The sequence below is a fragment of the Micromonospora humida genome (assembly GCF_016901255.1).
GTDB lineage: Bacteria > Actinomycetota > Actinomycetes > Mycobacteriales > Micromonosporaceae > Micromonospora > Micromonospora wenchangensis.
Genome location: NZ_JAFEUC010000023.1, coordinates 1 through 57202 on the forward strand (window position 1 = coordinate 1; position 57202 = coordinate 57202).

The 57202-nt window shown below is 73.7% G+C and carries 51 protein-coding genes and 2 tRNA genes (1 of these 53 cut by a window edge); 29 read left to right on the top strand and 24 right to left on the bottom strand.

Annotation, left to right across the window (positions count from 1 at the left end; genetic code table 11):
* The first annotated feature begins 179 nt into the window (after positions 1 to 179).
* Positions 180 to 593, top strand: a complete 414-nt coding sequence (locus JQX11_RS31140; protein WP_204928496.1) for a protein-tyrosine phosphatase family protein — start codon at positions 180 to 182, stop codon at positions 591 to 593.
* Positions 594 to 646: 53 nt separating this feature from the next.
* Here JQX11_RS31140 and JQX11_RS31145 read toward each other — a convergent pair whose 3' ends face one another.
* Complete coding sequence (locus JQX11_RS31145) at positions 647 to 2923, bottom strand: ATP-binding cassette domain-containing protein (protein ID WP_204928497.1); 2277 nt, start codon at positions 2921 to 2923, stop codon at positions 647 to 649.
* Positions 2924 to 3064: 141 nt separating this feature from the next.
* On the opposite strand from JQX11_RS31145, the gene JQX11_RS31150 reads away from it, so the two are divergent.
* Positions 3065 to 3775, top strand: coding sequence for a MerR family transcriptional regulator (locus JQX11_RS31150; RefSeq protein ID WP_204928498.1), 711 nt, complete (start codon positions 3065 to 3067; stop codon positions 3773 to 3775).
* Positions 3776 to 3869: 94 nt separating this feature from the next.
* Here JQX11_RS31150 and JQX11_RS31155 read toward each other — a convergent pair whose 3' ends face one another.
* Complete coding sequence (locus JQX11_RS31155) at positions 3870 to 5069, bottom strand: hypothetical protein (RefSeq protein ID WP_204928499.1); 1200 nt, start codon at positions 5067 to 5069, stop codon at positions 3870 to 3872.
* A gap of 368 nt (positions 5070 to 5437) precedes the next feature.
* Between JQX11_RS31155 and JQX11_RS31160 the strand changes: the two genes are divergently transcribed.
* Both JQX11_RS31160 and JQX11_RS31165 read left to right on the top strand, forming a co-directional pair.
* Positions 5438 to 6691, top strand: coding sequence for a D-alanyl-D-alanine carboxypeptidase family protein (locus JQX11_RS31160; RefSeq protein WP_204928500.1), 1254 nt, complete (start codon positions 5438 to 5440; stop codon positions 6689 to 6691).
* A gap of 149 nt (positions 6692 to 6840) precedes the next feature.
* Complete coding sequence (locus JQX11_RS31165) at positions 6841 to 7620, top strand: peptidylprolyl isomerase (RefSeq protein WP_307826461.1); 780 nt, start codon at positions 6841 to 6843, stop codon at positions 7618 to 7620.
* Positions 7621 to 7698: 78 nt separating this feature from the next.
* Here the strand turns inward: JQX11_RS31165 and JQX11_RS31170 are convergent, their stop codons facing one another.
* On the bottom strand, positions 7699 to 7929 hold the full coding sequence (locus JQX11_RS31170; protein WP_204928501.1) for a hypothetical protein: 231 nt from the start codon (positions 7927 to 7929) through the stop codon (positions 7699 to 7701).
* A 158-nt stretch (positions 7930 to 8087) separates the two neighbouring features.
* On the opposite strand from JQX11_RS31170, the gene JQX11_RS31175 reads away from it, so the two are divergent.
* The 3 genes from JQX11_RS31175 (at position 8088) to JQX11_RS31185 (ending at position 10808) form a co-directional block, all read left to right on the top strand.
* Positions 8088 to 9320, top strand: a complete 1233-nt coding sequence (locus tag JQX11_RS31175; RefSeq protein WP_204928502.1) for a D-alanyl-D-alanine carboxypeptidase family protein — start codon at positions 8088 to 8090, stop codon at positions 9318 to 9320.
* Entirely contained in the window at positions 9317 to 10159 is an 843-nt protein-coding gene (locus JQX11_RS31180) for a M15 family metallopeptidase (RefSeq protein ID WP_307826462.1), read from the top strand. The genes JQX11_RS31175 and JQX11_RS31180 overlap by 4 nt, the downstream gene beginning before the upstream one ends.
* A gap of 142 nt (positions 10160 to 10301) precedes the next feature.
* The gene (locus JQX11_RS31185; RefSeq protein WP_204928503.1) at positions 10302 to 10808 is read left to right on the top strand and encodes a DinB family protein; all 507 of its coding nucleotides are present in this window, start codon (positions 10302 to 10304) and stop codon (positions 10806 to 10808) included.
* 19 nt (positions 10809 to 10827) lie between these two features.
* Here JQX11_RS31185 and JQX11_RS31190 read toward each other — a convergent pair whose 3' ends face one another.
* Positions 10828 to 11604: an alpha/beta hydrolase gene (locus JQX11_RS31190; protein WP_204928504.1), complete on the bottom strand. Its 777-nt coding sequence runs from the start codon at positions 11602 to 11604 to the stop codon at positions 10828 to 10830.
* A gap of 67 nt (positions 11605 to 11671) precedes the next feature.
* Between JQX11_RS31190 and JQX11_RS31195 the strand changes: the two genes are divergently transcribed.
* From JQX11_RS31195 to JQX11_RS31220, 6 genes are all read left to right on the top strand, one after another.
* Positions 11672 to 12244: a hypothetical protein gene (locus JQX11_RS31195; RefSeq protein WP_204928505.1), complete on the top strand. Its 573-nt coding sequence runs from the start codon at positions 11672 to 11674 to the stop codon at positions 12242 to 12244.
* 291 nt (positions 12245 to 12535) lie between these two features.
* A tRNA-Trp gene (locus JQX11_RS31200) sits at positions 12536 to 12608 on the top strand.
* Between the two features lie 24 nt (positions 12609 to 12632).
* The gene (locus tag JQX11_RS31205) at positions 12633 to 13832 is read left to right on the top strand and encodes an RtcB family protein (protein ID WP_204928506.1); all 1200 of its coding nucleotides are present in this window, start codon (positions 12633 to 12635) and stop codon (positions 13830 to 13832) included.
* Between the two features lie 31 nt (positions 13833 to 13863).
* Positions 13864 to 13936, top strand: a tRNA-Arg gene (locus tag JQX11_RS31210).
* Between the two features lie 59 nt (positions 13937 to 13995).
* A complete protein-coding gene (locus JQX11_RS31215; protein WP_204928507.1) occupies positions 13996 to 15174 on the top strand; it encodes a MalY/PatB family protein in 1179 nt (392 codons plus the stop codon).
* Between the two features lie 171 nt (positions 15175 to 15345).
* Complete coding sequence (locus tag JQX11_RS31220; protein WP_204928508.1) at positions 15346 to 16011, top strand: trypsin-like serine protease; 666 nt, start codon at positions 15346 to 15348, stop codon at positions 16009 to 16011.
* A gap of 170 nt (positions 16012 to 16181) precedes the next feature.
* Here JQX11_RS31220 and JQX11_RS31225 read toward each other — a convergent pair whose 3' ends face one another.
* The 7 genes from JQX11_RS31225 to JQX11_RS31250 form a co-directional block, all read right to left on the bottom strand.
* Entirely contained in the window at positions 16182 to 16862 is a 681-nt protein-coding gene (locus JQX11_RS31225) for a response regulator (RefSeq protein ID WP_204928509.1), read from the bottom strand.
* 108 nt (positions 16863 to 16970) lie between these two features.
* Positions 16971 to 17534, bottom strand: a complete 564-nt coding sequence (locus JQX11_RS31230) for an AMIN-like domain-containing (lipo)protein (protein ID WP_204928510.1) — start codon at positions 17532 to 17534, stop codon at positions 16971 to 16973.
* A gap of 226 nt (positions 17535 to 17760) precedes the next feature.
* Positions 17761 to 18282 (bottom strand): hypothetical protein, encoded by a 522-nt coding sequence (locus JQX11_RS31235; RefSeq protein WP_204928511.1) that lies wholly within the window; start codon positions 18280 to 18282, stop codon positions 17761 to 17763.
* A gap of 180 nt (positions 18283 to 18462) precedes the next feature.
* Positions 18463 to 19680, bottom strand: coding sequence for a helix-turn-helix domain-containing protein (locus tag JQX11_RS31240; protein ID WP_204928512.1), 1218 nt, complete (start codon positions 19678 to 19680; stop codon positions 18463 to 18465).
* Positions 19677 to 19799: a hypothetical protein gene (locus JQX11_RS33240; protein ID WP_269757008.1), complete on the bottom strand. Its 123-nt coding sequence runs from the start codon at positions 19797 to 19799 to the stop codon at positions 19677 to 19679. Before JQX11_RS33240 ends, JQX11_RS31240 begins: the two co-directional genes overlap by 4 nt.
* Positions 19800 to 20006: 207 nt before the next feature.
* On the bottom strand, positions 20007 to 20282 hold the full coding sequence (locus tag JQX11_RS31245) for a hypothetical protein (protein ID WP_204928513.1): 276 nt from the start codon (positions 20280 to 20282) through the stop codon (positions 20007 to 20009).
* 520 nt (positions 20283 to 20802) lie between these two features.
* Positions 20803 to 21972 carry a helix-turn-helix domain-containing protein gene (locus JQX11_RS31250; RefSeq protein WP_204928514.1) on the bottom strand — a complete coding sequence of 390 codons (1170 nt, stop codon included), beginning with the start codon at positions 21970 to 21972 and terminating at the stop codon, positions 20803 to 20805.
* 480 nt (positions 21973 to 22452) lie between these two features.
* Between JQX11_RS31250 and JQX11_RS31255 the strand changes: the two genes are divergently transcribed.
* On the top strand, positions 22453 to 23034 hold the full coding sequence (locus JQX11_RS31255; RefSeq protein WP_204928515.1) for an HD domain-containing protein: 582 nt from the start codon (positions 22453 to 22455) through the stop codon (positions 23032 to 23034).
* 106 nt (positions 23035 to 23140) lie between these two features.
* Positions 23141 to 24640, top strand: coding sequence for a carboxylesterase/lipase family protein (locus tag JQX11_RS31260; RefSeq protein WP_204928516.1), 1500 nt, complete (start codon positions 23141 to 23143; stop codon positions 24638 to 24640).
* Here the strand turns inward: JQX11_RS31260 and JQX11_RS31265 are convergent.
* From JQX11_RS31265 to JQX11_RS31280, 4 genes are all read right to left on the bottom strand, one after another.
* Positions 24587 to 25654, bottom strand: a complete 1068-nt coding sequence (locus JQX11_RS31265; protein ID WP_204928517.1) for a helix-turn-helix transcriptional regulator — start codon at positions 25652 to 25654, stop codon at positions 24587 to 24589. The two genes, JQX11_RS31260 and JQX11_RS31265, sit on opposite strands and share 54 nt — an antisense overlap.
* A gap of 116 nt (positions 25655 to 25770) precedes the next feature.
* Complete coding sequence (locus JQX11_RS31270) at positions 25771 to 28050, bottom strand: FtsX-like permease family protein (protein WP_204928518.1); 2280 nt, start codon at positions 28048 to 28050, stop codon at positions 25771 to 25773.
* Positions 28047 to 28727, bottom strand: a complete 681-nt coding sequence (locus JQX11_RS31275; protein WP_204928519.1) for an ABC transporter ATP-binding protein — start codon at positions 28725 to 28727, stop codon at positions 28047 to 28049. Before JQX11_RS31275 ends, JQX11_RS31270 begins: the two co-directional genes overlap by 4 nt.
* Positions 28724 to 29248 carry a PadR family transcriptional regulator gene (locus JQX11_RS31280; RefSeq protein WP_204928520.1) on the bottom strand — a complete coding sequence of 175 codons (525 nt, stop codon included), beginning with the start codon at positions 29246 to 29248 and terminating at the stop codon, positions 28724 to 28726. The genes JQX11_RS31275 and JQX11_RS31280 overlap by 4 nt, the downstream gene beginning before the upstream one ends.
* Positions 29249 to 29526: 278 nt before the next feature.
* Between JQX11_RS31280 and JQX11_RS31285 the strand changes: the two genes are divergently transcribed.
* Positions 29527 to 31266, top strand: coding sequence for a M28 family peptidase (locus JQX11_RS31285; protein ID WP_204928521.1), 1740 nt, complete (start codon positions 29527 to 29529; stop codon positions 31264 to 31266).
* A gap of 85 nt (positions 31267 to 31351) precedes the next feature.
* Positions 31352 to 31765 (top strand): type II toxin-antitoxin system Phd/YefM family antitoxin, encoded by a 414-nt coding sequence (locus JQX11_RS31290; protein ID WP_204928522.1) that lies wholly within the window; start codon positions 31352 to 31354, stop codon positions 31763 to 31765.
* Positions 31766 to 32130: 365 nt separating this feature from the next.
* On the opposite strand, the gene JQX11_RS31295 is transcribed toward JQX11_RS31290, so the two are convergent.
* Together JQX11_RS31295 and JQX11_RS31300 are read right to left on the bottom strand one after the other, a co-directional pair.
* Entirely contained in the window at positions 32131 to 33393 is a 1263-nt protein-coding gene (locus JQX11_RS31295) for an MFS transporter (RefSeq protein WP_307826463.1), read from the bottom strand.
* A complete protein-coding gene (locus JQX11_RS31300; RefSeq protein WP_204928523.1) occupies positions 33390 to 33962 on the bottom strand; it encodes a winged helix-turn-helix domain-containing protein in 573 nt (190 codons plus the stop codon). Before JQX11_RS31300 ends, JQX11_RS31295 begins: the two co-directional genes overlap by 4 nt.
* Positions 33963 to 34215: 253 nt before the next feature.
* Here JQX11_RS31300 and JQX11_RS31305 point away from each other — a divergent pair, with 253 nt between their 5' ends.
* A complete protein-coding gene (locus JQX11_RS31305) occupies positions 34216 to 35070 on the top strand; it encodes a DMT family protein (protein ID WP_204928524.1) in 855 nt (284 codons plus the stop codon).
* A gap of 27 nt (positions 35071 to 35097) precedes the next feature.
* Here JQX11_RS31305 and smpB read toward each other — a convergent pair whose 3' ends face one another.
* On the bottom strand, positions 35098 to 35601 hold the full coding sequence (smpB, locus tag JQX11_RS31310; protein WP_204928525.1) for an SsrA-binding protein SmpB: 504 nt from the start codon (positions 35599 to 35601) through the stop codon (positions 35098 to 35100).
* 83 nt (positions 35602 to 35684) lie between these two features.
* Here smpB and JQX11_RS31315 point away from each other — a divergent pair, with 83 nt between their 5' ends.
* From JQX11_RS31315 to nhaA, 4 genes are all read left to right on the top strand, one after another.
* Complete coding sequence (locus JQX11_RS31315; protein ID WP_204928526.1) at positions 35685 to 36224, top strand: DinB family protein; 540 nt, start codon at positions 35685 to 35687, stop codon at positions 36222 to 36224.
* A gap of 39 nt (positions 36225 to 36263) precedes the next feature.
* Complete coding sequence (locus JQX11_RS31320) at positions 36264 to 36932, top strand: class I SAM-dependent DNA methyltransferase (protein ID WP_307826466.1); 669 nt, start codon at positions 36264 to 36266, stop codon at positions 36930 to 36932.
* 65 nt (positions 36933 to 36997) lie between these two features.
* On the top strand, positions 36998 to 38899 hold the full coding sequence (htpG, locus tag JQX11_RS31325; RefSeq protein WP_204928527.1) for a molecular chaperone HtpG: 1902 nt from the start codon (positions 36998 to 37000) through the stop codon (positions 38897 to 38899).
* A gap of 326 nt (positions 38900 to 39225) precedes the next feature.
* The gene (nhaA, locus tag JQX11_RS31330; protein WP_204928528.1) at positions 39226 to 40578 is read left to right on the top strand and encodes a Na+/H+ antiporter NhaA; all 1353 of its coding nucleotides are present in this window, start codon (positions 39226 to 39228) and stop codon (positions 40576 to 40578) included.
* A gap of 15 nt (positions 40579 to 40593) precedes the next feature.
* Here nhaA and JQX11_RS31335 read toward each other — a convergent pair whose 3' ends face one another.
* The 5 genes from JQX11_RS31335 to JQX11_RS31355 form a co-directional block, all read right to left on the bottom strand.
* A complete protein-coding gene (locus JQX11_RS31335; RefSeq protein ID WP_372444659.1) occupies positions 40594 to 41661 on the bottom strand; it encodes an ABC transporter ATP-binding protein in 1068 nt (355 codons plus the stop codon).
* On the bottom strand, positions 41658 to 42488 hold the full coding sequence (locus JQX11_RS31340; protein WP_204928547.1) for an ABC transporter permease: 831 nt from the start codon (positions 42486 to 42488) through the stop codon (positions 41658 to 41660). The genes JQX11_RS31335 and JQX11_RS31340 overlap by 4 nt, the downstream gene beginning before the upstream one ends.
* Positions 42464 to 43198 carry a molybdate ABC transporter substrate-binding protein gene (gene modA, locus JQX11_RS31345; RefSeq protein ID WP_204928548.1) on the bottom strand — a complete coding sequence of 245 codons (735 nt, stop codon included), beginning with the start codon at positions 43196 to 43198 and terminating at the stop codon, positions 42464 to 42466. The genes JQX11_RS31340 and modA overlap by 25 nt, the downstream gene beginning before the upstream one ends.
* A gap of 92 nt (positions 43199 to 43290) precedes the next feature.
* Entirely contained in the window at positions 43291 to 43716 is a 426-nt protein-coding gene (locus tag JQX11_RS31350; protein ID WP_204928530.1) for a TOBE domain-containing protein, read from the bottom strand.
* 257 nt (positions 43717 to 43973) lie between these two features.
* Positions 43974 to 46037 carry a M4 family metallopeptidase gene (locus JQX11_RS31355; protein ID WP_204928531.1) on the bottom strand — a complete coding sequence of 688 codons (2064 nt, stop codon included), beginning with the start codon at positions 46035 to 46037 and terminating at the stop codon, positions 43974 to 43976.
* Positions 46038 to 46507: 470 nt separating this feature from the next.
* Between JQX11_RS31355 and JQX11_RS31360 the strand changes: the two genes are divergently transcribed.
* The 7 genes from JQX11_RS31360 (at position 46508) to fxsT (ending at position 56578) form a co-directional block, all read left to right on the top strand.
* Complete coding sequence (locus JQX11_RS31360) at positions 46508 to 47410, top strand: DUF4231 domain-containing protein (RefSeq protein WP_307826468.1); 903 nt, start codon at positions 46508 to 46510, stop codon at positions 47408 to 47410.
* A 139-nt stretch (positions 47411 to 47549) separates the two neighbouring features.
* Positions 47550 to 47681 carry a hypothetical protein gene (locus tag JQX11_RS33245; protein ID WP_269757004.1) on the top strand — a complete coding sequence of 44 codons (132 nt, stop codon included), beginning with the start codon at positions 47550 to 47552 and terminating at the stop codon, positions 47679 to 47681.
* The gene (locus tag JQX11_RS31365; protein ID WP_204928533.1) at positions 47653 to 49977 is read left to right on the top strand and encodes an FxsB family cyclophane-forming radical SAM/SPASM peptide maturase; all 2325 of its coding nucleotides are present in this window, start codon (positions 47653 to 47655) and stop codon (positions 49975 to 49977) included. The genes JQX11_RS33245 and JQX11_RS31365 overlap by 29 nt, the downstream gene beginning before the upstream one ends.
* Complete coding sequence (locus tag JQX11_RS31370) at positions 49968 to 50762, top strand: AAC(3) family N-acetyltransferase (RefSeq protein ID WP_204928534.1); 795 nt, start codon at positions 49968 to 49970, stop codon at positions 50760 to 50762. Before JQX11_RS31365 ends, JQX11_RS31370 begins: the two co-directional genes overlap by 10 nt.
* Before the next feature lie 74 nt (positions 50763 to 50836).
* Complete coding sequence (locus JQX11_RS31375) at positions 50837 to 51523, top strand: TIR-like protein FxsC (RefSeq protein ID WP_204928535.1); 687 nt, start codon at positions 50837 to 50839, stop codon at positions 51521 to 51523.
* A complete protein-coding gene (locus JQX11_RS31380; protein WP_204928536.1) occupies positions 51510 to 52682 on the top strand; it encodes a TIR-like protein FxsC in 1173 nt (390 codons plus the stop codon). Before JQX11_RS31375 ends, JQX11_RS31380 begins: the two co-directional genes overlap by 14 nt.
* Positions 52679 to 56578, top strand: a complete 3900-nt coding sequence (gene fxsT / locus JQX11_RS31385; protein ID WP_204928537.1) for an FxSxx-COOH system tetratricopeptide repeat protein — start codon at positions 52679 to 52681, stop codon at positions 56576 to 56578. The genes JQX11_RS31380 and fxsT overlap by 4 nt, the downstream gene beginning before the upstream one ends.
* Here fxsT and JQX11_RS31390 read toward each other — a convergent pair.
* Positions 56572 to 57202: the 3' portion of an alpha/beta fold hydrolase gene (locus tag JQX11_RS31390; RefSeq protein WP_204928538.1), read on the bottom strand. Its footprint extends 320 nt past the window's final position; 631 of the gene's 951 nt are visible here — the last part of the coding sequence; its start codon lies beyond the right edge, outside the window; the stop codon is at positions 56572 to 56574. The two genes, fxsT and JQX11_RS31390, sit on opposite strands and share 7 nt — an antisense overlap.

Here is a 57202-nt window from a genome sequence, read left to right on the forward strand (position 1 = left end):
CATCCGCCGCAACGCCATCCACAAGGGCAAATAACACCCCACCCCCACACCACCACGAACACCCACACCACACCGCCAGACCACCCTGCCCACACAACGGTCAAAACACGAGACGCGCCGCCCCCGACCCGTCAGGGTCGGGGGCGGCGCGCTGTGCGCCCAGCGGGCAGAATCACGGGGTGGACTGGTCCAGCACTGCCGGAGTGGTCACCCTGCCCAGCGGCGCGACCGTACGCGGGCGGCGGGTGGCCGATGCGGTGTCCCCGGCCGACTTCGCCCTGATCCTGGCCCCGGGCCCGACGCCCGCCTGGGCGCACCGGCGCATCCGGTGGCCCGACTTCTGGTTGCCGACCGACCGGGTCGACGCCCTGGACGCCTTCCGTGAGGCGCTGCGCCGCGCCCACGCCGGCGACCGGGTGGAGGTGGCCTGCCGGGGCGGGATCGGCCGGACCGGCACCACCCTCGCCGCCCTGGCGATCCTCGACGGGGTGCCGGCCGGCGACGCCGTCCGGTGGGTCCGTGACCGCTACCATCCGAAGGCCGTCGAGACCCCCTGGCAGCGCGCCTGGCTGCGGCGGCTCCCCGACCACTGACCCTGCCGCCCGCCCCCGCCGGTGACCCGCCGCCGACGGGGGAGCGGCCCCGCTCAGCGGGGGGCGACGTACTCGCGCAGGTGTCGGGCGGTGAGGGTGTCACCGTGGGCGACCAGGTCGGCGGGGGTGCCGGTGAAGACGATCCGGCCGCCGTCGTGGCCGGCACCGGGACCCAGGTCGACGATCCAGTCCGCGTGCGCCATCACCGCCTGGTGGTGCTCGATGACGATCACGGTGTTGCCGGCGTCGACCAGCCGGTCCAGCAGGGCGAGCAGTTGGTCCACGTCGGCCAGGTGCAGGCCGGTGGTCGGCTCGTCCAGGACGTAGGTGGCCGCCTTCTCGGCCATGTGCACGGCCAGCTTGAGCCGTTGGCGTTCCCCGCCGGACAGGGTGGTCAGCGGCTGCCCCAGGGTCAGGTAGCCGAGGCCCACCTCGGTCAGCCGGTCCAGCACCACCCGGGCCGGGCCGGACGGGAAGAACTCCCGGGCCTCGGTCACCGACATGCCGAGCACCTCGCTGATGTTGCGGCCGCGCAGCGTGTAGGCCAGCACCTCGGGGGTGTACCGCCGTCCCTCGCACGCCTCGCAGACGCTGGCGACGGCCGCCATCGTCGCCAGGTCGGTGTAGACCAGCCCGATTCCCTTACAGGTCGGGCAGGCGCCCTCGGAGTTGGCGCTGAACAGTGCGGCCTTCACCCCGTTGGCGCGGGCGAACGCGGTGCGGATCGGGTCGAGCAGGCCCGTCCAGGTCGCCGGGTTGCTGCGCCGGGAACCCCGGATGGGGGACTGGTCGACCACCACGACGCCGTCGCGGCGGGGCAGCGATCCGTGGATCAGTGAGCTCTTGCCCGAGCCGGCCACCCCGGTGACGACGGTGAGCACCCCCAGCGGCAGGTCGACGTCGACGTCGCGCAGGTTGTGCAGGTCGGCTCCCCGGATCGCCAGGTGGCCGGTGGGTCGGCGGAACGCCGTCCGCAGGGTGACCCGGTGGTCGAGGTGCCGGCCGGTCAGGGTGTCGGAGCGGCGCAGCCCGGCGACGTCGCCGGTGTAGCAGATCCGCCCGCCGGCCGCGCCCGCGCCCGGACCCAGGTCGACGACGTGGTCGGCGATCGCGATCGTCTCCGGCTTGTGCTCGACGACCAGCACCGTGTTGCCCTTGTCGCGCAGCCGCAGCAGCAGGCCGTTCATCCGGGCGATGTCGTGCGGGTGCAGCCCCACCGTCGGCTCGTCGAAAACGTACGTGACGTCGGAGAGGCTGGACCCGAGGTGGCGGACCATCTTCACCCGCTGCGCCTCGCCACCGGACAGGGTGCCGGACTCGCGGTCCAGGCTGAGGTAGCCCAGGCCGATCTCCACCATCGAGTCCAGGGTGTCGCGCAGGTCGGCCACCAGCGGGGCCACCGACGGTGCGTCGATCCCGCCGACGAACTCGGCCAGGTCGCTGATCTGCATGGCCGCGCACTCGGCGATGTTGCGGCCGGCGATCCGCGAGGACAGTGCCGCCGCGTTGAGCCGGGCCCCGCCGCAGGCGGCGCAGGTGGCGAAGGCGACCGTTCGGTCCACGAAGGCGCGGATGTGCGCCTGCATGGACTCCCGGTCCTTGGCCAGGTAGAGCCGGCGGACCTTTACCACCAGCCCCTCGTACGTCCAGCTGTTGGCGCCGACCTTGATCTTCGTGGCCGGCTTGTGCAGGAAGTCCTCCCACTGCTGCGGGGTGAAGTCCTGGAGCTTCACGTCCGGGTCGAACAGGCCGGACCCGACGATGGTCTGCCAGTACCAGGAGTCCACGGCGAAGTTCGGCACCAGGATCGCCCCGTCGTTGAGCGAGCGTTCCACGTCCACCATCGCCGACACGTCGAGGTCGGAGACCCGGCCCAGCCCTTCGCAGGTCGGGCACATGCCCTCGGCGAGGTTGAAGCTGAACGCCCCGGCCCCGCCGACATGCGGCTCACCGAGCCGGCTGAACAGGATCCGCAGCAGCGCGTACGCGTCGGTCGCGGTGCCGACGGTGGAGCGGGAGTTCGCCCCCATCCGTTCCTGGTCGACCACGATCGCCGGGGTCAGGTTCCGCAGCGAGTCGACGTCGGGGCGGGACAGGTTCGGCATGAACGACTGGAGGAAGGCACTGTAGGTCTCGTTGATCAGGCGGCGGGACTCGGCGGCGACGGTGCCGAACACCAGGGAGGACTTCCCCGAGCCGGAGACCCCGGTGAAGACGGTGAGCCGTCGCTTGGGTATGTCGACGGAGACGCCGGTGAGGTTGTTCTCCCGGGCGCCCCGTACCTCGATCACGTCGTGGCGGTCGGCGGCGGACTGCGCTGGTTGCTCCATACCTTCGATTTTCTCATTCCCGCTCACGTAGAGACTTTCTCCGCAGTTCACGCGTCCACGGCCCGGCTATATGGCGAGAAGTCTCAAACCACGTGACAACCACTAGGGTGGGCGGGAACGCGAGCGGTGGGGAGAGGCCCGGTGACAGGGGAGCGACGGTGGCGGCTGGTCGACGTCGCGGCCAGCGCCGGCATCTCCACCCAGCAGGTACGCAACTATCTGGCCGACGGGGTGCTGCCGCCGACCGACCGCACCCCGAGCGGCTACCGGATCTTCACCGACCGCCACGTCCGGGCCCTGGCGGTGGCCCGTCGGATGGCCGAGGGGCACGGCTGGGCGCGTACCCGGGAGGTGCTGGCGGCCGTGCACCGGGGTGAGCTGCCGGCGGCGCTCGCCGCGCTCGACGCCGGGCACGCCGAGCTGGACCGCGAGCGGGCCGAGATCGCCCGGGTGCTGGGCGCGTTCGAGACGGTGCTGGGCAGCCGGCCGGCGGCCGTGCCCCGCCGGGACGCCCGGATCGGCGAGGTGGCGGCCCAGGTGGGTGTGCGGACCTCGCAGCTGCGCCTGTGGGAACAGCGTGGCCTGCTCCGTCCGCACCGGCAGCCGGGCACCGGCTACCGGGTGTACGACGTGGCCGAGGGACGGGCGGCGCAGGTGGTGGCGCTGCTGCGCCGGGGCGGCTACCCGTTCGACATCATCACGGCGGTCCTCGACGAGCTGCGCAGCACCGGCCGGCCGGACCGGGTCCGGGCCGAACTCGCCCGGCGGGAGCAGGAGCTGAACCGGCGCAGCCTGCGCCGGCTGCGGGCCTCCGCCGCCCTGCACGACTACCTGGACGGGACCGGCACCTGAACCGCACGGCGGGGTAGCACCAACGCGCTGCGGAGGCCGTGCACAGCCGGACGGCCCGGCGGATGATCCGCCGGGCCGTCGGTGCGCAAAGAGGTCAGTTCAGCCCGCAGGCGGCGAAGTTGTCGAGGTTGGGGCGCTGTGCGCCGACGCGGTTGAAGGCGATCTCGATGCGGTCGAGGGCGGCCTTGCGCTTGTCCTCCAGGGGGCCGAGGATGGCGTTGTTGATGAAGTTGGCGCCGCCCTGGGGGTTGGCGGCCTGCTGGGCGAGGCGGGCGTTGGCCTCGCTGATCTGCTTGTCGAGGTTGGCCAGTTCGGCCTGGACGTTCGCGGCGGCCTGGGCCGGTACGGCGGGGATCTGCGGCGTCGGGCAGTTCACCGTCCGGGCGGCACCGGCGTTACCGTTGCCCGCGTTGCCGTTCCCGGCGTTCCCGTTCCCGGCGTTCCCGTTGCCGCCGTTGCCGTTGCCGGCACCCGCGTTGCCGTTGCCGGCGTTGCCCGCACCCGCGCCGTTGAGCCCGCAGGCGGCGAAGTTGTCGAGGTTGGGGCGCTGTGCGCCGACGCGGTTGAAGGCGATCTCGATGCGGTCGAGGGCGGCCTTGCGCTTGTCCTCCAGGGGGCCGAGGATGGCGTTGTTGATGAAGTTGGCGCCGCCCTGGGGGTTGGCGGCCTGCTGGGCGAGGCGGGCGTTGGCCTCGCTGATCTGCTTGTCGAGGTTGGCCAGTTCGGCCTGGACGTTCGCGGCGGCCTGGGCCGGTACGGCGGGGATCTGCGGCGTCGGGCAGTTCACCGTCTGGGCGGCGGCAGTGGTGTTGTTCCCGCCGGTGGCGGCGTTGCCCGCCTTGACGGAGCTGTTCAGCGCGCTGGCCACACCCGGGGCGTTCAGGCCGCAGGTGGCCAGGGCGTCCAGGTTGGGTCGCTGGGCGCCGGCCCGGTTGAAGTTGATCTCGATGCGGTCCAGCACCGCGACCCGCTTGCTCTTCAGCGGGCCGAGGATGGCGTTGTTGATGAAGTTCGCACCGCCCTGCGGGTTGGCCGCCTGCTTCGCCAGCCGCTCGTTCTGCCGGGCGATCTCCTCGTCCAGGTTGGCCAGTTCCCGCTCCACCCCGGCGGCAGCCGACGCGGGGACCGCCGGCAGCTTGTCCCGTACCGTCGGGCAGTTGACGGTCTGCGCGGCGGTGCTGCCGGTGTTCTCACCGGCGGAGGCGAGTTGCAGACCGCCGCCCAGCAGCAGCACCGCCAGGGCGCCCACTCCGCCGAGCTTGAGGACGGCATTCTTCCGCATTGGCCTGGCCATGTACCTCTCCTCTGATCTCCGGCGGGTCGCGACGGCGTAGCGTGCGGTGCCCGACGGTGGCTGGGGTCAAGGCGGACCGGATGTCCGACGCCCGGCATTGGCGTCCGCCCCGATCCGTCCTTGCGGCGATGGATACGGGGACCGGCAGAAGATCGTTCAAGAATTCTCGTGAGCTTCCGGTCGCTCTCGGTGAATGATGAAGAAATCCCAGGTCAGTGAGGGTGGGAGCGGTTCCATCGGCGCGCGATGGAGGCGATTTCGGCTACCAGTGGTCACTGGTCGATGATCCAGGGTGACGAAAGGGATTCCCGTCGGGTCGGTCGCGCCCCCTGGGGAACCTGGTTGCCGCCTCGGTAGGGTGCCTCACCATGAGAGCCCGGGTCCTGGCCGCCGGCGTCGCGGCCGTACTCCTCACCGGTGTGCCGGCCATCCCCGCCACCGCGGGCGGTGCGGCCCGCGCCGGGTCGGCCGCCGCCGTCGTCGTGCCGTGCCCGAAGCTGCCGACGCCGAAGGTGACCCGACCGCCCCGGCCCACGCCGCCCGCGGCCGTGCCCGAGCAGCAACGGGTGGGGGGCGAGGCGCTGGCCACCCCCGGGCTGACCGTGCCGCCCGGTGCGCCCGCGCCGCCGCCGGTCACCGCGACCTCGTGGCTCGTCGCCGACCTGGACACCGGGGCGGTGCTCGGCGGCTGCGGCCCGCACGAGTACGGCACCCCGGCCAGCGTGCAGAAGCTGCTGCTGGCCGCCACCATGCTGCCGAAGCTGAACCCGAAGCAGGTCGTCACGGTCACCCGACCCGACCTGGACATCGAGCCGGGCAGTTCCGCCGTCGGCCTGCTCGACCGTGGCCGCTACCCGGTCGAGACCGTCTGGCTCGGCCTGCTGCTCCAGTCCGGCAACGACGCGGCGAACCTGCTGGCCCGCCTCGGTGCGGGCAGCGCCGCCGCCGGGGTCCGCGAGATGAACGCCGAGGCACGCCGGCTCGGGGCGTTGCAGACCCGTGCGGTGACCCCGTCCGGGCTGGACGGTCCGGGCCAGTTCACCAGCGCGTACGACCTGGCGCTGATCGCCCGGGTCTGCTTCGCCGACCCCACCTTCCGCCGGTACGCCCTGACCGAGCGCACCCAGATCCCGGCCCAGCCGGCGTTGCGCAAACCCGGCTTCCAGATCCAGAACGAGAACCAGCTCATCTACCGGTACCCGGGGGCGCTGGGCGGGAAGACCGGCTTCACCGACCTCGCCCGGCACACCTACGTCGGGGCCGCCGAGCGCGGTGGACGACGACTGGTGGTGACCCTGCTCGGGGCGGAGGCCCGCCCGGTACGCGGCTGGGAACAGGGGGCGCGGCTGCTCGACTGGGGCTTCGGCCTGCCCCGGGACGCCTCGGTGGGGCGACTGGTCGAGCCCGGTGAGCTGACCACCGCCAGCCCGTCGGCCCCACCGGCCGCCCCGGTGGCCGCCGCGCCGGCCGCCTCCCGCCCGACGGCGGGCGCACCGCACTGGCTCGGCGGGGCGGTGGTCGGCGGGGCGGCCGGGCTGGTCGGCCTGCTGGCCGTCCTGCTCGCGGTCGGCCGTCGGCGGCGGACCCGCCGCCGGGTCCGACGGCGGGTCGCCTGGGACTGACGGCGACCCGTTGCGCCGGGGAGCACCGGCGCGCGTCGACGGTCACGACCCGCCCGGATCGGCGTCGACAACCGGTGCGAGCCTCCATAGACTCCGGTCGTTCCGGTACCCGCCGTCTCTCCGGTACCACGAGTCCAGGAGGACCATCAGTGTCGAGTGAACCCCGACCGTCCGCCGCCGGGTCGCGCCCCCACGGCCGGCTGGCCCGCCTCGCCGGGGCGGCCCTGGCCTCGGCCGCGCTGGTCGTCGCCGGTGGCACCGCCGCCGTCGCCGCGCCCGCCGACGGGCCGACCGCCGCCCGGACCACGAAGGGGCCGTGCGCGTACACGTCCACGCCCGACGAGCCGCCGGCCCGGCCGGTGCCGCTGCCGCCCGACCCGCGTCGGACGCCCGACGACGGCACGGTCCGGGTCACCCTGCGCACCAGCCAGGGGCCGATCGGGCTGACCCTGGACCGCGAACAGGCCCCGTGCACCGTGCAGAGCTTCCTGCACCTGGCGAAGCACCGGTTCTACGACTGGACGCCCTGCCACCGGCTGACCGCGTACCCGACGCTGCAGGTGCTCCAGTGCGGCGACCCGTCCGGCACCGGTGAGGGCGGGCCGGGCTACCGCTACCGCGACGAACTGCCCACCGACCTGCCGCCCGCGCCGACCGACCCCACCGGGGTGCGCCGACTCTACGCCCGGGGCACGCTCGCCATGGCCAACGCCGGGCCGGACACCAACGGCAGCCAGTTCTTCCTGGTCCAGTCGGACTCGGCGCTGCGCCCCAACTACACCGTCTTCGGCAGCATCGACGCGGCCGGGCTGAACACCCTGGACAAGATCGCCGCCGGTGGCATCGCGCCCACCCCCGAAGACCCCGCGCCGGTGGACGGCGCCCCGGCCCTGCCGGTGCAGATCCACCGCGCGATCCGGGGCCACTGAACGACGCCGGCCGGCCCGTCGCGGGGCCGGCCGGGGGATGACGCCGGGTGGGGGCGGTCAGCCGCCCCCACCCGACGATCAGCTCTGCTCGCCTGCCGCCCGGGTCCGGTCGGCGTCCGCGTCGGTCGTGCCGACCGGCACGCCGTCGCCGTCGCGGGCGGCGTCGGACAGGTCCACCTCCGCGCCGGCACGGGCGGCGTCGGCGCGGGCGTCGTCGGCACCCACCACGGGACGGGTGTCGACATCGTCGACGTCGACCAGGTCACCACCGGCCGCGAGGCCGATCGGGGCGTAACGGGGGTCGGTCATGGTCTCCTCCTTCACCGGGGCCTACCCTCCGCTACCCCCATCCACCCCCGTCGACACCTCCCGCCGCCCGGCGGCATGCTAGTGGCCGGTCCGCACCCACCGGGTGGGTTTCGCCGGATCGCCGGACCGGCGGGGCGGGCGTCACTACCTTCGTCAGCGTGAGAGTTCGGGGACGTACCGCCGCCGCCATCGCCGCCCTGCTGCTGTCGCCGGTCGTCGCACCCGCCGGTGCGGCGGACGCCGCCGGGGCGGTCACCACCGGCCCGTGCGCGCCGGTGCCGGCCGTGTCCCGGCCACCCCGACCGGTCCCGCCCCACACCGACCCCGCCGCCCGCGTGGTCGGCGGCCCCGCCCTGGCCACCACGGGGCAGGTCCGACCGGCCGGGACACCCCGGCCACCCGCCGTGCCGGCCGTCTCCTGGCTGGTAGCCGACCTGGACAGCGGCGACGTGCTCGGCGGCTGCGGCCCGCACGAGTACGGCACCCCCGCGAGTGTGCAGAAGCTGCTGCTCGCCGCGACCGTGCTGCCGAAGCTCGACCCCCGCCAGACGGTCACCCTCACCCCCGGCGACCTCGACATCGAGCCGGGCAGCTCCGCCGTGGGCTTCGCCGAGGGCGGCCGGTACCGGATCGAGACCCTCTGGTTGGGCCTGCTGCTCAAGTCCGGCAACGAGGCGGCCAACGCGCTGGCCCGACTCGGCGGCGGCCCCGACGGGCTGCCCGGTGGGCTGCGGGCGATGAACGAGCACGCCCGGCAGCTCGGCGCGTTGCAGACCCACGCGGTGACCGCGTCCGGGCTGGACGGGCCGGGCCAGTTCACCAGCGCGTACGACCTGGCGCTGATCGCCCGTGCCTGCTTCTCCGACGCCACCTTCCGCCGCTACGACACCACCCGGGAGACGATGATCCCCGCCCAGCCGGCGCTCGGCGAGAAGGCGTTCCCGATCCAGAACGACAACCAGCTACTCGACCGCTACCCGGGGGCGCTGGGCGGCAAGACCGGCTACACGGACCTGGCCCGGCACACCTACGTCGGTGCCGCCGAGCGGGGCGGCCGGCGGCTGGTGGTCACCCTGCTCGGCGCGGAGGTGCTCGACAGACGGGGCTGGGAACAGGGCGCGGCCCTGCTCGACTGGGGGTTCGGGGTGCCCCGGGGCGCGGCGGTCGGCCGGCTGGTCAACCCGGGCGAGCTGACCGCCGGCCCGTCCGCGTCGGCCACCGCCACCCCGCCCGCACTGGCCGCCGCCGGGGGACCGGGCAGGCTCGACCCGGACGGTCACCCCTGGTCGCGTCCGCTGCTCGCGGTCTCCCTGGCCGCCGTCGTGGCCGGGCTCGCCGGGCTGCTGCTCGCCCTGCGGCACCGACCCCACCACGGACGCCGACAACGGTGAGAGCCGGCGCGGACCACCCCCGACGGGTGCTGCTCCGGTTGCTGGTCGCGGCGGCGGTACTGGCGACGGCGGGCTGTGGCCGGCCGCCGCAGCCCGCGCCGGTGCCGAGCGCCGCCATGCCCACCCCGAGCGGGCCGCGCGCCCCCGCCGACGTGGTGCTGCTGTCCGAGGTCGACCCGAGCATCGTCGTGGACATCCGCTACGCCGGCCCGCACAACTTCGTCGGCCGTCCGGTGGACGGCTACGACGAGCCGCTGTGCCTGCTCACCCGTACCGCCGCCGAGGCGCTGCGCCGGGTGCAGGACGCCGCCCGCGCCCAACGGCTGAGCCTGCGGGTGTACGACTGCTACCGGCCGCAGCGCGCCGCCGACGAGTTCGTCCGCTGGGCGAAGGACCCCGCAGCGCAGCAGACGAAGGCGGAGTTCTATCCCCGGGTGGCCAAGTCGAGGCTGTTCGCCGACGGCTACCTCGGCGCGCCCACCGCGCACAGCCGGGGCAGCACCCTCGACCTGACCCTGGAGCCCCGCCTGGCCCCGCCCCGTGCCTCGTACGCCCCGGGCCAGCCGCTGGTGGCCTGCACCGACCCGGCCGACCGGCGGTTCGCCGACGGCACCCTCGACATGGGCACCGGATTCGACTGCTTCGACCCGCTCGCGCACACCGCCGACCCCCGGGTGACCGGTACCGCCCGAACCAACCGGGGCCTGCTGGAACGCCTGATGACCGAGGAGGGTTTCGTCAACTACGACCGGGAGTGGTGGCACTACCGGTACGCCGACGAGCCCTACCCCGACACCTACTTCGACTTCCCGGTGGCCCGCGCGTCCCTGCCCCGCTGAGCGGTCCGGTCGCCGGCTCCGGGGTCGGGCCGCCGACCGCCGGTCGGGGTAACTGCGGTGGGTCGGCGGCGGTAGGCCGCTAGGCTGCCCGACGGCTCCCGGCCGCCCGCCCGGGGCGGTCCCGTCCCGTGAAGGACCCGACATGACCACCGAACGGATCGGCCCGCCGCTGCTCGCCGGGGAGCGGGAGACGCTGCGTGCCTTCCTCGACTTCCACCGGGCCACCCTCGCCATGAAGTGCGAGGGCCTGACCGACGAGGAACTGCGCCAGCGGGCCGTGCCGTCGTCGCAGCTGACCCTGCTCGGCCTGCTGCGGCACCTCGCCGAGGTGGAGCGCGCCTGGTTCCGGCGGGTGATCGACGCGCAGGACGTGCCGCTGCTCTGGTCGGACACCGGCGACTACCAGCAGGCGTACGACCCGAGCGGGTCCACCGGGGCGGAGGCGTTCGCGGCGTGGCAGCGGGAGGTGGAGCACTCCCGGCGGATCGAGCGGGCGGCGGCCTCGCTCGACGTCACCGGTCACCAGGCGCGTTGGGGCGAGGACGTGTCGTTGCGCCTGGTGATGCTGCACATGATGCACGAGTACGCCCGCCACAACGGCCACGCCGACCTGCTGCGGGAGGCCGTCGACGGCAGCGTGGGCGTCTGACCCGCCGACCCGGCCCGGCTCAGCCGGCGGCCGGTCGGGTGCGCAGCGGCAGCCAGGCCAGCACGTCGCGGATCGTGGCGTCCCAGTACGGCCAGTCGTGGTCGCCGGGGGAGAAGTCCACGGTCACCGGCACGCCCCGGCCCCGGGCCGCCGCGACGAAACGTTCGTTGTCGTCGTAGAGGAAGTCCTCGGTGCCGCAGGCGACGTAGAGCGGGGGAGTGTCGGCCCCGGCGCGACCGACCAGCGCCACGGTGTCGTCGTCGGGACCGGCGGTCGGGGCGTCGCCCCAGACGGTGTGCCAGACGTCCGGGTCGAGCGGACGGTCGGGGGCGTGGCGGCGGTGGGCGACGTTGAGCGCCCCCGACAGGCTGGCCGCGGCGGCGAACCGCTCCGGCTGCCGCAGCGCCCACTTCACCGCCCCGTAGCCGCCCATCGACAACCCGGCGACGAAGGTGTCCTCCCGGCGCTCGGAAAGCCGGAAGAACGACCGGCAGACCTGCGGCAGTTCGTCGGTGAGGAACGTCCAGTACCGGTTGCCGTGCGTCTCGTCGGTATAGAAGCTGCGCCCGACCTGGGGCATCACCACGGCCAGACCCAGCGACGCCACGTAACGCTCGATCGCGGTCTGGCGGGTCCAGGCGGTGTCGTCGTCGCTGAGGCCGTGCAGCAGGTAGAGCACCGGCGGGCCCGCGTCGGCGGGCGTCGGCCGTGCCGGGTCGGGTTGCGGCAGGATCACCGTCATCGACGTGCTCATGCCCAGGGCCTCGGAGTCGAACTCGCACCGCATCAATGCCATGGCCGACCGTACCGCGTGCCGGCCCCGCCGGACACGACGTCGCCGCCAGCGGCCCTAGGCTGTCGCCATGCCCGCCGAGGACGCCGTGATCGACCTGGACGCGCACCGGAACGAACCCGTCGGGCCGACCACCGGCCGCGTCCGGCGTACCGCCCGGCCCGGGATAGTCCTCGGCCTGGTGGCCGCCTTCGCGGCCGGCGTCGTGCTGGGCGGCTGGGGCGTCGACCGGTCGCGGGAGGCCCGTGCCCGGCAGGAGCGGGACGCGACGGTCGCGCTGGTGGCCGTCGCCACCGGAACGAGCGGAGGCGGCGTGAACTCCGGGGGCCGAGCCCGGATCGAAGGGTCGCTGGCCGTGGTCAACGCCGGGCCGTCCCCGATCACGGTACGGTCGGTGCGGGCGGAGAGCCCCACCACGGTCATCCGCGATCTCGGCCGGACCCGGCTGATCCGGGCCGGCGGCACCGGCTGGATCGACGTGGTGGTGCTGTTCCAGTGCGGGGAGCCGGCCACACCGGAGCCGCTGTCGGTGCGGTTCTCCGTGCAGACCGCCGACGGGCAGGTCAGGGAGGCCCGCTACCCGGTCGCCATCGTGGGCAGCGTCTGGCTCGACATGCTCCCCATGATCTGCGGGCCTCGATAGCCGGAACGTCAGCGGCGCGAACGTGGATATCCGTTTGCGGCGGTGCGGGCGTGCACCTAGGTTCAACGGCAACGTCACACCGACCCACCGGGGAGCACACCGTGTCGCCGTACCTCAGCACCGAGACCACGCGGTCCCAGCCGCGCGGCGGCGTGCTGTTGCCAGCCGGCGAACGAACCCGGGGTTGTCGGTGGCGATCGGGGTGGCGGCGCGGATAGCGCCGGCGCGACCTGCGCAGCCGCCCACCCCACCAGGGGACCGGGCGGCTTTTTCGATCCCCGACACCCGCCGAGGGGTGTAGCTCAATGGGTAGAGCACCGGATTCCAAACCCGACGGTCGCAGGTTCGAATCCTGTCACCCCTGCTCCCACGAACGAGGAGAACGACCATGGCATTCACCCCGCTGCCGGGCACGAAGGCGCCGGTACGGGTCTGGACCGACCCGTACGGCATCGAGCCGCAGGCCGCGCAGCAGTTGCGCAACATCGGCGCGCTGCCCTGGGTGCAGGGCGTCGCCGTGATGCCGGACGTGCACTACGGCAAGGGCGCCACCGTCGGCTCGGTGATCGCGATGCGGCAGGCCGTCTCGCCGGCCGCCGTCGGGGTGGACATCGGCTGCGGGATGAGCGCGGTCCGCACCTCGCTCACCGCCGCCGACCTGCCCGACGACCTCGCGTCGCTGCGGTCGGCGATCGAGGCGGTGGTGCCGGTCGGTTTCGCCAAGCGGGACGACCCGGTCGACCCGCGTCGGGTGCGGGGCCTGGAGCAGCGCGGCTGGGACGACTTCTGGGCCCGGTTCGCCACCCTGGACCGCCGGGTGGCGCAGCTGGAGAGCCGGGCCCGGCACCAGCTCGGCACCCTCGGTGGGGGCAACCACTTCATCGAGGTCTGCGTCGAGCAGGACGGCCCGGACGCCGGGCAGGTCTGGTTGATGCTGCACTCCGGTTCCCGCAATATCGGCAAGGAGCTGGCCGAGCGGCACATCGGGGTGGCCCGTGCCCTGCCGCACAACGCCGACCTGCCCGACCGGGACCTGGCGGTGTTCCTCGCCGGCACCCCGGAGATGGACGCCTACCGGCGGGACCTGTGGTGGGCGCAGGAGTACGCGCGGCGCAACCGGGCGGTCATGCTGGCCCTGCTCTGCGGCGTGGTGCGGGACGCCTTCCCGCAGGTCAGCTACGGGGAGCCGATCTCCTGCCACCACAACTACGTGGCGGAGGAACACTACGACGGGGTGGACGTGCTGGTGACCCGCAAGGGGGCGATCCGGGCCGGCCGGGGGGACCTGGGCATCATCCCGGGGTCGATGGGCACCGGGTCGTACATCGTGCGGGGGCGGGGGAACCCGGACGCGTACTGCTCGGCGTCGCACGGGGCCGGGCGGCGGATGTCGCGGGCGCAGGCGAAGCGGACGTTCACCGTTGACGACCTGGCGGGGCAGACCGCCGGGGTGGAGTGCCGCAAGGACGCCGGGGTGGTCGACGAGATCCCCGGCGCGTACAAGGACATCACCGAGGTGATGGCGCAGCAGGACGACCTGGTCGAGGTGGTGGCCCACCTCAAGCAGGTGGTGTGTGTGAAGGGTTAGACCGGCCGACGCCCCCGGGCGTCGGCCGTGAGCCCCGGTGGCGCAGCGGACAGCGCGCCGGTCTACGAAACCGGAGAGCCCAGGTTCGAATCCTGGTCGGGGCACTCTCCGCCCCGCTGCCGTGCGACCGCGCGGTGGCAGGGGGCGGAATAGTCTTCACGTCATGAGTGGTACGCACCAGGGCTCCCGGGACCAGGCGAATCCCCTGCGCCAGCTTCGGCTGGACCAGCTGCGGCGACGGACGAGCGTCAAGTGGCGGGAGTACCCGGACGACGTGCTGCCGCTCTGGGTGGCGGAGATGGACGTGCCGCTCGCCGAGCCGGTCGCGCGGGCCATCACCGACGCCGTCGCGCTCGGGGACACCGGCTATTCTGCCGGCACGGCGTACCCGGAGGCGCTGGCGGAGTTCGCCAGGCGTCGGTGGGGCTGGGACGGGCTGGCCGTGGAGCGGACCGCGCTGGTGCCCGACGTGATGCACGGCGTGGTCGAGGCGTTGCGGCTGCTCACCGGGCCCGGTGACGCGGTGGTCGTCAACTGCCCGGTCTACCCGCCATTCTACGGGTTCGTCGGGTACGCCGGCCGCCGGATCGTGGAGGCACCGCTCGGCGACGACCTGCGGATCGACCTCGGCACCCTGGAAGAGGCGTTCCGGGTGGCCCGCTCCGGCGGGCGACCGGCGGCGTACCTGCTCTGCAACCCCCACAACCCGACAGGCGTCCTGCACACCGCCGACGAGTTGACCGCCGTCGCCGCGCTGGCCGGGCGGTACGGGGTGCGGGTGGTCGCCGACGAGATCCACGCCCCGCTGGTCGGCGTGGGAGCGCGCTTCGTGCCGTACCTCTCGGTGCCCGGAGCGGAGCACGGCCTGTCGCTGATGTCCGCCTCCAAGGGGTGGAACCTGGCCGGTCTGCGGGGTGGGCTGCTCGTCGCCGGCCCGGCCGCCGCCGGGGACGTCGCCCGGGTTCCCTTCGAGGTCAGCGTCGGCACCAGCCACCTCGGGGTGATCGCGCACACCGCCGCGTTCCGGGACGGGGGCGACTGGCTCGACGCGCTGCTGGCCGGCCTGGACGACAACCGTCGGCTCCTCGCCGCGCTGCTCGCCGAGCACCTGCCGGCCGTCCGGTACCGACCCGGCCAGGCCACCTACCTCGCCTGGCTCGACTGTCGAGGGCTGGGCCTCGGCGACGATCCCGCCGCCGTCTTCCTGGAGCGGGGCCGGGTGGCGCTCAACTCCGGTCTGGCCTTCGGCACCGGCGGCGTCGGCCACGTCCGGCTGAACCTGGCCACCTCCCCGGAGCTGCTCACCGAGGCGGTACGCCGGATGGCCACCGCCGTCACCTGAGCGCCGCGGCTGCGGGGACGCGTCGAAGACCCGCTGCCCCATCCCATACGGAGCCGTCTGGCGTCAATCCTCCACTCTGGAGTTCTGGCATACGGCCTGCGCCTGCGTACACCATCGTTACTGCGGCGGGTCGCCGTTGCGGTGACCCTGTCCCTGACTCCCATTGCCGCTGTGGCCGGCACCGCGCAGCCGGCCGGCGCCGTCATCGGCGGAAACTCCGCCGGGTACCTGCGCGGTCAGGTGCAGATCTTCGTCAACGACTCCTATCAGTGCGCCGGCACGCTCATCGCCAGCAACTGGGTCCTCACGGCCCGACACTGTTTCGACAACACCGGCGGCAACGTCAACAACAGCCTGGTCGCCGCAGGCGAGCGCACGCTCGCCAAGGGCCACCTGATGGCGATCGCCGGAATCTACAAGGAGCCCTTCCAGGACGCGATGCTCCTCAACCTCTGGCAGGACGTCCCGAACTGGTCCCGGATCGTCGTGGGCTACTCGCTGGCATATCCCCCCATCAACTCCACCCCGTCGATCAGCGGTTGGGGGGCCACCACCCGCGGGAGTACCACTCCCGCCTCCTTCCTGCGGATCTGCGGCATGCGGGTGACGGACTACAACATTCACCATTATCTCGTGGGGGCCGGCAACAGCGCCATGCGAATGGTCAGCTATGGAAGCGGCGTGCCGGGGCAGGGTGATTCCGGGGCCGGGATCTACTGGCTCGACAAAATCTACGGTGTCCACATCGCGAACAACGAGACGGACCTGGCCTACGGCCTGACGACCCACTATCTCGCCGATTGGATCGAGGCCGTAAGCGGCGTCGGGCCCAGTTGAGCGTCGGGGTGGCCGGTCCGGCCCCCGGACCGGCCACCTGGGGTCGTGACCTGGCTCGGTGCCGGGGCGTTGCCGCGCCGGGGCCGGTCACCGGTCGTGCCCCGGCACCGGCACGGGGTGGGTGGCTTCGCCGCAGCGGGGACACCACCGGTCGGTCACGAGGGGCGAGGTCACGCCGCGTCGAGTTTGTAGCCGACCCCGCGTACGGTGCGCACCAGCCGGGAGGCGGCCGGGTCGTGGTCGACCTTGGCCCGTAGCCGCTGCACGGCCACGTCGACCAGGCGGGAGTCGCCGAGGTGGGAGTGCCGCCACACCCGGTCCAGCAGCGCCTCCCGGGTGAACACCTGACCGGGCCGGCGGGCCAGCTCGGTCAGCAGCCGGAACTCGGTGGCGGTGAGGGGCAGTTCCCGTCCGTCGCGGCGGGCCACGAAGCGGGCCGGGTCGACCTCCAGCGGCCCGACCGTCAGCACGGGTTCGGTGGGCACGGCGTACCCCCGCCGCAGCGCCGCCCGGACCCGGGCCACCAGTTCCGCCAGGTCGAACGGTTTACGCAGGCAGTCGTCGGCCCCACACTCCAGGCCGACCACCACGTCGATGGGGTCGGTGCTGTCGGTGAGCAGCAGGATCGGCAGCTGGCTGCTGCGCCGGACCGCCCGACAGACCTCCAACCCGTCGAGGCCGGGCAGCAGCACGTCCAGGACGATCAGGTCGACCTGCTGGGCCCGCCAGGTGGCCAGCGCGGTCCGGCCGTCGGCGGCGGTGCTGACCCGGAACCCGGCCCGGCGCAGACCGAGGGCGGTGACCTCCCGAATGGAGACATCGTCCTCGACCAGCAGCACCCGGCCGTCCATGGTGTTCCCAGGGTAGTCCCGGGGCGGTCGGTCGCGACCCGGCGCAACGGCCGGTGCCGGGAGCCGATCGACGTCGGCCCCCGGCCCGACCGGTGGTCACCGTCGCGGTCACTCCTGCCACTGGTGCGCCACGTCGAGCACGATCCGGCTGTGCGTGCCGGGGCCGGCGAGCAGCAGCACCCGGAACGGCAACTGCGCCCGGACGCCGACGGCGAAGGTGCTGTAGCCCTCGAAGGTGCCGCCGTAGACGACGTCGCGCAGGGTGCGGTAGCCGAGCACCGCCGCCACGTGGTCACCGGCCCGGTACGGGTAGCCCACGGCCGGCTCCCGCAACTGCACCCGCAGCACCGCCCCGCCCGCCGTGTACGGCGACATCGCCAACCCCTGCCCCTCGGTGAACACCTCGCCGTAGCCGACCGAGTAGCCGTCGGCGTTCCCGTCGAACTCGAAGACCAGCCGGTCGTAGCAGTCCTGCTGGCCGGTGCGGGTGGTCAGCAGCGGGGCGGGGTTCAGGTCGCCCCCGGTCTTCCCGGCGCTGCCCCAGGTGATCCCGCAGTAGGGTGCGGCGGTGACGCCGGCGCGGAGCCGGCCGGCGGCGGTCGCCGTACCGACGGTGGTGAGCAGCACGGCCAGCACGGCCGTGGCCGCCATCAGGGTCCTGGTGGAACGCATGGTGACCTCCCGGTCGACGGTGTCCGGCCACGGTGGCCGGTCGAGTCGACGGTGCGCCACCTGTGCCACAGCGCCCGCACCGTGACGTAACAGCGGGGCAACAACCGCGACCCTCGTCGCCTCCTGCGCTCAGGCGCGGGTCAGGCCGATGGCGGCGGCCCGGCTCAAGCAGGTGGTCTGGGTGGGGAGGCTGCCCACGATCGTGACAGGCTCCCTGTCGCGACTGCTAGCCGAGGTCGTGTACCTCCAGCCCTCGCATGATCAGCATCTGCATCGAGCCGAACCCGTAGAGATCCGCGTCGGATGACAGGTTCGCGACCTCGCGGAGCACCGGTTCGACGTCGATGGCGCACTCGCGGGCTCGGTTGCACAGCCACCAGATCGTCATCAGCTCGTCGCGCGGATCGGCACCCTGATCCACAGCGGAGACATGGACAAGTCGTCGGCGGAACTCTCCGACCGAATTCCACACCACCGGTAGGTGGGCAGCCCAGCGGAAGGACGGGTAAGCCCGAAAGATGTCTCGGACCTCCTCACGGGCCGGCGCTCCGCCGGTCTCGTACGCATCCAACAGCGCATCGAGCGCGGCGGACGCCTCGGCCGCCACCCCGGCTTCCTCCACCGGCGACTGCGCCTTCCGGATCTCGGCCATCGCGTTCGGATCGCTGAGGTCGACCGGGCGCTTGGCGACGTACCGCAACAGATCGTCGATCACCGCGACATCCGCACGGACCGCGGCAAGACTCATGCCGTCATTGTGCTTGTCCCCCAGGAGATCGACCACGCCAGGAGGACCACTGGGGCTCAGGGCCGGCGATGGGCGTAGTAGCCGCTTACCGGTCCGAACTCGTTGGCGGTTTGCCGGCTGATGGTCAGGTGCGCTTCCTGGACATCACTTCACGGCCGGTCCGGCCACGAGGTGTACAGGTCAGGGGCGGGTCAGCCCGATGGTGTCGGCGAGGCGGGCGACGTCGGCCGGGGTGGGGCCCGCGCGGAGCACGGCGGTCAGGGCGGCACGGGCGGCGGGGCGGGTGCGGGTCTCACCGGGGGCGGTGCGGTCGGCGGTGAGCAGGGCCCGCCCGGCGGCGTCGGGGTCGCCCAGGTCGAGGTGGCTGCGGGCGATGTCGATGAGGTGGGCGGCGCGGTGCTCGGCGGGGAGTTGCCGCCAGCCTTCCCGCCCGGTGGCCCGGCGGTGCAGGTCGACGGCCCGGTGGTGGTCGCCGAGGTGGGTGGCGGCCAGGGCGCGGGCAAGCTCGACGCTGGTCGGCCCGAACGTGATGCCGTCCGGGTCGGTCGGTTCGTCGGCGGTGGCGAGCGGGGCGGCGCGTTCGGTCAGGTCGTGGGCGGTGGCGGCGTCGCCGTAGCTGGCGGCGGCGAGGGCGGCCTCGATCAGCAGCGCCCCGGTCAGGACCAGCGCCGGCGGGTCACCCTGCGCCGCCGCCGGGTCGAGCTGGCGTACGGCGGTGAGGGCGGCGGTCCTGGCCAGCCGGCCCCGCCGCAGCGCCCGGAGCACCTGCGCGAGGGTCACCGCCGCCCGGCCGATCCGGACCGGGTCGCCACGGGTGGCGGTCATCATGGCCCGGTCGGCGGCCAGCCAGGCCAGGTGGGCGTCGCCGAGCTTGACCAGCGTCTGGGCGGTGAGCCGGTGCACCCGCACCAGCAGGTCGAGGACGGGCGGGTCCACCGGGCCGGTGTGGCCGGCGTGACGGCTGTCGGCGAGCAGATCAGGCAGCATCCGCAGCACCTGGGGGTGCTGCCCGTTGCGGTACGCCGCCCAGGCGTATCCGGCCTGGTCGTCGAGTTGCCGCAGCAGGGGACCGCCCGGGACGGACGCTGGGGGGTCGTGCCGGGCCAGCGCCGCCCTGACCCGTTCCATGCCGGCACCGACGTCGGTGACCGGTGCCGGCGGGTTCCGCCCGGCGAGCAACAGTTGCGGCGCGACACCGAGCGCGCCGGCCACGGTGTCGATGACGGAGAGCCGATCGAGGGTACGCACCCCCCGTTCCACCTTGTCGACCCAGCTCTTCGACTTGCCGATCCGGTCGGCGAAGACCTGCTGGCTCATGCCCCGCCGGGCGCGTAGCTCGGCCATCCGGCGGCCGATCGCCGGCTCGTTTCCGGGGCGCTGCCGGCCGGGGCCGGTCACCGGTCGTGCCCCGGTACCGGCATGGTGTGGGTGGCCTCGCCGCAGCGGGGACACCACCGTGACTTGACCCGGAACGCGAGCAGCCCGAGCAGGAAGCCCGGCACCAACCCCCCGAACACGACCGACAGCACACCGGAGATCACGAGTGCCCCCGCTCTCCGGCCCCGGCAGCGGGACTGTCTGCCGGGGTGTGGTGATGGGACCAGGGGTTCACGACAGACTCGTGCTGCATGGGGTCGCTCCTCCATGGGGTCGATTCCGTGGTGAACTGTCGGCAGGCCGGACGGATCGCATGTCGTCCGGGGCCGTCCCGCCCGGTGGGGCTACTACCGGTCGGCTTCGGCTGGCACGGTTGCTGCACGTCTCTGCTGTACTTCTCGCGGCTGCCTGATCCAGCCGACGAAGCGGCGGTGCAGGGGGCCGGCAGATGCCCAGGGCATGTCCTCGGCCGCCTGGACGAAGGAGGCCCCGAGGTAGAGGGCCAGCGACACCGGCGCGTCGGCGTACTCGGCGCGCAGTTCCTGCTGGCGGGTCGGGCACGGCCAGGGTCGGTCGCATCCGCCGCAGTTCCAGATCGGCAGCACCGGGCCGTGGCTGGTCACCGCCCACCGCCCCCGGGCCAGTGGCCGCGCGGGATCGGAAGCCGGTGCCGGGCATGGCAGGGCAGGTCGGCTCCACACCGGCAGATGTGCCGCCATCGTCGCCAACACCACATCGGCCGGTGCCGGCGCGCGAGGGTCAGAGCGGTGGCCGATAGATACTCGTCGTACGACACGTGCCGCTTCGACGACAAGGCACTCCCGCCCGAGGCCGGGTGCTGCGGTACGCCTCGCGTCAGGCCCGACAACCGCCGTCGAGCGGCCTCCCGCTCCCATGCCTGGAGGCGTTCCCCGACGACGCCGGAGACGGCCGACGGCGACGACGGGAAGTTTCGGCCGATGACCCGCCGTAAAAGTCCGATACTCACCGTCATGTGGCCGACCCTCCGTCGTCAGGACGCGGAGGGCACCTGCTGATGTGCCTCGTCCCGCGCCCGGCTTCAGTGAGGTTCAGCGTTACGCCTGGCTCGCCGCCGATCCAGAAGGTGAGCGTCCGCTAACCGAGTGTGCTGTCCGCTGGTGGCTACCGCCCGGGTGCGTACTCCATGCACGCGTCACGCAGTGTCGCCGCCTCTGGTGCCCCCGACTGCTCCACCTTCGCCAGCAACTCCGCAGCCCGCCACCAGTTCGACGGCACCACCCGGCCGGACGTCACTGCCTGCGCCCCCACAGCGACCGCCTCGTCCGGCTGGCCGGCGGCGACCAGGGCGAGACCGAGGTCGAGACGGGCCGACGCGGACCGGCGGGGCCGTGCTCCCCCGTCGCCGTACGGGTCCAGCTCGGTCAGTACCGCCCGCGCCACCTGCTCGGCACCGGGGTCACCCGCCCACGCCAAAGTCGTGGCCGTGTACGCGGCGGCCTTGGCCGGGTCGTAGCGATAGTGGTGCTCGGCCCGCTCAGGAACGGGCAGATTCGCCGTCAGCCGCTCCACCCGGTCCAACGCCTGCCGAGTCGCGCCGATGTCCCCGATCCGCGCCCATGCACGAGCCTCCTGAGCAGTCGCCTGAATGCGGGCAGAACTCCCCTTCGGAGCGACCCGCTGCGCTTGACGGGAAAGATCGAGTGCCGCCCGGTAGTCACCTTGGGTCAACACGTCCCAGGCCCGGGTTTCGAGACACCACGCCTGGATCTCGCCATGCTCGGCATGTTCGGCAAGATCATGAGCAGCTCGCAAATGAGCGACCGCAGCGGTCCGCTGCCGTAGGTCGATGTGCACCGTTGCCCGCAGCACCGCCAGCCAGCCACCGGCCACCAACAACCGCCGCTGCTGCCCAAGCGTCACCCGTCCATCCAGCAGCCGCCCCACATAGGCAAGATGTCGCCGCACCAATGGCAAGAGATCCGCCGGGGCCATCGTCGGATAGGAACTGGCCAGATCGTCAACGCCCTGCTCGATCCGATCGAGCATGTCCCCGCTGACATCGCTGGCGGCAACTCTCGCCCGCAGCTCACCGGCCTCGGCCGCATGGTCGACTGGTGCATCCGCCAACCGAGCAAGCACGCCCCCCGCTTCGAGAACCCGGTCCAGGTGACGCGCCGTGTCGGCCGTCGGAGCCTTGAGCCCCGCCTCCAACTCGTGCAGATGACTCTTGCTCCGATGAGCAAGCTGTCCCAGGAGACGAAGCGACAAACCTCGCCGCTGCCGAAACTCACGCAGAGCTGCGCCGAAGCGCGGATCGACGGACGAGGCCATAGCGCCACTCCAAGATCACGAGGCCCAGGCAGCCGCAACCGGCTGCCATCTCGCCAGACGGTACCCCGACACATCGCGCGCCGAGCGCCCCTCACCTGCAATTTCCGGGTGTTCCATTGAGGGCTGTTCGTTCCGTCGAGCGCACCAAACCTGGTCGGTGTTGATCGCTGCACCGGGCACGCTGGGAGTACGGCTGGCTGAGCGCCTACGCTGACGCCCATGGAAGGCATCGGGGCTGGGGCCATGGTGCTCTGTGGTGCGTTGAGTTGTCTATTCGTCTGCCTCATGCTTTGCGCCGCCGCTGCTGCATGGGCCACTTGGCCAGAACGCAGGCGCTGACCCTACAGATCGACCTCTGCGGGTCACGTCCCGAACGGATGATCCGAATCGATCGAGAGAAACCCCGCAATCAGCCGAAGAACTAACCTCTATCGTCTACAGCCTGCGAGCAGACGGAGTCACCGGCACAGGGATGGGCAGATGAACGACGACCACGACGCCGTCGGAGCCATGCGCTTCATCTTCGAGGCCGGCGTCCTCAAGCGCGCCGCCCGCACCGGTTGGTGGTTCGCCGGCATCAAAGACCCCGAATCCATCGCCGACCACTCGTTCCGGACCGCGCTGATCGGGATGATGCTCGCCGCCATAAAAGGTGCCGACCCGGCCCGAGTGTCGATGCTGTGCGTCCTGCACGACACCCAGGAAACCCGGATCACCGACATCCCGCACATCGCCAAGAGCTACCTCACCGCCGCACCCAACACCACCGTCACCGCCGACCAGGTCGCCGCCTGCCCGCCGGCCGTCGCCGACCTCGTCAACGCCGCTGTCGCCGAGTACGAAGCGGGCGAGACACCGGAGGCCATCGTCGCCCGCGACGCCGACAAGCTGGAATGCCTCGTCCAAGCAGTCGAGTACCGCCACCAGGGCATCGACAACGTCCAACGCTGGATCGACAGCTCACGCGCGGCCCTCAAGACCGCCAGCGCCCACCGCCTCGCCGACGCCGCCCTCACCGGACAACCCCTCGCCTGGCTCACCCCACCCCCACCCCCGGCATAGCCACCAGGCACCGGGCGCTTCGATTCCCCCTCCGGACCTAAATGGTTTGCCGGTGGTCGGCGGGCGCTGGGATGCTGCGGCCGACCGGGAGCGGGGAGGGGCCAGCATGCCGTCGGAGTCCGAGCCGGAGGTCCGTACCGTGGCCGGTGTCCTGCGCGGCTGCCGGGAGTCGGGCCGGGCGGTGTTCCGGGGCATCCCGTACGCCGAGCCGCCGGTCGGTGCCCACCGGTTCGCCGCACCGCAGCCGGCACGCGGCTGGGACGGCGTACGCCCGGCGCTCGCCTTCGGTCCGCCGCCCCCGCAGCCCGACGCGTTGGGGACGTCCCCACAAGCCACCGGCGACGACTGGCTGACGCTCAACGTCTGGACGCCGGAGCCGGACCCGGCGGCGGGATTGCCGGTGCTGGTGTGGATTCCCGGTGGCGGTTACCTCGTCGGCTGTTCCGGCCTCCCGGAGTACGACGGCGGGCACCTCGCCGGCGGCGGGACCGTGGTGGTGACGCTCAACTACCGCCTCGGCTTCGAGGGTTTCGGGCTGCTCGACGGTGCCCCGGCCAACCGGGGACTGCTCGACCAGGTGGCGGCCCTGGAGTGGGTGCGGGACAACATCCGCGCCTTCGGCGGCGACCCGGGCCGGGTGACGGTCTTCGGGCAGTCGGCCGGCGGCGGCGCGGTCGCCGCGCTGCTGGCCATGCCGCGCGCCGCCGGGCTGTTGCGACGGGCGGTCGCGCAGAGCGTCCCGGGGACGTTCCTCTCGCCCGAGCTGGCCGCCGACGTCACCGCCGCCTGCGCCGCCGAACTGGGGGTACGACCGACCCTGGCCGACCTGTCGACGGTGGCTGCGGACCGGCTGCCGGCCGTGGTGCAGGCGATCTCCGCCGGGATCGTCAGGTGGCGGGAACGGTGGGGACAGATCACCCACCGGCCGATCCCGTTCGCGCCGGTCGTCGACGGCGACGTGCTGCCGGCGGCCCCGTGGCGGGCGCTGGCCGACGGTGCCGCCCGCGACGTCGACCTGCTCGTCGGGCACACCCGCGACGAGCACCGGCTGTTCAGCCTGCTCGACGGGGTGCTCGGCCAGGTCACGCCCGAGCGGACCGGGACGGCGCTGCGGATGCTGGCCCCGGGCCCGGACGGTGCCCGCCGCTACCGGGAGGCGTTCCCGGCCGCCACCGACGAGCAGCTCTACGAGCTGGTCAACGCGGACTGGCTGTTCCGGATGCCGAGCCTGCACCTGGCCGAGGCGCAACTCGCCGGTGGTGGCCGGGCGCACCTCTACGAGCTGACCTGGCCGGCCCCGGGCCTGGGCGGTGGCCTCGGTGCCTGTCACGGCCTGGACGTGCCGCTGGTCTTCGGGAACCTGACCAGCGGGCAGCCCGCGATGCTGATCGGTGATCCACCTCCTGCGGCGTACGAGCTGTCCGGGCAGTTCCGCAGGGCGTGGACGGCGTTCGCCGCGACGGGCGACCCCGGCTGGCCGCCGTACGACGCCGGTCGCCGTACCCGGATCTTCGACGAGCGGCCGACGGTCGTGGCGTACCCGGAGGAGACCTCACGGCTGCTGTGGCGGGACCACACCTTCGCCGCGCTCCCGCTGCTGGCCTGACCGCGTCCCGGCGGCGGAACCCGGCGGCCTCCCGGCGGCGGCAGCACCGGTGGCGGTGCGGGCGAACCGGTCGGCCAGCAGCGCGAACGCGTCGGCGAGCGGCGGCGGGTCGACGACGGTGACCGCGGCGTCGTACCGGGCGACGGCGGCGGCGAGGCTCACCCAGGACCACGACCCGAGGGTGAGCCGGCACCGGTCGGGGGCGACCTCCTCGACGAGGCCGTCGCGGGTGTACCGGGCGACGGTCGCCGCGGGCAGGTCGAGCAGCACGGTGCCCCGGCACGGCCAGTCCGCCGACCCGCCGGCCGACCCCCGGAACACCCCGGTGAGGTACGTGGCGACGTCCCCGCCGGGCAGCGGCCTCGGAGTGAAGCGCGGCCCGTGGGGCGGGCGCAGGGTGATCCGGTCGACGCGGAAGGTCCGCCAGTCGGCCCGGTCGAGGTCCCAGGCGACGAGGTACCACCGGCCGTCCCAGGTGACGACGTGGTGCGGTTCGGCGTGCCGGGCCGGCCCGTCGGTGCTGTCGGGCCCGTAGTCGAAGCGCAGGATCTCGCGGGTCCGCACGGCGGCGCTGAGCGCCAGCAGCACCCCGCCGTCGACCGGCGCGGTCGGCGTGGTGGCGGGCCGGGCGACGGCGGTCACGCTGAGCGCCCCGACCCGCTGCCGCAGCCGGGTGGGCAGCACCTGCCGTACGGTCTGCAGCGCCCGTGCGGCGGCGTCCGCCAGCGCACCGTCCGCGCCGGTCGCCGCGACCTGGAGCGCGACGGTGAGGGCGACGGCCTGCTCGTCGTCGAACAGCAGCGGTGGCAGTTCGGTGCCGGCGTCGAGCCGGTAACCCCCGTCGGGGCCCTTGACGGCGGCGACGGGGTAGCCGAGTTCCCGCAGCCGGTCGACGTCGCGGCGCACGGTCCGCAGGCTGATGCCGAGGCGTTCGGCCAGCACCCCGCCGGGCCAGTCCCGACGGCTCTGCAGCAGCGACAGCAGGGCGAGCAGTCGGGCGGACGTGGTCGGCATGGATCTCATTCTGCCCGTGGTAGGTGCCACATCCTGGCCTCTACCACCGCGACTCGGCGTCGGCCCGACCGCGACCCGGTCCGGGTCGGCGCGGTCGCCGACCCGGACCCGGGAGGTCATTCGGTGCGCAGCCCGTCGGCGCGGGTGAGCCGCCACAGCAGGGGCAGGCTCAGGCCGGTGATCACCAGGACGGTCAACGCGCCGAGTCCGACCGAGAAGCCGACCACCGGCCAGGCGACCGTGACGGGGGCCTGCACCATCCGCAGCAGGGCCGCGCCGAGGCCCAGCCCGAAGCCGGCGGCGAGCACCAGCCCCACCCCGACCGGCAGGGCGGTCTGCCACAGCACTGACCAGCCGAGGGCGCTGCGTCGGGTGCCCACCGCCACCAGCATCGCCAGCAGGCGGCGGCGTTCCCGTAGCTGCTCCAACGTGCCGACCAGCATGCTGGTGGCGATCAGCGCCAGGGTGACGACCGTGCCGATGGCCAGGCCGCGCTGGATGTCGGCGAACCGGGGCGACACGATGGTCGAGGACAGCACGGACACCGGGGTGGTCAGGTCGATCGCGGCGGTGGCGTTGCGGACGTGTTCGACCGCGTCGGGGGCGGCCGGGTCGAGCTGGAGGTAGACCGTCGAGCGCAGCGGACCGAGGGTCCGCGGGCCGACCGCGCCGGGGGTGACCAGCACCGCGTTCTGCAGCCAGCCGGCCGGGTCGGGCCGGGCCGTCGCGGGCCGCGCGGTGGTGGGCACCCGCCACCGCGACCCGTCCTCGACGGTCAGCGTCGTGCCGGCGGGGACGACCGCAGGGTCACCCGGATCGGACACCAGGAAGGTGTCCCCGTCCACGCACCGGTCGAGGCGGGCGAACTCGGCCAGCGCGGCGCAGTCGCCGACCCGGATCTCCACCGGTGGGCCGTCCGGCGCGCCGACGTTGGCCCCGGTGCTGAGGGTGCCGGTCGCTGCCGTCACCCCCTCGGCCCCGCCGAGCTGCCGCAGCACCCGGGTCAGGTCCGGCTGGTTCGGGAACTGCACCTGCACCTGCGCCCGGGAGGTGTCCTGCCCGCTGGCGGTGGTGAAGTCCCCGGCGATCCCGGCGAAGAGCATCTGCAGGCCGATGGTGCCGGCGACGGCGACGGCGATGCCGTTGACCAGCCGGGCGGAGGTGGCGCTGTCCAGCTGCACCCGGCGGACCGCCAGCTGCCAGGACACCGGGCCGCCGCGCAGCCGCCGTACCAGCAGGTCGGTCAGCCAGGGCAGCAGGGTGACCGTGCCGATCAGCAGCAGCACCGCGCCGGCCGGCACCACCCACCGGGTCATCCCGCCGTCGCCCTCGCGTAGACCGGCCACGGGCAGCAGCAGGGCCAGGCCGGCCGCGGGCAGCAGCAGCCGCCACCAGAGTCGACGGCGCACCGGGGTGCCGCGCCGGGCCACCCCGAGCGGCTCCACCACGACCGCGCGTAGCGCCAACATCGCCACCAGCACGGCCAGTGCCGGCACCGCCAGCACGACGGCCAGCAGCAGCGCGGTGGGCGGCCGGATGTCGGCGGCGTACACGCTGATGTCGTAGAGGGTGACCAGCGGGACCAGTTGGCGGCCGACGAGCAGGAACCCGATGCCGACGGCGACCCCGAGCAGGGCGCCGGCGGCGGCCTCCCCGGCGGCGATCCGCCGGACCATGGTGGTGTCCGCGCCGACCAGGCGCAGCGCGGCGAGCCGCCGGTCACGTCGTTCGCCGCCGTAGCGTACGGCGGAGCCGAGGAACACCGCGATGGGCAGCAGCAGCACCACGAAGATGACCGCCACCAGGAGCATCAGCACCGGGCCGAGCCCCTCGCCGGGCAGTCCGCCGCCGAAGCTGTCCAGCCGGGTCGCCCCGGACGTGTCGGACAGCCGGTCGTCGCCCTGGTAGTAGGCCAGTTCGTTGGGGCCGGCGAGGCCCTCGTCGGCGATGGTCCCGGTGACCTTCGCGCCGCCCAGCCGGGGAGCGAACAGCGGGCCGTCTGAGGAGTCGAGCAGCCGGCGCAGGGCGGGGGAGACAACCACCTCGCCGGGGGCGGGCAGGGCGGTCAGCCCCGGCGGGACGGGCGCGGCCGGACCCTCCGGCCGCAGCAGCCGGCCTCGGACCGGCCGGCCCCGGAACTCGGTGTCCAGCGCGTGCACCAGCAGGGTGCCGGGACCGGCCGCGACCTGTTCGCCGAACCGCAGGTCGTCGCGGGCGTCGCCGCGCGCCTGCCGGGCGTCGAGCGCCCCGGGCACGGCGGTGGCCAGCAGCAGCATGGCCACCCCGATGCCGACGCCGACGGCGGTGAGCAGCGCCCGGGTCCAACCCTCCCGGCCGCCGGTGAGCGCCATCCGGGCACCCATCGCCAGGTCCGCGAGCGCGCCCCGACCGGTCACGCCGCCACCTCCAGGTTGCGGGTCCGCCCGTCGCGCACCACGACCTCCCGGTCGGAGTACGCGGCCACCCGTGCCTCGTGGGTGACCAGCACCACCGCGGCCCCGGTGTCCCGGGCGGCCTCGGTGAGCAGCCGCATGACCCGTTCGCCGTTGAGCGAGTCCAGTGCGCCGGTCGGTTCGTCGGCGAAGATCACCCGGGGGCGGGTGACCAGCGCGCGGGCGACGGCGACGCGTTGCCCCTGGCCGCCGGAGACCTCGCCGGGGCGCTTACCGGCCACCTCGGTGACCTCCAGCCGTTCCAGCCACTGCCCGGCCCGCTGCTCGGCCTCGCGGCGGCCGACGCGGGCCAGCCGCAGCGGCAGGGCGACGTTCTCCAGGCAGGTCAGCTCGGGCACCAGCTGGCCGAACTGGAAGACGAACCCGAAGGCCTCCCGGCGCAGGGCGCTGCGCTGGGCGTCGGTCATCGTCACCAGGTCCCGGCCGTCGAAGACGACCCGGCCCCGGTCGGGGCGGACGATCCCGGCCAGGCAGTGCAGCAGGGTGGACTTGCCGGAGCCGGACGAGCCGAGCACCGCGACCACCTCGCCCTCGTCGATGCGCAGCCCGGCGTCGACCAGGGCGACGGTCTCGCCGAAGCTGCGGTGCAGGCCCTCGGCGACCAGCAGCGGGGCGCTCATGCGCGTACCCGCGCGGCCAGCTCGTCGAGCCGGGCGGTGGTCAGTTCCAGCCAGCGCAAGTCGGCCTCCAGGTGGAAGAGTGCGTGATCGCAGATCAACTGTTCGGCGAAATCGCCGCCGCGCTTGCGCCGGGTCAGTTCCCGCATCAGGCGCAGGTGCTCGGCGCGCTGCACGTCGAGCAGTTCGGCCGCCTCGCGGCCGGTGAGCAGGGCGAGCACGACCTTGGTGTAGAGCACGCTCTGCAGGTAGGGCTCGGGCTGTTCCGGGCGGGCCAGCCACTGCGCCACGTCGGCGACGCCCGCCTCGGTGATGGCGTACCGCTTGCGGTCGGGGCCCTCGCCCGGCTCGACCGCCTCCACCTCGACGAGGCCGCCGCGCAGCAGCCGGGACAGGGTCGCGTAGACCTGGCCGTAGGCGACCGGGCGGGAATGGCCGAAGTGTTCGTCGTAGCGCCGTTTGATGTCGTAGCCGTGCCGGGGGGTTGCCTCCAGCAGGCCGAGGAAGGTCTGGCCGATGGACATGCGGGGGACTATACACACCGCGTATACGCGCGTTGTCTACACCCCGCGCCGACCCCGTCCCGGCCGGTGTCCGGCGTCGCGACCTCCGGCGTCCGCGAATGTGACACCGTCCGACGCATTGACCCGCAGATTGATACATGTCAGTGTTTGCTTCCCCGGCGTTTCCGCCGCGATCCCACCCCCGGATCGCGGGTCTCCCGTCCACCCCCCGGTCGCCTCCGACAGACGGGACGGTGACGCCTGGGCGGATGCCCCGCCGACCCCCATGAGGAGCTCGCATGAAGCGCAGAACCCTGGCGATCGCCGCCGTCACCGCGGTGACGCTCGCCCTGGCCGCGCCACCGGCCTCGGCCACCCCGACCGCCCGGCCGGCCACCGCCGCGCCGGCCGTCGCCGCGCTCGCCGCGCCGGACGTCCAGGTCGCCAACGTGCAGGCGCACCTGGCCCAGTTCCAGAGCATCGCCACCAGCAACGGCGGCAACCGGCGGGCCGGCTCGGCCGGCTACACCGCCTCGGTCGCCTACGTGAAGTCCAAGCTCCAGGCCGCCGGCTACACGGTCACCGAGCAGACCTGCACCACCTGCACCTACCGGGGCAACAACGTGATCGCCGAGTGGCCGCAGGGCCCCGCCGACGACGTGATCATGTTCGGCGCGCACCTCGACGGCGTCGCCGCCGGACCGGGCATCAACGACAACGGCTCCGGCTCGTCGGTGCTGCTGGAGAACGCCCTGGTGCTCGCCCAGCAGAGCCCGACCATGACCAAGCGGGTCCGGTTCGCCTGGTGGAACGGCGAGGAGCAGGGCCTGCAGGGCTCGAAGTTCTACGTCAACTCCCTGACCACCGCCCAGAAGGGCTACATCAAGGGGTACTACAACTTCGACATGGTCGCCTCGACCAACGGCGGCTACTTCATCAACCGGGTCACCTCCACCACCGCCGCGCCGCTCAAGGCGTACTGGGACTCCCTCGGGCTGTCGCCGGAGGAGAACACCGAGGGCCAGGGCCGCTCCGACGACTACTCGTTCCAGCAGGCCGGCATCCCCACCTCGGGCTACGCGATGGGGGCCAGCGCCCGCAAGAGCAGCGCCCAGGCCAGCAAGTGGGGTGGCACCGCCAACGCCGCGTACGACCCGTGCTACCACTCGTCCTGCGACACCACCAGCAACATCAACGCCACCGGGCTCAACCGCAGCGCCGACGGCGTCGCGTACGCCATCTGGGACCTCGCGGTCGGCGGCGGCACCCCGACCAACGACTTCTCGGTCGCGGTCAGCCCCACCGCCGGCGGCGTCGCCCGGGGCGGCTCCACCACCGCCACGGTCAGCACCGCCACCACCAGCGGCAGCGCCCAGACCGTCGCGCTGTCGGCCTCCGGCGCGCCCAGCGGCGTGAGCGTCTCGTTCAGCCCGTCGTCGGTCACCTCCGGCGGCTCGGCCACCATGACGGTCAGCGCGTCGTCGAGCGCCAGCCTCGGCACCTTCACGCTGACCGTGACCGGCACCGGCTCGGCCACCCGGACGGCCAGCTACACCCTGACCGTCACCGGCGGCACCGGGAGCTGCACCGGCGGGCAGGTCGTCGGCAACGGTGGCTTCGAGTCCGGCACCAGCCCGTGGACGGCCACCACCGGCGTCATCACCAACTCGTCCAGCCAGCCGGCCCGCACCGGTTCCTACAAGGCGTGGCTCAACGGCAACGGCAGCACCAGCACCGACACGCTGTCCCAGTCGGTGACCGTGCCGGCCGGCTGCTCCTCCTACACCCTCGCCTTCTACCTGCACATCGACACCGCCGAGCGGACCACCACCGTCGCGTACGACAAGCTGGTGGTCCAGGTCGGCAGCACCACGCTGGCCACGTACTCCAACCTCAACAAGGCCAGCGGCTACACGCTGCGCTCGTTCGACGTGGGCGCGTACGCCGGGCAGACGGTGACCCTGAAGTTCACCGGCACCGAGGACTCCTCGCTGCAGACCAGCTTCGTCATCGACGACGTGACGTTGCAGGCGAGCTGACCGACCCGGGTGGGGTGGACGCCTGGTCCACCCCACCCGGACCGTCATGGCGGTAAATGTCGTACCCGGGTCGGACCATGGGGGCATGGCTGCCCCCGCGCTGTCCCACCACAGTGGTCAACCCCGATCCGTGCCGCTGCGCGAGCTGCGTACCCGGCTGACCCAGCTGATCGCGATGGCCGAGCTGACCGACACGGTCACCCTGGTCACCCGCGACGGCGACCCCCGGCCGGTCGCCGCGATCGTGCCGGCCCCCGCCGCCCGCAGCGCCGCCCAGGCCCGCGCCGACGGTGAACGCCTCGCCACCGTGACGGCGGGTTGGGCCCGCCGGCTGGAGGAGTCGCACCGGCAGGGCGCCCTGCGGCACGCCGCCGAGCTGCGGGCCGTGACCGACGCCCTCGCCGAGGTCTGGGCCGCACTCGACCGGCACGTCCCACCCGGCACCGACCCGGCCGTGGACCGGCTCCGCGCCGCCCACGCCGACCTACGCCGCGACTGACCCCCGGGCCAACCCGCCTCCGGCCTGGCCTGCCTCTGGCCTGGCCTGGCTCCGGCCTGCCTCCGGCCCGACGCCCGGGTCGGTCCCCACCCGCACCGCGCCTGCACGCCCCCCGCCAGACGCATCGCGCCCCGCCTCACCGCGCCCGGCCCCGCCCATCCCACCCCCGCCCATTCCATCCCATCCTGGCCCCACCCCGGTCCACCTCGCCCCGGTGATCAAGAAGTTTGCGTCAAGTGATCAAGAGGTTTGCGTCAACTTCGATCTTCAAGTTGACGCAAACCTCTTGATCACCGGGAGCGGCGAGCCGGGGCCGGGGGCCGGGGGAACAGGGAGCGGGGCCGGGGAACAGGGGTGGGGGTCGGTCAGCTGACCGGGGTGGGGCTCTGGGCCTGGTGGTCGGGGGCGGTCGGGCGGGACATTGTGCGCCAGGGGCCGCCGAGTAGCGGGGTGAGCACCACCAGCAGGTAGCAGCCGCCCACGGTGAGCAGGACGGGCGTGGTGCCGAAGCCGTCGACGGCGATCCCGGCGGCGAGCGCCCCCAGCGGCATGCCGGCCCAGCAGCCCGCCCCGATCACCCCGAACACCCGGGCCCGCAGGTGGGCCGGCACCCGTTCCAGCTCCACCGCGCCGAGCAGCGGGTTGATCGCCCCGGCGGCGAATCCGGACAGGGCGAAGACCCCGACGATCCAGGGCAACGGTGGCGCGGCGGCCAGCGCCCAGAAGGGTGGTCCACCGGCGACGGCGAAGGCGGTGACGAAGGTGGCCCGGCGGGGTAGCCGGTGGCCGACCGCGCTGAACAGCAGCGACCCGGCCAGCGCGCCGCCGCCCATCGCGCCGACCAGCAGGCCGAACGCGGTGGCCCCGCCGAGTTCCCGGTCGGCCACCACCGGTAGCAGCACGCTGCTCTTGGTCGCGTCGAAGAAGTTGGTCACCAGCACCAGCAGCACCACCGCGCGCAGCAGCGGCTCCCGGGTCAGGAACCGCACCCCGGCGGCGAATTCCCGCCAGTAGCCGCCGCCGGCCGGGTCGGTGGGCGTGGCGGGACGCAGCGACCGGGGCACCAGCAGCGCCACGACCAGCGCCGAGACCGCGAAGGTGGCGGCGTCCAGGGCCAACACGGGCAGCGCGCCGAGGGTGGCGACGAGCAGTCCGGCCACCGGGGCGCCGACCAGCCGGGCACCCCGCTCGCTGGCCTCGTACCAGCCGACGGCCCGCTCCAGTGGCACCCCGGCGGCGGTGGCCGCCTCCGGCAGCAGGGCGTTGCGGGCGGTCTGCCCGGGGGTGTCGAGCAGGCCGCTGGCGAAGACGAGCACGAGCAGCGCCCAGAACGGCAGGCCGACGGTGGCGTCGAGCAGCGGCACGGCCGCCACCGTCAGCCCGGAGACCACGTCGGCCAGGACGCTGGCCCGCCGGTAGCCGATCCGGTCCACCAGCACCCCGCCGAGCGCGCCGCCGAGCACCACCGGCACGGTGGCTGCCGCGCCGGTCAGGCCGGTGGCGGCGGGCGAGCCGGTCTCGGCGAGCACGTAGAGCGGCAGCGCGATCAGGGTGAGCATGTTGCCGGTGAGCGAGACGGTGTGCCCGAGCAGCAGGCCGACCAGCGGGGCGCGGCGACGCGGCGTCACCGCGGGTCCCGGAAGGCGTGGTACATCAGCGTCACCGTCTCGGCCCCCGGCCGGGCGGGGTCGCTGCGGGCCTGCCAGCGGGCGGCCAGCGCCTCCAGGTCGGCCCGCAGTTCGATCAGCTCGTCGCTGGTCAGGTGCAGCCAGGAGTCGCTGCTGGCGGTGCCGCGCACCCACTGCGGGTCGAGGGTCGCCTCGACGTCGAGGTAGTGGCCGAGGCGTTCCGCGTACCGGTCGAGCACGGCGCGGCGCAGCAGGTCGGAGGCGGTCCGGCGTTCCGGGTCGGCGAGCATCTCGACCGGCTCCCAGGAGGTCCGGGCGTGGGTCGCCCGCCACCAGTGTTCCCGGCGGTCGCGGGCGTGCTCGGGGGCCTCCTCGACGAAGCCGTGTTCGGCCAGCTTGCCCAGGTGGTAGCTGACCGAACCGACCGCCTCGTCGATGGCGTCGCTGAGCATGCCGACGGTGCGCGGGCCCCGCACCCGCAGCTCGCCGAGCAGTCGCAAGCGGGTCGGGTGGGCGAGCGCGCGCATCGCCCGGGGGTCGGTCAGGTGCCGGGTGGGTTCCTCCGTCATGTGCCCACCCTAGAAGTACAAGACATGAAGTACAAGAAGTCTTGTGGAATCGTGGTGGCGCGCCGCGGTGGCGCCGCGCTGCGGGGCGCGGGCGCGGCGGGGAGAATGCGACGGAGCGACGGCTGACGCGGACCCGGCCGGGACCAGGAACAGAGGCGGTGCCGATGACCGTGCCGGCGGTGACCCCCGCAACCGGGTCGGCGGCGTCCACCGGGCCGGGGGCGTTCGACCGGGTCGGGGTCGGGGGCGGGCCGTGACGTCCGGCCTGGCGCTGACCTTCGCCCTCGGCGCGGCGTTCGGCTACGGCGTCGGCTCGGTCCTGCAGGCCGTCGGGGCCCGGCGCGGGGCCAGCACCCTGCGCGCCCTCGGCCACCCGCTCTACCTCGCCGGCCTGGCCTGCGACACGCTGGCCTGGCTGGCCTCCCTGGTCGCCCTCCAGAAACTGCCGGTGTACGCGGTTCAATCGGTCACCGCCGGCTCGCTGGCCGTCACCGTGGTCATCGCCCGGATCGTGCTCGGCGCGCGCCTGCGCCGCCGGGACACCGGGGCGATCCTGCTCACCGTCGCCGCCCTGACCGTCATCTCGCTGGCCGCCGGCCCCGAACCACCGGTCACCGCGTCCACGGCACTGCGGGTCGGCCTGGCCGGTGCGGCGGTGCTGACCGCGCTCGCCGGCCTCGCCGCCCTGCGGGTCGCCCGGCCGGTCGTCGCCGCCACCCTGGCCGGCCTCTCCTGGGGCATCACCGCGCTGTGCGCGCGGGCGCTGACCCCGCCACCCGACCCGCTGGGCCACCCCGGCGCGGCGGCCTGGGACCTGCTGCTGGGGCCGGTCACCTGGGGACTGGTCATCTCCGGGGTGGCCGGGACGGTCCTCTACGCGCACGCGCTGCGCCACGGGCAGGTCGGGCCGGTCACCGCCGTGCTCTGGGCGGTCGAGATCGTCGTCCCCTCGGTCGCCGGGGTGCTGCTGCTCGGCGACGGCGTCCGCGCCGGCTGGCTGCCCTGGGCGGTCCTGGCCACCCTGACCACCGTGGCCGCCGCGATCGTGCTCGCCAGCGCCCCGGGCACCGCCGACACCGCCGCAGCGGACGACCACGCCCCCGGCTGAGCCCGCAGGGCGCTCCGGGGGAAACGGTCAGCCCGGCCGGCGGCCCTCGCCGGCCGGTCGTCGGCCCTTGAGCCGGCGGCCCAACTCCCGGGCGATCTCCCGGTTCGCGTCGCGTTCGGCGAGCACCTGACGCTTGTCGTACGAGCGGCGGCCCCGGGCCAGCCCGACCTCGACCTTGGCCCAGCCGTTGCTGAAGTACATCGACAGCGGCACCAGGGTCACCCCCGGGTCACGCAGCTTCTCCAGGATGCGGGCGATCTCCACCCGGTGCAGCAGCAGTTTGCGGGTCCGCCGGGGCTGGTGGTTGGTCCACGTGCCGAAGCCGTACTCGGCGATGTGCAGGCCGTACAGCATGATCTCGCCGTCGCGTTCCTGGGCGAACGCGTCGACCAGCGACACCCGCCCCTCGCGTAGCGACTTCACCTCGGTGCCGACCAGCACGATGCCCGCCTCGTACGTCTTCAGGACGGTGTAGTCGTGCCGGGCCTTCCTGTTGACGGCGATCAGCGTGCGCTCCGCGTCCCGTGCCACGACGACCACCTCCGCCCGGATCTGCCAGCGGCGTACACCCTACCGCCGGTGCCGACCCGGCAGCCGCGTGGCAGGATCGCCGCATGTCGGAGTGGGCGGCGATCGTGCCGGAGGACCGGGACTGGACCGGCGTCATCGACGACGGGTGCGCCGAGTGTGGTTTCGTGCCGCAGCGGGCCGAGGCCACCGGGGGTCTGCTGCGGGCCACCGTCCCGGTCTGGCGGGAGGTGCTGTCCCGGCCCGACGCGACCCGGCGGCCCGCGCCGACCGTCTGGTCGCCGGTGGAGTACGCCTGCCACGTGCGGGACACCTGCCGGATCTTCCGGGGTCGGCTGGCGCTGATGCTCGACGAGGACGACCCGGTCTTCCCCAATTGGGACCAGGACGCCACCGCCGTCGAGGACGACTACTTCCACCAGTCACCGGCCCGGGTGGCCAGGGAACTCGCCGAACAGGCCGAGTCGACCGCCGCCGCGTTCGACGCCGTCACGCCCGGGCAGTGGGCCCGGCCGGGCCGGCGCAGCAACGGTTCGGTGTTCACCGTCCGCCGCTTCGCCGTCTACTTCCTGCACGACGTGGTGCACCACGTGCACGACGTCACCCGCCCGACGACCTCCCGCTGACCCTCCGGCGCAGCCGCGCGGCCGGTAGGGTCCGCGACCGTGACCGATGTCGACTTCCTCGCCGAGACCCGCGCCTCCTACGACACGATGGCCGCCGAGTACACCACCCGCAACCGTGGTGAGCTGGCTGCCCGCCCGGTCGACCGGGCCATGCTCGCCGCGTTCGCCGAGACCGTGCTGACCGGCGGGGGCGGGCCGGTGCTGGAGGTCGGCTGCGGCCCCGGGCGGATCACCGGCCACCTGCGCGACCTCGGGCTGGCCGTCACCGGGCTCGACCTGTCCCCGGGCATGCTGGCGCAGGCCCGGCTGGCCCATCCCGACCTGACCTTCGTCGAGGCGTCCATGCTGGACCTGCCGGTGGCCGACGGCGTGCTGGCCGGCCTGGTCGCCTGGTACAGCGTCATCCACGTTCCCGACGAGTGGCTGCCCCGGGTGTTCGCCGAGTTCCACCGGGTCCTCGCCCCCGGCGGGCACGCCCTGCTCGCCTTCCAGGTCGGCGACGAGACGGTCCGCTACACCGAGGCGTGGGGCCACCCGGTGGCGCTGGCCTTCCGTCGCCGCCGCCCGGACCACGTGGCCGCGCTACTGGGCGCCGCCGGACTGTCGGAGCAGGCCCGGATGTGCCGCGCGCCGCAGGAGTTCGATGGCGCCATGGAACGCACCCCGCAGGCCAACCTGCTGGTTCGTCGGGACGACGACCGGGCGTGACCGGGCCGCCACGGCACCTCGTATCCTGTTGCGCGGATCTGGCCCACCCGTACGAGGAGGTTGGTGTGAGCAGTCGGACCGAGACGCTGGAGTTCCAGGCGGAGACACGCCAGCTGCTGCAACTGATGGTGCATTCCATCTACTCGCACAAGGACGTCTTCCTGCGCGAGCTGATCTCCAACGCCTCCGACGCGTTGGACAAGCTCCGGCTGGAGTCGCTGGTCGACTCCGACCTCGACGTCGACACCTCTGACCTGCACATCGAGTTGGTCACCGACCCGCAGGCCCGGACCCTGACCGTGCGGGACAACGGCATCGGCATGTCCCGCGAGGACGTCGTCTCGCTGATCGGCACCATCGCCCGCTCCGGCACCGCCGAGCTGCTGCGCAAGCTCAAGGAGTCCAAGGAGACCGCCGGCGGCGAGCTGATCGGCCAGTTCGGTGTCGGGTTCTACTCGACGTTCATGGTCGCCGACCGGGTCACCCTGCTCACCCGGCGGGCCGGGCAGGCCGAGGGCACCCGCTGGGAGTCCAGCGGCGAGGGCACGTACGTGGTGGAGACCGTCGACGACGCCCCGCAGGGCACCTCGGTCACCGTGCACCTCAAGCCCGCCGACGACGAGGACAACCTGCACGACTACGCCGACCTCGCCACGGTCCGGCAGATCGTCAAGCGGTACTCGGACTTCATCGCCTGGCCGATCCGCACCACCGTGCCGGGCGTCGACGGCGGCGAGCCCACCGAGGAGACCCTCAACTCCCGCAAGGCGCTCTGGGCGCGTCCGCGCGACGAGGTCGCCGAGGAGGAGTACCGGGACTTCTACCGGCACGTCAGCCACGACTGGACCGACCCGCTGGAGACCATCCACATGCGCGGGGAGGGCACCTTCGAGTACGAGGCGCTGCTGTTCCTGCCCGCGCACGCGCCGTACGACCTGTACCAGGCCGATGGTCGGCGCGGAGTGCAGCTCTACGTCAAGCGGGTGTTCGTGATGGACGACTGCGCCGCACTGATGCCGAACTACCTGCGCTTCGTCAAGGGCGTGGTGGACGCGCACGACCTGTCGCTGAACATCTCCCGGGAGATCCTCCAGCAGGACCGGCAGATCCAGATCGTCCGCCGCCGGCTGGTCCGCAAGGTGCTCGCCACGGTCAAGGACATGCGCACCGGCAACCCGGAGAAGTTCGCCACCTTCTGGGGCGAGTTCGGCCGGGTGGTCAAGGAGGGTCTGCTGGAGGACCCGGACAACACCGAGACCATCCTGGAGCTGGTCTCGGTGGCCTCCACCCACCACGACACCGAGCCCACCACGCTGGGCGGGTACGTGGAGCGGATGAAGGACGGCCAGACCGAGATCTACTACGCCACCGGCGAGAACCGCACCATGCTGGAGAACTCGCCGCACCTGGAGGCGTTCCGGGCCAAGGGCTTCGAGGTGCTGCTGCTCACCGACCCGGTCGACGAGGTGTGGGTGGAGCGGGTCGGCCAGTTCGACGGCAAGCCGCTGCGCTCCATCGCCAAGGGCCAGGTCGACCTGGAGACCGAGCAGGAACGCAAGGACACCGAGGTGGCCCGGGAGCAGCAGAACAAGGAGTACGCCGAACTGCTCACCTTCCTCGGCGGGGCGCTCGCCGACACGGTCAAGGAGGTCCGGCTGTCCTCCCGGCTGACCACCTCGCCCGCGTGCATCGTCGGCGACGCGCACGACATCACCCCGACCCTGGAGAAGATGTACCGGGCGATGGGGCAGGAACTGCCGCCGGTCAAGCGCATCCTCGAACTCAACCCGACCCACCCGCTGGTCACCGGCCTGCGCGTCGCCCACCAGCGGGGCGACGACAGCGCGGCGCTCACCGAGACCGCCGAACTGCTCTACGGCACGGCGCTGCTCGCCGAGGGCGGCGACCTGGCCGACCCGGCCCGGTTCGCCCGGCTGCTCGCCGACCGGCTGGCCCGTACCCTCTGATCCGCCTCCGCTCCCGGCCGGGCGTCGGCCCGGCCGGGAGCGACGGGTGGCTGGCCGGCCGCCGGGTGAGCGCGGGGCCCGGCGCCCGGCGCCCGGCGGCAGGAGGCGGCGCGGCGGCAGACGCGTTCGTCAACTGGTCCGGCCGCCTCACCTTCACCCCGGCCCGGTTCGAGCGGGCGGGTCCGTCGGTGGCCGTCCGGTGACCTGACCCGGGTGGGCCGGCGCTGACCCGGCGGTCGGTCGCCGTACCGGATAGGGTTGCTCCAGGTGTGCCGGGAAGTCTGGTCGGCGGTGGATGACGCGATCCCTGCCGACGAGGAGTTTCCGTGACCAACGCCACCCGGCGACGCTCCAGCCTGTTCGCCCGCCGCTCCTGGGGCGAGACCAGCCGGATCTCGGCCATCCTGCGCCGGGAGACCGTCGGCGGCGCGCTGCTGCTCGGCGGGGCGCTCATCGCCCTGGTCTGGTCGAATTCTCCCTGGTCGGGCGCGTACCAGACGCTGCGCGACACCACCGTCGGCCCGGCCGCGCTGCATCTCGACCTGAGCGTGGCGACCTGGGCCGCCGACGGTCTGCTGGCGGTGTTCTTCTTCGTCGCCGGTCTGGAACTCAAACGCGAGTTCGTCGCCGGTGACCTGCGTGACCCCCGGCGGGCGGCGGTGCCGGTGGCGGCGGCCGTCGGTGGGGTGATCGTGCCCGCCGTCCTGTACGCCCTGATCGCCGCGGGTGCCGGCGGTGACGCGGGCCGGGGCTGGGCCATCCCGACCGCCACCGACATCGCGTTCGCTCTGGCGGTGCTCGCCGTGGTGGGCCGCTTCCTGCCGTCGGCGTTGCGGACCTTCCTGCTCACCCTGGCGGTGGTCGACGACCTGCTCGCCATCATGATCATCGCGGTCTTCTACACCTCGAACCTGTCGGTCGCCCCGCTGCTGGGCGCGCTGCTGCCGCTCGCCGCGTTCGGGCTGCTGGTGCAGCGCCGCATCCGGTCGTGGTGGCTGCTGCTGCCGTTGGCCGCCCTCACCTGGGTGCTGGTGCACGAGTCGGGGGTGCACGCCACCGTGGCCGGCGTGCTGCTCGCCTTCACCGTGCCGGTGGTGCGCAGCGCGGCGGCGGGCGGCCCGGACGCCGGGCCCGGCCTGGCCGAGCACTTCGAGCACCGGGTGCGGCCGATCTCCGCCGGCATCGCCGTGCCGGTGTTCGCGTTCCTCTCCGCCGGGGTCACCGTGGGAGGGCTCGCCGGGCTGGCCACCGCGCTGACCGACCGGGTCGCGGTGGGCATCGCCGTCGGCCTGGTCGTCGGCAAGCCGATCGGCATCCTGACCGCGACCTGGCTGGTGTCCCGGTTCACCCGGGCCGACCCCGACGAGGGTCTCAACTGGCTCGACGCGCTCGGGCTCGCACTGCTCGGCGGGATCGGCTTCACCGTCTCGCTGCTGATCGGGGAGCTGGCCTTCGGCCTGGGCAGTGCCCGTGACGACCACGCCAAGGTGGCGGTGCTCGCCGGTTCGCTGTTGTCGGCGCTGCTGGCCAGCGTCGTCCTGCGCGCCCGCAGCCGGGTCTACCGGCGGGTCCACGAGGCCGAGAGCGTCGACCTGGACCGCGACGGCGTGCCGGACGTCTTCCAGCCGGAGCCGCCCCGACCCGCCGACACCGGCGACGGCCCGTCCGTCCCGAGGTGACCGTCGGCCCGGCGGTCAGGGCCCGACCGGGTACGCCCGGGTGTCGCCGGCCGCGACGCTCGCCCAGACCTGCTGTCCGGGGAGCAGCCGCAGGCCGGCGGCGACGGCGGGGGTGACGTCGGCGACGGTGTCGAGCGCCCCGGTGAGCTGCACCCGCAGGTGGTCGCCGTGCCGGTGCACCCCGGCGACGGTCGCCGGCCAGCCGGGCCGGGTGGCGTCGTCGGGGCGGTGCGGGTGCAGGCGCACGGCGGTGGGTGCGAAGACCACGAAGGCGTCGCCGTCGAGCCGGTCGGCGGTCGGCAGCGCCAGCCCGTCGGTGAGCCGGACCCGCCGCCCGTCGGCCCGGCCCCGGTGCAGGTTCAGCCCCACCAGCCGGGCCACGTAGTCGGTGCGCGGCCGGCTGGTCACCGCGCTGGCGTCGCCCTCCTGGACCACCCGGCCGTCCTCGACGACGACCAGCCGGTCGGCCAGCGCCAGCGCGTCCAGCGGGTCGTGGGTGACCAGGACGGCCGCCCCGGCATGGTCGGTGAGGTGGCGGTGCAGTTCGGCGCGGGTGTCCAGCCGGGTCCGGGCGTCGAGCGCGGCCAGCGGCTCGTCGAGCAGCAGCAGGGTCGGGTGGACGGCGAGCGCGCGGGCCAGCGCGACCCGCTGGGCCTGCCCGCCGGAGAGCTGCCGGGGTCGCCGCCCGGCGTACCCGGCCAGGCCGACCCGGTCCAGCCACCGGTCGGCCCGTGCGCGGGCGGCCCGCCGGGGCAGGCCCTGCCGGCGCGGGCCGAAGGCCACATTGTCCCGGGCGGTCAGGTGCGGGAAGAGCAGGTAGTCCTGGAACACCACGCCGACCGGTCGCCGCTCGGGTGGCACGAACCGGCGGGCGTCCGGGTGGTCCAGTTCCACCCCGCTGAGGCGTAGCCGGCCGGCGTCGAGCGGCTGCAGCCCGGCCAGGGCGCGCAGCGCGGTGGTCTTGCCGGCGCCGTTCGGGCCGAGCAGCGCGACCACCTCCCCGGCGGCGACGTGCAGCCGGACGTCCAGCCGGAACCCGGCCCGGTCGACGACCAGGTGCCCGTCGAGCAGCGGCGGTGTCACGGGCCGCCGATCCACCGGTCGCGCAGCCCGGCGAGGATCACCACCGAGACGGTGAGCAGCACCAGGCTGAGCACCACGGCGGCCTCCAGGTCGGTCTCCAGGGCCAGGTAGACGGCGAGCGGCATGGTCTGGGTACGGCCCGGATAGTTGCCGGCGAAGGTGATGGTCGCGCCGAACTCGCCGAGCGCGCGGGCCCAGCACAGCACCGCCCCGGCGGCGACCCCCGGGCCGACCAGCGGGAGGGTGACCCGGGTGAAGGTGGTCCACCGGCCCGCGCCCAGGGTGGCGGCGGCCTCCTCGTAGCGGTGGTCGACGCCGCGCAGCGCCCCCTCCACCGCGATGATCAGGAACGGCATCGCCACGAACGCCTCGGCGAGCACCACGCCGGTGGTGGTGAACGGCAGCGTGACGCCGAAGGTGGCGTCCAGCCAGCCGCCGACCGGCCCGCGCCGGCCGAAGACCAGCAGCAGCGCCACCCCGCCGACCACCGGCGGCAGCACCAACGGCACGGTGACCAGCGCCCGGACCAGCCGCCGGCCGGGGAACTCCACCCGGGCCAGCAGCCAGGCCAGGGGTACGCCCAGCGCCAGGCAGAGCAGCGTGGCGAGGGTGGCGCACTGCACCGACAGTCGCAGCGCGGTGAGTACCCCGGGTGCGGTGAGGCGCGGTCCCAGCGACGTCCACGGGGTGCGCAACAGCAGGCCGCCCAGCGGCAGCACCAGGAACAGCAACCCCAGGGCGGCCGGTACGAGCAGCGCGACCGGCACCCGTTGACCGGTGCCGCGTCGACGGGTGGGCGCGGTCACGGGCCTGCCGGCGGCTGGAATCCGGCGTCGGTGAGGACGGCCCGGCCGGACGCCGACCGGACCAGCGCGACGAAGGCGCGGGCGGCGACGGGGTTCGGCGCGTCGGTGAGCACCACGATCGGGTAGTCGTTGGCGGCGCGGGTCGACTCGGGGAACTCGACGCCGTCGACCTCCCGGTCGGCCGCGCGGGCGTCGGTGCGGTAGACCAGCGCCGCGTCGACCTCGCCGAGTCTCACCTTGGCCAGTGCGCCCCTGACGTCCTGTTCGAGGGTGACCGGGGTGACCCGTACGCCGGCCGCGTCCAGGGCGGTGGTGGCCGCCGCCCCGCACGGCACCTGGGCGGCGCACAGCGCGACCTTCAACCCCGGGCGGGTCAGGTCGGCCAGCCCGGTGAGGCGCTGCGGGTTGCCCTGCGGCACGGCGATGACGAGCTGGTTGCGGGCGAAGACGGTGGGGGTGTCGGCGGCGTGCCCGGCGTCGGTGACGGTGGCCATGTTCCTCGGGGCGGCCGAGGCGAACACGTCGGCGGGCGCACCCTGGGTGATCTGGGTGGCCAGGGCGGAGCTGCCGGCGAAGTTGAAGGTGACAGTCGTGCCCGGGTGTTCGGCCTCGAACCGCCGGCCGAGGGTGGTGAACGACTCGGTCAGCGACGCGGCGGCGAAGACGGTCAGCGTGCCGCGCGGTCCACCGTCGGCGGCCGGGGCGGTGGTCCCGGCCGTGCATCCGGCCAGGGCGAGGACGGCCGCGACGAGGGGGACGACGACGGCGCGACGGTGACCGCCCGGCGGGTCGGCGGTCGGGGCGGGCGGTCCGTCGGAGCGGGTCACGGGTCGGTCCTTGTCCTGGCGGGGCCGGTGGGCGCGGGCCGCTCCACCACGACGGTGGTCGACTTGATGACGGCGACGGCCACCGAGCCGACCCGCAGGTCCAGTTCGTCGACGGCCTCGCGGCTCATCAGGGAGACGATCCGGAACGGCCCGGCCTGGATGTCGACCTGGGCCATCACGGTGTCCCGGACGACGGCGGTGACGATCCCGCGCAGCCGGTTGCGGGCCGAGGAGAACTCGGCCCCCTCGTCGGGGGCGGCGGACTGGGCGCGGACGAAGCCGGCCAGGTCCACGCCGTCGACGAGTCGGTGGCCGTGGGTGTCCCGCCGGGCGGGCAACCGGCCGGCGTCCACCCAGCGCCGCACGGTGTCGGCGCTGACTCCGAGCAACTCGGCGGCCTCGCTGATCCGGAACACGCTCACCCGGTCACCCTAACGACCCGCATCTGCTGAACGGAAGGAGGTATCTCCCTCGCAGAAGCGAACGGTGAGGCCGTCTGCGGCCCGCAATCGCGGCTACCAGCCGAAGCCGGCCCGCGTCGGTCCGGCCGGTTCGGTTGTCGTCGGGCCGGCGGGTGGGGCCGCGCCGGCCGCCGGGCTACCGGGGGAGCGGTGGGGCGGACACGCCGACGGCCGGCCATCGCGGGTGGCGACGACCGGCCGCTGCCGGCGGTGGGAGGTCAGCTCAGGGTGAGCGCGGTGTCGTCCACCACGAAGGACGTCTGCAGGCTGCTGTCCTCCACCCCGCTGAACGAGATGGTGACGGTGCTGCCCGCCAGCGCGGACACGTCGAAGCTGCGCTGCACGTACCCGCTGGCGGCGTTGACGTTGGAGTACGTCGCCAGGGTGGTGCTGCCGGCCTTGACGGTCAGCCTGTCGTACGCCGTGCTGCCCGACTCGGCCGTGTCGATGTGCAGCCAGAAGGACAGGGTGGCCCGGCAACCGGCCGGGATCGCCACCGACTGGGTGACGGTGTCGGTGTGGGTCGAGCCGTACCCGTTGAGCCACGCCTTGTACGAGCCACCGTGCGCGGCCTGGCTGGCCGACGAGGTGATCACGCCCGAGGTGGCGGTCCAGCCGGTGCCGCCGGACTCGAAGCCGGGGTTGGTCAGCTTCTGGCCGGAGCAGCCGCCCGAGGTCGGGGTGGGCGTCGGGGTGGAGGTCGCCGTCGGGGTGGGCGTCGGGGTGCCGCCGGTGCAGGTCGGGTCGGCGGACTGCGCCGGCACGCTCACCGCGTCCCAGGCGGCCTTGACCGTGTTGAACTCGGTGCAGCTGCCCGGGTAGAGGGTCTTGGCGGCCTGCAACGTCCAGGTGCGGTACTTCAGGTACGACGAGGTGGTCGTCTTGATCAGCATCGCGTTGTACATGATCTTGATGGCCTTCTGGATGCCGAGGCCGGTCACCGTGCTGCTGTTGCAGGTCGGGCTGGTCGGCTGCCCGTTGGTCGGGTTGCTGCCCATGGCCAGCAGGTAGAACCAGTGGTTGCCCGGACCGGCCGCCGCGTGCACCTCCTGGCTCGGGATGCTGCTGGAGTAGCAGTTCGCGTCGCCGAGCGCGGACGGGTTGTACATGTTGCGGATCGGGCCGCTGCCGACCAGGTTGATCTTCTCGCCGACGAGGAAGTCCGGCGCGTCGTAGGTGGACGGCTCGTTGGCGAACCACTCGGTGGCCGCGCCGAAGGTGTCGGCGACGAACTCCTGGGTGTTGCCCCGGGAGATGCCGCCGGGGGTGGTGTCGTCGATGCCGTGGCCGATCTCGTGGGCCACCACGTCGAGCGAGCCGATCCACTGCCCGGCGGTGTTCTTGCCGATCTGCACCTGGGAGCCGTCGTAGTAGGCGTTCTGGTCGTTGAGCCCGACCCGGATGGGCCACGCGCCACCGCTGCCGTTGGCGCCGTTGCGGCCCAGCCACTGCGACAGCATCTTGTGCTCGGTCTGCGCCGAGAACAGGGCGTCGACGCAGCCGGTCTCCTTGTTGGTGCCGGTGCCGTTGCCCCAGACGTCGTCCGAGCCGGAGAAGGTGGTGTTGTTCGCGGCGTCCTGGCAGCTCAGGTTGGTGGTGCTCGGGTCCTTCAGCGAGTAGGTGCTGCCCGACTGGGTGGTGTTCAGGGTGACCGGGCCGTTCCACACGCCGGTGCCGGTGCCCCGCACCACGTGCTCCTGGGTGTCCAGCACCGCGCCGGTGGCGGCGTCCACGTCGACGGTCAGCCGGCTGGGGCCGTCCGCGCCGGTGCCGGTGACGGTGGTCTCCCAGGCCAGCGTGGGCCGGGCGCCGAGGGTGTGCACGACCAGCGTGGTGCCCTCGACGCCGCTGACCGTGCGCAGTTGGGTGCGGGCGGTCCGCTCGGCGGCGGCGGCGGTGAGCTTCGGCGTGGTGGACAGGTTCCCGATGCTCTGCTGCTGGGCGACGGAGGCGTAGGTGACCTCGCCGGTGGCGGTGGTCGCCAGGACGAAGTCCCCGCCGACCACGCGCAGGCCCTTGTAGGTGCGTTCGTAGGGGACGTACTGGATGCCTTCGGAGGCGATGACCGGCCGCTGCACGAACGCGTCGTCGGCGCTGGCGTGCAGGTAGGCGGGGCGGCTGGCGACCAGCGAGCTGGCCGCGCCGACGGCGGCGGCCCGGGCCTGGGCCGGGTCGGGGGCGGGGTGGGACGGCGCGGCCTGGACCGCCGCGGCGGTGCCCGCGGCGATCAGGCCGGCCGCGACCGCGCCGGAGAGCGCGACGAGGCGGGGTGAGAGCGTCAAGGGGATGCTCCTGTTCTCGGGCGGCGTCGCGGTGCCCGGTGGGGTCGCGCGCCGATGCTGCGTGAGGCGTGGCCGCGACGGGTTGTCTCCGGGCTGCCGGCGGGCCCGGTGGGGGTGACTGTCCGTCGCGTGTCGCCGGGGGTTGGCGACTGCTGGAGGCACGATCACACGGGCAGGCATCCATATCAATGGGTTGACCCGGGCAACCATGCCGTCGGACTGCCGAAACCCCTGTTGCCAGGTGATGAACGACCCTCGGCCACCCCGGTCTGAACAGGTCATCCCCGTCGATCTCGGTCCCGCCGACCGCCCCAGTTGCGGGTTTTCGCCGGAACGCGCGCCGGATGCGCATACACCCGCCGACCAGCGGTGCGACACCCTCGCCGGGTCCGTCGTGCCCGGCCCGGCGGGGCGCGTGCCCGGCCCGTCGGGTGCGGGCCGGACGGGCACCGGTCGCCTACCATGCGGCTGTGCCGGACATCGACGGATCCCTCGCCGCCGGGCAGGTCTGGCGGGGGCAGGGCGACTGGTCGCAGGCCGCCCGACGGGCCAAGCGACGGATCACCACCGGGCGGCGGGCGGTCGCCGCGCTGACGGCCGCCGCTGCCGTCGCCGGCACCGCGGCGGCCCGGCTGGCCGCGTCCGCGCCCACCGCCGGCCGGGTGCTCGCGCTCGTCGCCGCCGTGTCGCTGCTGCTGGTGCCGGTGCTCGGCCGCCGCGCCTCCCGCGACGCGGTGGCCGTCTGGACCCGGCTCCGGGCGGTCTCCGAGGCGTCCAAGGCGGAGCTGTACCGCTACCTCGCCCGCGTCGCCCCCTACGCCGGTGCCGACGCCGACGCCGTCCTGCTGCACCGCTACGGACTGCTCGTGGACGGCGTCGGCGACCTGGTCGGGCACACCCTCGACGGCACCCCGGCCGACCGTCCGCTGCCCCCGGTCACCGGCCTGCCGAGCTACCTGGCCGAACGGGTACAGCGGCAGGTCGACGGCTACTACCTGCCGGCGGCCCGGCAGGCCGCTCGCGCCGCCACCCGGATCGGCCGGGCGGCGACCGCGTTGACCGTCGTGGCCGCCGTGCTCTCCGCCGTGGTCGGGGTGTTCGGCGACGCGCTCGGCCTGACCGCGTGGGTGCCGGTGGTCGCGGCGGTCACCACCGCGCTGGTCGGCTACGGCGCGGCCGAACGCCACGAACAACAGCACCTGGAGTACGCCCGGACGGCCGACCAGCTCACCCGGCTGCGACTGACCCGGGCGGCCGGGCTGGGCTGGACCGACGACGAGGCGTTCGTCGCCGAGGCCGAACGGATCATCGCCCAGTCCAACGCGGCCTGGATGGCCAAGATGATCGAGGATGATGGCGCTGCGCAGCAGTGACATGACGGGCTGTGGCGGATAGCATCATCGACATCCGTGATTGGTCGTCGACGTGGGCGGACCTCCGTCCACCTCCGACACAAGATGGGGGCCCGACGTGGACCGCACCCAACGCCCGTCCGATCCGTTCCCGACGCCGATGAGCGACGTGCGACGCACCCCGCTCGGTCAGATCCCGGTCGAGCGGGCCGTCGCCGTCGCCCGCATCGACGACCGCCGGGCCACCCACCCGACCCGGGTCGATGTCGCGTCCTTCAGCTCGCACGTCTGACCCGGCCACCGCGCCCCGTGCCCCGGTCACCCCGCTGCGCCAGTACGTCCTCAAGCTGACCAGCCGGTGCGACCTGGCATGTGACCACTGCTACGTCTACGAACACCCCGACCAGTCGTGGCGTCGTCAACCCCGGCTGATGACGCCCGACACGGTCGAGGCCACCGCCCGGCGGATCGCCGAGCACGCCACCACCCACCGGCTCACCGCGGTCCGGGTGGTCCTGCACGGCGGGGAGCCCCTGCTGGCCGGTGCGGCCCGGCTCGCCACCACCGCCACGATCCTGCGCCGGGTGATCGACCCGGTGACCCGGCTCGACCTGCGGATGCAGACCAACGGCGTGCTGCTCACCGCCGAGATCGCCGACGTCCTCGTCGCCCACGACGTCAGGGTGGGCGTCTCACTGGACGGCGACCGGTCGGCCAACGACCGGCACCGCCGGTACGCCAACGGCGCGAGCAGCCACGACCAGGTGCGCCGGGCACTGGCCCTGCTGCGTCGCCCCGCCTACCGCAGCTCCTACGCCGGGCTGCTGTGCACCGTCGACCTGGCCAACGACCCGCTGCGGGTCTACCAGGCGCTGCTCGCCGAGGAACCGCCCCGGATCGACTTCCTGCTGCCGCACGCCAACTGGGACCGTCCGCCCGCCCGCCCCGACGGGGCCACCACCCCGTACGCGGACTGGCTGCTGACCATCCACCGGCGCTGGCTGGCCGACGGGCGGCCGGTGCCGATCCGGCTGCTGGAGTCCCTGCTGGCCACGGCCACCGGCGGCAGCACCGGCACCGAGGCGGTCGGGCTCGCCCCGGCGGACCTGGTCGTGGTGGAGACCGACGGCAGCTTCGAGCAGGTCGACTCGCTCAAGTCCGCCTTCCACGGTGCCGCCGCCACCGGCCTGGACGTGTTCCGGCACGCCGTCGACGAGGCGGCGGCCCATCCGGGCATCGCCGTCCGGCAGACCGGCCTGGCCGGCCTGTGCGCCACCTGCCGCTCCTGCCCGCTGGTACGCCGCTGCGGCGGGGGCCTGTTCGCCCACCGCTACCGCTCGGCCACCGGTTTCGACAACCCGTCGGCGTACTGCGCGGACCTGGCCGCGTTGATCCGGGCCACCGCCGTCCCCGCCGGGTCGCCGCAGCAGCGGCCGGTCGACACGTTGCCCCCCGCCGTCCTGGCCGACCTCGGCTCCGGGCGGGGCGGCCCGGGTTCGGTGGATCAGCTCGCCGCCGTCCACCACGGCATCGCCCGTGCGCTCACGGTCGCGCTCAGTCCCGCCGCCACCGCCGACCCGGTCGCGGCGGCCGGTTGGCACCTGCTGGTGGCGCTGGACGTGTCCGCGCCCGACGCCGTCGACCACGTGCTCACCCACCCGTTCGTCAGGCGGTGGGCGCAGCGGTGCCGGGCTGGGGCGACGGGCGACCTGTCCCACCTCGCCGCCGTCGCCGCCGCCGCGGCGGTCCGGGCCGGCGTCGACGCCGACCTCGTGCTGCCGGTGCGGGCCGGCGCGGTGCACCTGCCGACCCTCGGCGCGATCATGGTGGACACCGACGCCGCCACGGTGCCCGTCACGATCTCCGGCGGCGGCGTCGCGCTGCGGGCCGGCCGGCGACGGGTCCTGGTCCGGCCGGCCGTCGGACCCCACCCGGACCGGTGGCGGCCCACCCGGGCGGCCCACACCGGCGACGGGACCGTCCTGCTGGAGGACACCGACCCGTACCGCGACTGCTTCGACCTGCCGGTGGCGGCCCGGCTCACCCCGGCGGTCGCCGACCGCTGGACGCGGCAGGTGCGTCGGGCGGTCGACCGCCTCGACACCGAGGCCGCCGGATACGCCGCCGGGGTACGCGCCCTGCTGCGCGCCGTGGTGCCGCTGCGGCCGGACCCGTCCGGCCGCTCCCGCAGCGCCGCCGCCCGGTCCGCGTTCGGCGCGGTCGCCGTCACCCCCGTCGCCGACGACGCCGCGCTGGCGGTGCTGCTCGTGCACGAGGTGCAACACCTCAAACTGGATGCCGTGCTCGACGTCTGCGAACTGTTCGACCCCGCCGACGCCCGGCGGCTGCGGGTGCCCTGGCGCGACGACCCCAGGCCGGTGGAAGGCGCGCTGCACGGCGTCTACGCCCACCTCGCCGTCGCCGACGTGTGGCGGCACCGCCCGGGAGCCGAAGCGGCGGCACACCACCGGCGCTACCGGGAATGGACCGACGGGACGGTCGACGCGCTGCTCGACCTCGGCAGCCTCACCGCCGACGGCGAGCGGTTCGTCCGGCGGATGCGCGCCACCCTGGACGGATGGCGGTGAACGACAGGGCCACCCTCGCCGCCGACCTGCGGACGCTCGGACTACCCACCGGCGCGACCGTACTGGTGCACTGCGCGCTGTCCAGGGTCCGGCCCGAGCCGGCGGGGCCGGCCACCCTCCTCGCCGCGCTGCGCGACACCCTCGGTGACCACGGCACGGTGGTCGTGCCGACGCAGACCGCCGGCAACTCGGTGACCTCACCGGCGTTCCGGGCCGCCACGGCGGGGATGACCCCGGCCCAGGCCGCCGCCGTCGAGGCGACCATCGCGCCGTTCGATCCGGCGCACAGCCCGGCCCAGGGGATGGGGGCGTTCGCCGAACACGTCCGCCGCCAGGCCGACGCCCGGCGCAGCGCCCACCCGCAGACCTCCTTCGCCGCTCTCGGCCCGGCCGCCGCCACCCTGACCGCCCGGCACGACCTGGACTGCCACCTCGGCGACCGGTCCCCCCTGGGCGCGCTGTACGCCGCCGACGCCCTGGTCCTGCTGCTCGGCGTCGACTGGTCGGTGTGCACCGCGTTCCACCTCGCCGAGTACCGGTGCGCCCGGCCCGCACCGCACCGGGCGTACCGCTGCTACCTGCGTGACCCGCAGGGTCGCCGGGTCCGCCGGGACTTCCGCGCCCCGCACCTGGACGACGGCGACTTCCCGCGGATCGGGGCGGCCGTGGTGGCCGACGGCGCGGTCCGCTCCGGGCCGGTGGGCGCCGCCGACGGTCACTGTGTACGGCTGCGCCGCGCGGTCGACCTCGCCCGGGGGTGGATGGATGCGCACCGACTGGCGTGAAGGGGACAGCGCAGGGTTGGCACCTGTCGATACTGTGGTCGGCCGGGAGCGGCGACGCCGGGCGGGAGCGGTAGGTGGTGGAGGAACAGTTCCGGGAGGACGAGAGCGCCCCCGTGTTCTTCCTCAGCTACGCCCGCACCCGCACCCGACCCCGGGCGGTCGCGCCCCCGCGGGACAACAACAAGAAGGTCTCCCAGCTCTTCGTCGACCTCTCCGACCACGTCGTCGAACTGCTCGGCCTCGGCCCGGGCCGCATGGCCGGCTTCATGGACCAGATGCTCGACGGAGGGCAGCTGTGGACCGACGATCTCGCCTTCGCCGCCGGCCACTGCCAGGTCTTCATCCCGCTCGTCTCGCCGCAGTACCTGCGCAGCCAGTGGTGTGCCCGGGAGTGGGACGCGTTCACCCGGCGGCGGGCCGTACCCCGCCCGGACGCCGAACCGTCGGTGGGGGAGACGCCGGTGATCCCCGTCAACTGGTCGGTGGTGGACCGTCGACGGGTGCCCGAGGTCGTGTCGCGGCGGCAGATGTTCACCCCCACCCGGTTACCCTCGGACATCGCCCCGCAGTACCACGAGGAGGGCATCTACGGCCTGCTCAGCCTCGGCAGCAACGGCAAGGACGCCTACGACGCGGTGGTCTGGCGGCTGGCCCAGCGGATCGCCCGCGCGTACCGCACGCACTGGGTCGAGCCGGCGGTCACGACCGACCTGCGGCAGCTGCGCGACCGGTTCGAGGAGGACGGGCATGACCTGGTCTGACCCCTCGCCGGTCGGGACGCCCGGGCAGGAGACCTACTTCTTCCTCAGTTACGCGCACTCCGTCCCGCTGTCCGACGCCGCCCGGCCGGACACCGACTACTGGGTCGGCAAGTTCTTCCAGGACCTCGCCAAGTCGGTCCGGGAGCATCCCCGGCGCACCGTCGAGATCGAGGCGGGCTTCTTCGACGGCCAGGTCGTCCCCGGCGCCGACCTGCGCCGCACCCTCACCGACGCGTTGAGCCTCGCGCACGTGTTCGTGCCGCTCTATTCGCCGAACTACTTCCGCAACGCATGGGCGCTCGGCGAACGGGACTCGTTCCGCAGCCGGCTGGTCCGGCTGCCGGCGGGGCACGCCGACCGGCACGTGCTGCCGGTGCTGTGGATGCCGCTGCCGTCCTGGGAGGACCGCCCCGAGATCGTCCAGGCGCTCTCGGTGACCGACCACCCCGACCACCCCGACGACCGCGCCGACTACGCCGAGAACGGGCTGCGCGCGCTGTGCAAGCTCAGCGCCTACGGCCCGCAGTACCGGCGGCTACGCGACGCGCTGGCCGACCGGATCGTCACGGTGACCGAGCAGCAACCGCTCGCCCGCTCCCGGGCGGCGGCCCTGATCAGCAGGCCGGTCCCCGACGGTCCGGGCGCCGCGCTGGTGGTCACCACCCTCGCCGCCGACCAGGCCCGCTGGCGGCCCTACGGCGACCAGCACCAGTTGGCGGTCGCCGACTACGTGGCCGCGACCGCCGAGCGGCTCGGTCTGCCCACCCGGGTGGTCGGGCTGGCCGAGGCCCGTGACCGGGCCCCGCACAGTCCGGCGGTGGTGCTGGTGGACGCCGGGGTCGGGGTCGAGGCCGCCCGCGCCGCGCTCGACGGGCTGCCGCAGTGGGTGGTCCCGCTCGTCATCGCCGCCGACCATGCGCGTGGCGAGCAGGCACCCGAGGAGATCGCCGGTACCTTGCAGAACGCCCGGTTCCCCCGGGTGTTGCCGGTGCGCACCATCGACGAGTTCGAGCGCTGCGCGCCGCTGCTGGTCACCGAGGCGCGCAAACAGTTCCTCCGGCACGGGCCGGTCGATCCGCCGGAAGGCCCGCACGATCCGAAGCCGAGCCTGGGGCCGGTCGGACCGTTCGACGTACGGCGAGGGAAGGCAGAACGATGACTCCACCCCGCGACGGCCAGGTCGTCACCTTCTACTCGTACAAGGGTGGCACCGGTCGCACCATGGCGCTGGCGAACACCGCCTGGATCCTCGCCGCGAACGGCCACCAGGTGCTCGTCGCCGACTGGGACCTGGAATCCCCCGGCCTGCACCGGTTCTTCGCGCCGTTCCTCGATCCGGACCAGGTCGCCTCCACCGGCGGCGTGATGGACCTGATCCTGGAGTACGAGTGGGAGAACGCCCGCCGCCGGCAGGCCGGCGACGACTCCCGCCCCGGCGACTGGCACCGCCAGTACGCCCGGGTCCACAAGTACGCCTTCTCGGTGAGCTGGGAGTTCCCCGGCGGCGGCACCCTGGACCTGCTGCTCGCCGGCCGGCACAACCCCGACTACGCCACCAGCGTCACCGGGTTGAACTGGGACAACTTCTACAACCGGCTCGGCGGCGCGCAGTTCTTCGACGCGCTGCGGGCGGACATGAAGCGGCACTACGACTACACCCTGATCGACAGCCGCACCGGCATCAGCGACGTCGCCGAGATCTGCACCATCCACCTGCCCGACGTGCTGGTCGACTGCTTCACCCTCAGCGACCAGGGCATCGACGGCGCCGCCTCGGTCGCCACCCGGGTCCGCGGCTACGAGGGACGCCGCGCCCGCCGGGTGCTGCCGGTGCCGATGCGGGTCGACGAGGGGGAGAAGACCAAGACCGACGCCGGCCGGGCGTTGGCCATGCAACGCTTCACCGGGCTGCCCAGCGGCATGACCGAGCTGGAACGGCAGGACTACTGGCTCTCCGTCGAGGTCCCCTACCGCGCCTACTACGCCTACGAGGAGACCCTGGCGACGTTCGGCGACGTGCCGGGCAGCCGGGGGTTGCTGTCGGCGTACGAGGCGCTGACCCGGCACATCACCAACGGCACGGTCGCCGGGCTGCCCCGGATGGACGAGGGGCTGCGCCGGCAGACCTTCCAACGCTTCGAACGCAAACCGGTGATCGTCGACGAGCTGATCGTGCTGCGGTACGTGCCGGAGGACCAGGCGTGGGCGGAGTGGGTACAGTCCGCGCTGCACGCCGCCGACCTGCGGGTGCTGGCCACCCCGCTGGGCGCCCCGGCGACGGTGCCGGCCGGCACGGCCTCCCGCGAGCTGCACCTGGTGTCCCGCTCCTCCCTGGCCGCCCGCCGGGCCCTCGGCGGCGCCGCGGGTTCCCCGGCGCTCGCGCTGCACCTGGACGACACCACCCCGTCGGTGGACACCCCGCCCGGCAGTTGGGCGACCGTCTACGAACGGGGCGCCGCGGCCGCCGCCGAGCAGGTGTGGGAGCTGGTCGGCCGGCCCACGGACGGCCGGGACCGGCCGGTGCCGGCGACCCGCTACCCGGGCGTCGAACCGCTCGTCTTCTACGCCCCGGCGCGCAACGTGCGGTTCACCGGCCGGGACCGGCTGCTGCTGACCCTCCGCGAGGAGCTGAAGACGGCGGCCCGGGAACGGGTCCCGGTGGCGCTGCGCGGCGGGGCCGGCATCGGCAAGACCCAGCTCGCCACCGAGTACGCCTACCGCTTCCACGGCGCCTACGACGTGATCTGGTGGGTGGAAGCCGACCCGGTGCAGTTCATCGACGTCCGCTTCGCCGACCTGGGCCGCCGGCTCAACCTGCCCGACCTGCAGAGCGTGCCGGACAACGCCCGGGCGGTGCGGGACTGGTTCAGCCACGGTGGCGGCCGGGGCGCCGACGGGCCGCCCCTGCGTTGGCTGATCGTCTTCGACAACGTCGACCAGTACGAGCACGTCCGGGACTACCTCCCCCAGGGCGAGGGGCACGTGCTGGTGACCACCCGCAACCCGGACTGGGGTGACCTGGCCCGCGCGGTCGACGTGGACGCCTTCCAGCGCGGCGAGAGCGTCAGCCACCTGATCGGCCGGACCAGCCGCCGGGGCATGACCGTGGCCGAGGCGCAGCAGGTCGCCGAGGCGGTGGAGGACGTGCCGATCCTGGTGGCGCTGGCCGGCGCGTGGTTGGCGGAGAGCCCGGACTCGGTCGCGACCTACCTGGCCGGGCTGGCCCGCACCGGCCCGGACAGCGACGTGTGGGGCCGCTCCCTGGCCGGCCTGCGGCAGCAGTCCCCGGGCGCCTACCGGCTGCTGCAGCTCGGTTCGGTGCTCGCCCCCGACATCGCCCTCGACCTGCTCTACGGCGACCAGGTGGCGAAGGTCATCGCCCCGCACGACGAACTGGTCGCCGCGCAGGTCACCGACCGGGTCTCCGAGCGGGACATCGCCGCCGCGCTGGTCCAGCGGATCAACCGGCTCGCCCTGATCAAGGTGGACCTGCACGCCCAGCGGGTGCAGATCCACCGGCTGCTGCAGGCGGCGTTGCGGTCCCGGATGTCCGAGCGGGAGCTGGCCGAGGTCAAGCACGACGTGCACCGCATCCTCGCCGGTTCCCGCCCCTCCGGCGAGGTGGACGACCCGGCCTTCCAGTCCGGCTACCGGCACCTGTGGCCGCACCTGGACGGTTCCGAGGCGGTGTCCTGCCACGACGACACGGTCCGGCAGCTGGTCATCGACCGGGTCCGGTACATCTTCCTCAACGGCGGCTTCGAACAGGGCGCACAGTACGCCCAGGACGCGGACAAGACCTGGACGACGATGCTGGAGGGGCTGTCCCCGGAGACCGGCGCCCACCGGTCGCTGCGTGTGCAGCTGCTCAACCTGCGCTTCAACCGGGCCAACCTGCTGCGCAACCTCGGCCAGTTCGAGCAGGCCCTGACCCTCGACGAGGCGACCCTACGCCAGCAGGAGGAGCTGATCGGCGAGAGCCACCCGTACACCCTGATGACCGCCGGCGGGTACGCGGCGGACCTGCGGGCCCTCGGCCGCTACCAGCAGGCTCTGGAGCAGGATCTGCGAACCTACGACGCGTCCGTGGAGGTGTTCGGGGAGGACCACCGGCGCACCCTGAACGCGGCCAACAACCTGGCCGCTTCCTACCGGCTCTCCGGCGACTTCGCCCGCGCGCTCGACATCGACCAGACGACCTACCGCAGGCTGCGGGTCGTGCTCGGCCCGGAGCATCCCCGGACCCTGCTCTCGGCCAACAACTACGCGCGTGACCTGCGGGAGACCGGGGACTACCGCGCCTCGGTGGCGTTGCTGGGGGAGGTGGTCGAGGCGTACCGCCGCGTTTTCGGCGAGGATTTCCGGCCCGTGCTCACCGCGCAGGCGAACCTGGCGACGTCGCTGCGCAGCACCGGCCGGATCGCCGAGGCGGGCCGGCTGCTCGACGACGCCTACACCCGGCTGCGCTCCACCGTCGGGCCGACCAACCCGGACACGTTGCTGTGCCGGTTGAGCCGGACGGCCAACCTGATGCTCCAGGGGCAGGGGGTGCAGGCACGCTCGGAGTTGGAGGAGGTGCAGCAGACCCTCACCCAGGTGTTCGGGGCACGGCACCCCTACACGCTGGTGTGTGAACTCAACCGGGGGGTGGCCCTGTGGGACGCGGGGGTGCAGGAGGAGGCGTACGCGTTCACCGTGGCCGCGGCCGACGGGCTGCGGGAGGTGCTGGGACCCGAGCATCCGTTCAGCATGGGCGCGGACAACAACGTCGCCGTCTTCACCCTCCTCACCGGGCAGGCCGAGGAGGGCCTCACCCGGTTGCAGGCCGTGGTGGCCCGGCTGACCGCGGTGCTGGGGGCCGACCACCCGGACACGCTGCGCAGCCTCGGCAACGTGGAGACGGCCCGGCAGGCGGCGAGCGGGGGAGTGGTCAGCATCGGGCGGATGCGGCTGGCGGACCGGCTCGCCGACCGGATCGGGCAGGAACACCCGAGCGTGGTGGTGCTGCGCGACGGGCGGTACGTGCGGCGGGTCCTCGACCCGCACCCCTACTGACCGGGCTGGGCGCCGATGAGCACATCAGAGTTCACCGGTGTCCCCGCTTCGCTCAGCCAGCGCAGGATGCGGGGCAGTTGTTGCATGGCGTCGAAATGGGCCGCGCCCGGCTGCACCTCGATCTCGGCGCCCGGAATTCGCTCGGCCAACCAGCGGCCGTGGCTGGCCGGGGCGAAGGTGTCCTCCGCGCCGTGCCACAGCCGCACCGGGGTGGCCCTGGTGTCGATCGCGTCGAGGTCGAACTTCCAGTTCCGGCGCAACGCCAGCACGTCGTCGATCCAGCCGTACGGGCCGGTGCGCAACGCCTCCTGGTAGGTGTCGAAGATGATGCCGCGCAGCGCCGCGTCGTTGATCGCCCGGCGGTCGGGGAGACCCATCTGCGTCATCAGGTCCCGCAGCAGGAACCGGGGGTCCTCGGCGGCTCGGGCGGCCCGCTGCCGGATCTCCTCCACCACGGCGTCGGTGTCCGGCCGTTCGGCCCCGAAACCCCGTTGGTTGTCGGTGTTCATGCCGTCGAACCAGTCCAGGCCGGTGGCGTCCGAGGGGGCAAGGCTGACCAGCACCGCGACCCGGCTCACCCGGCCGTGCAGGCGTTCGTCGGCGGCGCAGGCCAGCGCGTGCGGC

Bases quoted from the DNA above. Each gene is read 5' to 3' on its own strand.
- JQX11_RS31255 (WP_204928515.1), top strand. From the start codon at position 22,453: ATGAACGACGACCACGACGCCGTCGGAGCCATGCGCTTCATCTTCGAG.
- JQX11_RS31190 (WP_204928504.1), bottom strand. From the start codon at position 11,604: ATGGCATTGATGCGGTGCGAGTTCGACTCCGAGGCCCTGGGCATGAGC.
- JQX11_RS31260 (WP_204928516.1), top strand. From the start codon at position 23,141: ATGCCGTCGGAGTCCGAGCCGGAGGTCCGTACCGTGGCCGGTGTCCTG.
- JQX11_RS31285 (WP_204928521.1), top strand. From the start codon at position 29,527: ATGAAGCGCAGAACCCTGGCGATCGCCGCCGTCACCGCGGTGACGCTC.
- JQX11_RS31280 (WP_204928520.1), bottom strand. From the start codon at position 29,248: ATGTCCATCGGCCAGACCTTCCTCGGCCTGCTGGAGGCAACCCCCCGG.
- JQX11_RS31205 (WP_204928506.1), top strand. From the start codon at position 12,633: ATGGCATTCACCCCGCTGCCGGGCACGAAGGCGCCGGTACGGGTCTGG.
- JQX11_RS31195 (WP_204928505.1), top strand. From the start codon at position 11,672: ATGCCCGCCGAGGACGCCGTGATCGACCTGGACGCGCACCGGAACGAA.
- JQX11_RS31145 (WP_204928497.1), bottom strand. From the start codon at position 2,923: ATGGAGCAACCAGCGCAGTCCGCCGCCGACCGCCACGACGTGATCGAG.
- JQX11_RS31235 (WP_204928511.1), bottom strand. From the start codon at position 18,282: ATGAGTCTTGCCGCGGTCCGTGCGGATGTCGCGGTGATCGACGATCTG.
- JQX11_RS31265 (WP_204928517.1), bottom strand. From the start codon at position 25,654: ATGCCGACCACGTCCGCCCGACTGCTCGCCCTGCTGTCGCTGCTGCAG.
- JQX11_RS31225 (WP_204928509.1), bottom strand. From the start codon at position 16,862: ATGGACGGCCGGGTGCTGCTGGTCGAGGACGATGTCTCCATTCGGGAG.
- JQX11_RS31170 (WP_204928501.1), bottom strand. From the start codon at position 7,929: ATGACCGACCCCCGTTACGCCCCGATCGGCCTCGCGGCCGGTGGTGAC.
- JQX11_RS33245 (WP_269757004.1), top strand. From the start codon at position 47,550: ATGAGCGACGTGCGACGCACCCCGCTCGGTCAGATCCCGGTCGAGCGG.
- JQX11_RS31160 (WP_204928500.1), top strand. From the start codon at position 5,438: ATGAGAGCCCGGGTCCTGGCCGCCGGCGTCGCGGCCGTACTCCTCACC.
- JQX11_RS31370 (WP_204928534.1), top strand. From the start codon at position 49,968: ATGGCGGTGAACGACAGGGCCACCCTCGCCGCCGACCTGCGGACGCTC.
- JQX11_RS31155 (WP_204928499.1), bottom strand. From the start codon at position 5,069: ATGGCCAGGCCAATGCGGAAGAATGCCGTCCTCAAGCTCGGCGGAGTG.
- JQX11_RS31315 (WP_204928526.1), top strand. From the start codon at position 35,685: ATGTCGGAGTGGGCGGCGATCGTGCCGGAGGACCGGGACTGGACCGGC.
- JQX11_RS31290 (WP_204928522.1), top strand. From the start codon at position 31,352: ATGGCTGCCCCCGCGCTGTCCCACCACAGTGGTCAACCCCGATCCGTG.
- fxsT (WP_204928537.1), top strand. From the start codon at position 52,679: ATGACTCCACCCCGCGACGGCCAGGTCGTCACCTTCTACTCGTACAAG.
- JQX11_RS31215 (WP_204928507.1), top strand. From the start codon at position 13,996: ATGAGTGGTACGCACCAGGGCTCCCGGGACCAGGCGAATCCCCTGCGC.
- JQX11_RS31185 (WP_204928503.1), top strand. From the start codon at position 10,302: ATGACCACCGAACGGATCGGCCCGCCGCTGCTCGCCGGGGAGCGGGAG.
- JQX11_RS31365 (WP_204928533.1), top strand. From the start codon at position 47,653: ATGTCGCGTCCTTCAGCTCGCACGTCTGACCCGGCCACCGCGCCCCGT.
- JQX11_RS31300 (WP_204928523.1), bottom strand. From the start codon at position 33,962: ATGACGGAGGAACCCACCCGGCACCTGACCGACCCCCGGGCGATGCGC.
- JQX11_RS31275 (WP_204928519.1), bottom strand. From the start codon at position 28,727: ATGAGCGCCCCGCTGCTGGTCGCCGAGGGCCTGCACCGCAGCTTCGGC.
- JQX11_RS31380 (WP_204928536.1), top strand. From the start codon at position 51,510: ATGACCTGGTCTGACCCCTCGCCGGTCGGGACGCCCGGGCAGGAGACC.
- JQX11_RS31250 (WP_204928514.1), bottom strand. From the start codon at position 21,972: ATGGCCTCGTCCGTCGATCCGCGCTTCGGCGCAGCTCTGCGTGAGTTT.
- JQX11_RS31230 (WP_204928510.1), bottom strand. From the start codon at position 17,534: ATGCGTTCCACCAGGACCCTGATGGCGGCCACGGCCGTGCTGGCCGTG.